This window comes from Carnobacterium divergens, assembly GCF_900258435.1.
GTDB classification, from domain to species: Bacteria; Bacillota; Bacilli; order Lactobacillales; family Carnobacteriaceae; genus Carnobacterium; species Carnobacterium divergens_A.
Genome location: NZ_LT992558.1, coordinates 252721 through 310391 on the forward strand (window position 1 = coordinate 252721; position 57671 = coordinate 310391).

The following is a 57671-nucleotide window of genomic DNA, read 5'->3' on the forward strand; positions in this document are numbered from 1 at the left end:
TTGACAACTTCTATATATTAGCACGTTTAGAAGTTTGTGTCAACAACTTTTTTAATTTTCTTTTTCGCTAAGTTGTTGTTACGTCCTAGCGACATGTATAAATATAACAGGTATATCAAGGTTCGTCAACACTTTTTGTTAAAAAAATAAAAGAATTTCAAAAACATGAACAATTTAATCTATTCTATTTATTAGGTTATGATTTAGCAAGTTAAAACGAACTAAAATCAAACATACTCACGATATAGTTCGTCTTACCTCTCAATTATTTTCTTTATTTATTTATGAATAAAAATTGATTTCTATTTTTAAATATACATTTTAGCTTAAATGATCTGTATCATCCCATTTTATCAAGGTTGTCGTTGTATTTTTAACTTCTAAAACAGAAATACTTGTATTACTCATTAGACCATTTGATCGGATATCTTTAATTTCTGCTCCTAAAAGACTTTGGATGATTGCTGTTAATGTTACTCCATGAGCAACAAATAATAAATTTTCATCTGAATGTTCTTTCAATGCAGTATGAATTACATTTAAGCTACGTTCAATTAAGGATGGATATGTTTCGCCACCAAAATTAGTTGGATTGTACTTTTCAGGTTGTTCTCTTAAATGATGGAACTCTTCTGGTTCAGTTTCTAAGGCATATGAAAAATGCTTGCCTTCCCATTCGCCAAAACCAAACTCTCTCAAGTCCTTTTCTTCTATTAAAGGGATACTTTCTTCTCTTTCAGCTAAAATTAATTTAGCTGTATCTTTTGCACGCTTTTGTGGGCTTACATAGATTTGTTTAAATTCTATATTTTTTAAGGCTTTCCCTGTTAAAGTCGCGTCTTTTAATGATTCTTCTAAAAGGGCTGAATCCCCGGTTCCTCCTTGGAAACGTCCGTCTAGATTCCATTCTGTTTTTCCATGTCTAACAAAATACAATTTTGTCATTTCATCACACTCCTATTTTCTACTCTTTAGTCTATCACAATTTTTCAGTATCTTGAAATGAACTATATATAGAAGGAAAAATAAAAAGAAGATAATTAACTTATCTTCTTTACTACTTTATTTCCAGTTTTCTTCAAGAAATGGACCTCGTCCTGAACCTTGTCGGTAACCGTTATAGTGAGAGGGATTTTTTTTGTAATAGTCTTGGTGGTAGTCTTCAGCTGGATAGAATGGTTTAGCAGGTTCTATCGTTGTTACTATTGGCGCTTTAAAACGGCCACTTTCAGCTAGTGCTTGTTTGGATGCTTCTGCAACCTTTCGTTGTTCTTCATTTAAATAAAATATGACAGGTCGATAGGATGAACCTCTATCTGCAAATTGACCGCTGGCATCTGTCGGATCGGTTTGTCTCCAATAAATTTCAACTAATTGCTGATAGCTAAAAATTGTCGGATCGAAGGTAATCTCAACAGCTTCTGTATGTCCTGTGGTTTCGCTACAAACTTCTCGATAAGTTGGTGCCGTCGTATGACCTCCTGTATAACCTGCCACTACAGAAACAATACCAGGCTCTGTATCAAAAGGTTTTATCATGCACCAAAAACAGCCTCCAGCAAATATTGCTTTTTCTAATTGTTTTTCACTCATCATACTACCCCTTTCTTCTATATAAATAACAATTTAAGTATAGCATCTTAAGAGTAAGTGACAATGAATTCGCCTTGATAAAAATAAGTGACCTAAAAAAAACTCCCTCTCCTTATTAAAAGGAAAGAGAGTCTTCGGTAATAATTATTTTGGTTTACGGATTTCTGTAACGCCACCCATATAAGGAACTAATACTTCTGGAATTTTGACTGATCCATCTGCTTGTTGGTAGTTTTCTAAAATTGCTGCAAATGTTCTTCCTACTGCTAAACCTGATCCGTTTAACGTATGAACATAGTCTGTTTTTCCTTCGTCATTGCGGTAACGAATCATCCCACGGCGCGCTTGGAAATCTTCACAGTTTGAACATGAGCTAATTTCACGGAAAGTTTCTTGTGCTGGGATCCAAACCTCTAAATCATACGTTTTAGCAGCTGAAAAACCCATGTCTCCTGTACATAAAGCCAATACTCGGTATGGCAAATTCAATTTTTGTAAAACTGTTTCGGCATCATGAGTCATTTTTTCTAATTCATCATATGACGTTTCAGGCTTACTGAATTTTACCATCTCTACTTTATTAAATTGATGTAAACGGATTAACCCACGAGTATCACGTCCTGCGCTACCTGCTTCTGAACGGAATGCAGGGCTTAGAGCTGTAAAATAAACAGGCAATTGTTCAGTTGGGATAAATTCATCACGGTAATAGTTAGTTAAGGTAATTTCTGCTGTTGAAATCATCGTTAAATCTTCGTTTTCAATCTGGAAAACATCTTCTTTGAACTTTGGAAATTGACCTGTTCCAAACATTGATCTACTATTAGCTAAATAAGGAGTTAACATCTCTTGGTAACCATGTTCCCCAGTGTGTAAATCTAGCATAAAATTATACAAGGCACGTTCCAGTCTTGCTCCTAGCCCTTTGTAATATACAAAGCGACTTCCTGATACTTTCGCTCCACGTTCAAAATCTAATATATCTAATTCTTCAGCAATATCCCAGTGGGCTTTTGGTTCAAAATCAAATGTAGCAGGTTCGCTCCAACGGCGTACTTCTACATTATCCTCTTCATCTTTACCGATTGGTACAGAATCATTAGGTAGATTCGGCAATCCTGCAGCAATTTCATTAATGCTTTCATCAATAGCTGTTAATTCTTCATCTAATCCTTTTATTTTATCGCCAACTTCACGCATTTCTGTAATTTTATCATCTGCATTTTCCTTGTTACGTTTTAACGTTGCAATCGCACCTGATACTTCATTACGGTATTTTTTTAAATTTTCAGTTTCGACAATTAATTCACGACGCTTATTGTCTAATAGGACAAAATTTTCTAATAATTCTTTTTTTACACCTCTAGTTGCTAATTTTGCTTCTACGGTTGTAAAGTCACTTCTTAAACGTTTAATATCTAACATGGTTCATCTTCCTTTCTGTTTTTAATAAAAATAAAAAGAGCCCTTCCATCCACATATACACTTATGGGACGAAATGGCTCGAAAATTCGCGGTACCACCCAAATTTAGACACACTACAACATGTATCTACACTCAATAACAGTTTGATAACGGACTGATTCCGAAACAATTTGGGCCAAATGGGTTCATTGTTTACTTCGCGTGAGGGATTCAAAAAAACAAACCATCAGTTTTCACCAACCACTGACTCTCTACTTGTATTTATTTGATTTACTATGTCACGCTACTGACGTTCGACTTTATTTACTTTCTGTGTTCTTATCATACCTAAGTAACGAGAAAAATGCAATCTAAAAATCTATTTTCAAAAATTTATCCTACCTAAACTTTTCCAATAAAAAAAAGCAACCTTTTTAACTGGTTGCTCCTTCTAATGATTAAAATAAATTAGTGAAAAAAGATTTAATTCCTCGGCCTGTTAAAACAAAGAAATTAGCTTTTTCAACTTCTGATGCTGTTACTACTTTTACTTCTTGTCCTGTCGCACCGTTGATATAGCCTAAAGTATCGTTAATTGGTGCTACTTGAGCTGTTCCAACTTCCATTCCTTTTTTAATAGGAGCTACTAATTCTTTATCGTCATTCAGTAAGCCTTCTTTTTCAGTGTAGGTCACTTTTAAATTCTTAACATCTGTATCTTTTTGAACGATCGCGTTTACGTTAGCATCCATTACTAATTTCACACTATCTTCTTTCCCTTTTGCTACGTTAATAGCTTTTAAAGCTTTATTTGTGTCACCTTTTTTGACTAATTCTTTCATTTCAAAATTATCAAAAGCGTAATCCATCATTTTAGCTGTTTCTTCAAAACGAGCACCTTTATTCGTTTGGCCATCGCCTGCATTCATTACAACAGTAATAACTCTCATGCCATTTTCTTCAGCAGTTCCAGTAAAACAGGCCCCTGCAAAATCAGTTGTTCCGGTTTTTAATCCATCGACGTTGTCACGTGCATAAATTAAGCCAGGTAACATCCAGTTCCAGTTTTCCATATGAATCTCATCCGACGTTCCTTTTCTGAAGTCTAAAGTTGGAATTTTCGCTGTTTCGATTATTTCTGGGAAATCGTTTAATAAATGTTGCGCAACAATTGCCATATCACGTGCTGTCATCATATTTTCATCTGTTTCGGCACTTCCTGGATAAATATTGCCGTTTAAGTCAGAGTTTGTTAACCCTGTCGCGTTTACTAAATGAATGTCTTCTGCTTTTGCTCCCCATGAAATAACTTTTTCACGCATCGCATCAACAAATTGTGGTTCACTTCCTGAAACAGCTTGTGCCAAACTGATGGCAGCTGCGTTAGCGGAGTAAATCGCCATTGCTTCATACAATTCTTTTACGGTATATTGCTCACCTAATCGTAATGGAACATTTGATAATTCAGAATTTTGACTTGTTTTGTAGCTGTACTCATCAATGGTGATTTTTTGATCCCATTTTAATTTTCCGTCTTTAATGGCTTCTAAAACTAAGTATTCTGTAATCATTTTAGTCATTGATGCAATGCCTAATTTTTCATCGCCATTTTTGTTCACTAATACTTTTCCTGTCTTCGCTTCAATTGCAAATGCAGCTGCCGCATTGATTTCTGGTGCTTCAGCAGCTGAAGCTGTTTGAGCGCCCATCATGAACGATGGAAAAATAGTTCCTATCATTAATGCTACAGCAAAAATTATGCCGTATTTATTTATTTTTTTCATGTAATAAATTCTCCTCAATATCGTTTTTATTGACTTCTCTATGTTAGCGAAATTATCGCTAAAAAACAAGTTTTTTTGTGAAATTAAACGGACTCTTTTTATCTTTTAAAACAAATTAAAAAGCTAAGATTAATCTTGCTATTCTTAGCTTTTTAAACTAAATTGATTCACGTGAAACATTATTTTGTTTCACTGTTTTGTACTTGTTTTAGTGGTAAGTGCAACACAAAACGGGTTAAGTCTTTATCTGATTTCGCATAAATGTACCCGCCATGTAGTGCGACGATACTTTGTGCAATCGCTAAGCCTAAGCCTGTTCCGCCTGTTTCTTGTGAACGTGATTCTTCTACGCGATAAAAACGATCAAATAATTGGTTTAATGAAGCTTCTGGAATTTCTGGCCCATCGTTGCTGACTGAAATAATGACTTCTTTCCCTACTTTTTGTGCTTCAATACTGATTTTTTTACCGCCAACGCCATATTTTAATGCATTGGAAATCAAATTGTTAAAAACACGTACAATTTTTTCGGTATCAGCTTCCATCATAATTTCAGAGTCTGGTTGAATCACTTCAATGACCATATTTTTTTTCTTAGCATCTAATTCAAAATCAGCTGCTAATTGCTCTAATAGTTTTACCATGTCAAACTGGGTAAGATTTAATGGTGTTGTATGTTGACGAACTTTTGTGTACTCAAATAGATCTTCAACTAAGATTTTCATTTGTTTGGCTTTAATGTATGCTGTATGTGTGTATTTTAGAAGTTCCTCTTGACTTTGATATTGTTTATCCTCGATTAATCCCAAATAACCAATAATAGAAGTTAAAGGCGTGCGGATATCATGAGAGACGTTCGTAATCAGCTCATCTTTCGATTGCTCAATCTTACGCTCTTCTTCCATTGCGCTCACGGTACTATCCACTAACACATGGATACTGTCGATAACTTTATTCATGTCGCCACTTAATTCAAAAGGAATGCGATGATCGTAATGACCTTCTGCAATGTAATGCAACTCGCTAATAACATGACGTAATTGCATTTGTTTGTAACGACGTTTTAAGCGCCAGAATAAAACAATCATTGCCACAATAACTAACAGAGTAACAAAAATCAATTTGTATGAGTGAACTTGGCGTTCTCCAATTGTAAATGAATTTTTAAAAATCCAAATATTATTGACTAGGTCTGGTGAGGTGTACACAAAGCGATCAAAAATGATTAAAACAGCTAAATAGAGTAAGTAAATCAAACCTACTGTAATAAATCCTTCAAATATCAATTCGCTTTTTTCTTTTCTAGTTAACTTCAACTTTTTGTTTCATCTCCTCAATCATAGAACTGGTTGCCAAGTACAAATTTTATCGATCTTCGATTTTATAACCTACGCCCCAAACAGTTTGTACGACTTTTTCGCCATCAGTTGCTTCTTCGATTTTGTCGCGCAAATGGCTCACATGAACCATGACTGTTTTAGCTGATACTAAGCTTTCTTGTTGCCAGACGCGTTCAAAAATTTCATCTGCACTAAAAACGCGATTTGGGTGGCTAGCTAGTAAGTGCAAGATTCCAAATTCTAAGGCAGTTAATTGGATTGATTTTCCATGAATCGTTGTGACTTCATGTGAATCTTTTTGAATAATTAGCGGACCGATTTCTAGAACATCTGGTTCGTCTTGTGTCACTTGATAATTGCTTCTTCTTAATAATGATTTGATACGTGCCATGACTTCCAAAGGGTTAAAAGGTTTGGCTACGTAATCGTCTGCTCCAGTAATCAATCCTTGGATTTTATCCATATCGGTTGTTTTCGCACTTAACATTAAAACAGGCATTTGCGAGTCTTTGCGTAATGCTTTAACTACTTCGATTCCATCCATTTTAGGCATCATCACATCTAACACCATTAAGTCGATATCTGGTGTGGTCATAATTTTTGTCATTGCTTCTTTGCCGTTATATGCTTTTTCAACTTCATAGCCTTCATTTTTTATATAGATACTTAATAATTCAACAATCTCTTTATCATCATCAACGACTAATATTTTCATAATAGTTCTCCTTGTATGGCGGTTTATTTTTAATTCTTTCTTCTATCATAACAGAAAGTACTAAAGTTTTTGTTAAATATCTACTGATTATTGGTTAAACTAACGAAACAAACCTTATTGAATAGAAACGACAACCCATTCATTTTTGATATCTTTGCTAAATATCCAAGTTTGAGAAATCATTCCTTTTTCATAGCGACGACCACTAATCAATTTGTCCGTAACCGCATCTACAGTGTAGTCAATCAAACTGGCTTCAATTTTAACTGAAAACTTCTGATCTTTTTCAATCATTTTAAAATGATGTATTTTTTTGACTCTTACATTTAATACATAGTTTCGAAGATCCTCTTTTCTCATTTCCACCAACATTCGTTGATGGTCAAGGTATAAATCTTGTGAATAGTAGCTCCTCGCTAACTCCAATTTATCTTTAGTCCACGCATTTTGAATCGAACAAAAAGCCTCTTCAATGCGCTTGCTGATTGCATGTTCGATCGTTCCATCATTATTTTTTTGATTAGATTTGAATAAATAGGAAATCCCATATCCTATTATTAAGAGTATGGCTGCGCCTGCAGACATTTCTCCATCTGAAGAATCGTCTGAATAATTAGTGTCATTTCCATTATAGCTGTTTCCCCCATCATAGTATGTAGCATCTCCTCCACCAGCTACAGCCGAAGCCACTATCGGCATATTGATGAGCAGACTTACACAGACAACTAAAAAGCTAAGTATTTTTTTCAAATTTGTTTCCCCCTCCTTATAAAACTTACATCCATTATAAAGTAACGGACGTTTTATTAAAAGCAAAAAAAATCTCTTTTAAATTCAAAGAGATTTTTTTGATTATTATTTATTGCACTGAATAGTTCGGTGCTTCTTTGGTAATTTGTACGTCATGTGGATGTGATTCACGTAAACCAGCACCACTCATACGAATAAATTGAGCTTCGTCTCTTAAATACTTAAGGTCAGCTGCACCTACATAGCCCATTCCAGCTTTTAATCCGCCCATCATTTGGAAAATAATGTCGCTTGCGCTTCCTTTATAGGCAACGCGACCTTCAATACCTTCTGGAACTAATTTGTTGGCTTCGTTTGTACCGCCTTGGAAATAACGATCGCTTGATCCTTTTTCCATCGCGCCTAAGCTGCCCATTCCACGGTATGTTTTAAAACGACGACCTTGGAATATTTCAAATTCACCTGGTGACTCGTCTGTTCCTGCTAGCATACTCCCTAACATAACAACGTGTCCGCCTGCTGCAAGAGCTTTAACGATATCTCCTGAATATTTGATTCCGCCATCTGCAATAATCGTACGGCCGTATTCACGAGCAACTTCTGCTGCATCATAAATAGCTGTTAATTGAGGTACACCAACACCTGCAACGACACGTGTCGTACAAATTGAACCAGGTCCAATCCCAACTTTTACTACATCAACACCAACGTCATATAAGGCACGAGTTGCTTCGCCTGTTGCAACATTTCCGGCAACTAATGTCGCTTCTGGGAACTGTTCACGAATTTCTTTAATCTTACGAATAACCCCTGCACTGTGTCCATGAGCAGTATCTATAATAATTGCGTCTGCACCGGCTTCTAATAACGCTTCTGCGCGTTCAAACGTATCACTTGTCACTCCAACAGCTGCAGCTGCTAACAAGCGTCCATGCTCGTCTTTAGCGGCATTAGGGAACTCGATTACTTTTTCAATATCTTTGATGGTAATCAACCCACTTAAGCGGCCTTTTTCATCAACGATTGGTAATTTTTCAATTTTATGTTGTTGTAAGATTTTTTCAGCATCTTTTAATGAAGTTCCAACTGGAGCGGTCACAAGCTTATCTTTCGTCATGACTTCTTCAATTTTAATGCTGTAATCTGTTACGAAGCGTAAATCACGGTTGGTTAAAATTCCTACTAGAATTCGATCTTGCATATTATTGACAATTGGTACACCACTAATGCGGTAACGTCCCATCAACTCTTCTGCATCAGATACTAAATGAACGGGTGTTAAGAAAAATGGATCAATAATAACGCCACTTTCTGAACGTTTTACTTTGCGAACTTCATCTGCTTGCTCTTGGATACTCATATTTTTATGAATAACTCCCAAACCACCTTGACGCGCCATGGCAATCGCCATTTTTGAATCTGTTACAGTATCCATACTTGCACTCATCAATGGAATATTCAGCTTCAAATTCTTCGCAAGTTGAACACTCATATCCACATCATTTGGTAACACATGGCTTTCTGCTGGAACTAATAGTACATCATCAAATGTATAGCCTTCTTTAGCAAATTTCGTTTCCCAGTTAGACATCTTAAACAACCACTCCTTCGATTTTTTTGATTCAATTTGAATTAGATTTTAATTACAAAAATAACAGAGAATCTGGCCTTCGTCAAGCCTTTATGGCTATGAATTCTCTTACAATTGAAAAAAATGTAAAATCACAGACTTTTATGAAAGAAAGATGAGAAAACACTCCGCTTTTTAGGTTTCTTTCTGTCTTATTTCTAACTGTTCCATGTTGTTTTTTTACTTAATAAATTCGTTGTGCCACGTTGCGAACAATTGGACCTGCAACAAAAACTTGCAAAATGAGCGCCACAACAAAATTACGCGCAATCGTAATAGCTAAAATCTGATACACCTCTGTGCCAGTAAAACCAAAATGCATAAACGTTGTTAGAGTCGTCATGCAAATACACATACCAAATACCATAAAAAATTGCATTGCAAAAATTTGCTTCATAATAGGTGCATCGGGTTTCACCATTTTACTTTGCATTGCTTTAGCAAATTTTCCAATTACGAAGAGATCTAATAAAAACCCAATGATAAAAATAGGGATAAATCCTTTTAAAATAGTTGTAACAGCCGTCCAGTTGAATCCTACTTGTAAAATGATGTTAAATGCACTCATTAAAAACACCATAACTCCACACATTAATCCTGTAAAAATAAGCTTTTCTCTTGTGTTCTGATACATCGTTCGTTAACCTCCAATTTTTTACTTGCCTATCTAGTGTATCAGTTTCAATTTTTCTTCATAAGTTAAGATTTCCTTAAGATTACTAGTAGTTAGCTCCAACAAAAAAACCGCTAAGTCCCGTGAGTACGAGATCTTAGCGGTTTTAAAAATAAGCTAGTGGTTAAAAGAACCCACCTTGGATATTCCATTTACGTTTAAAGTATAATTTTGCACCAAATGCTGCTGCTGCAACAATAAGATACCCAATTGGTGGCAGACTCATGTTAATTGACGCTGGTAAGAATGCCATTGAAGCTGTCATCAAGAACATCCACGCAAGCATGGCCACCCCAATAATTAAGATGTAACGGAAAAATCCGCCTTTTTTCTTCTCTTTCGCATAACGATTAGGTGCATTTTTAGAGATTAGTAAAATGACGATTCCCCCCGCAAGGAAGTTAATCAACAACGTAATAATGCCCATCTCTGCTCCTTGTTGTGCTTTTCCCCAAAGACTTGAAACTCCTGTAATTAAGGAAAGCAACGCAACCATCATTAACCCACCATCTAACGCAATCATCCAATCTTTTGATTGACCAACTGGTGCTGTGGCTTTTCTAGGTCCATCTAGTAAAGCTGACGTTTGTTCCGTCACCGTTCCATAAATTTGGCGTGCGGTTTGACCTGTTTTTTGACCTTCTACTAAATGTGGCAGCATTTCGCTGTAAATTTCTGTTTTACGTTCCTCAGACAAGTTCGCTGCGGTTAAGGCTTTGTCTAACCCCATCATGTATTGTTCATTACGCTTTGTTAATTTGGCTTGTAATGCTTCATTTTCTGCTTTTACGTTTACTAATTCTTCATGTTCCACTGTTTTGATAGCCCCTTTCAAGTCTTTCCTCACCTACTAGACGTTAAATAGAAACTCCATAATGTCTCCGTCTTGTACAATGTAGCCTTTTCCTTCTGAGCGTAAGCGTCCTGCTTCTTTGATTGCTTGCAGACTTTCGTATTTATCTAAATCTTCAAATGAATACGTTTCAGCACGGATAAAGCCTCGTTCAAAATCAGAATGGATAATTCCCGCTGTTTGCGGCGCTGTCATTCCTTGTTTAAAAGTCCAAGCACGAACTTCTTTTTCACCTGCTGTAAAGTAAGTTGCTAATCCTAATAAGTGGTAAGCGGTACGAATCAATTGGTCTAAACCAGATTCTGCAATACCCATTTCTTCTAAGAATTCTGCTTTTTCTTCGTCTTCTAACTCAGCGATTTCTTCTTCTGCTCTTGCACAAATCACAATAACATCTGAATTTTCACTTGCAGCAAATTCTTTTACTTGTTTAACGTATTCGTTATTTGATGGATCTGCAACGTCTTCTTCTCCAACGTTCGCTACGTATAAAACAGGTTTCGTTGTTAGTAAAAATAAGCTTTTTACTAGTGGCAATTCATCTTCTGAAAATTCAATGCTTCTTGCTGATTGGCCTGCTTCTAAAACAGGTTTGATTTTTTCTAGCACTGTTAATTCGGCAACAGCGTCCTTATCTTTTGTTCTTGCAACTTTTGCTACACGAGCAATTCGTTTTTCTACAGATTCTAAATCTGCTAAAACCAACTCTAAGTTAATCGTTTCAATATCTGCTAATGGATCTACTCGTCCATCTACGTGAGTGATATTTTCATCATCAAACGAGCGTACAACGTGACAAATCGCGTCTACTTGACGGATATGACTTAAGAATTTATTCCCTAATCCTTCACCTTTACTAGCGCCTTTTACGATTCCTGCGATATCAGTAAATTCAAAAGTCGTTGGAATCGTCTTTTTAGGGGTAATCAATTGTGTAATACGGTCTAGGCGTTTATCTGGTACTTCAACCATGCCCACATTAGGGTCAATTGTCGCGAAGGGATAGTTTGCCGCTTCTGCTCCTGCTTTTGTAATTGCGTTAAATAGTGTTGATTTTCCTACGTTTGGTAAGCCTACAATTCCTGCTGTTAATGCCATTTTTAGTCACACATTCCTTTTCTTTAGTTAATTGTTTCTGCTGAAACGAGTATTTTTTTCATTTTCTTTTCAAATTCTCTTCGTGGCATTAAAACCATATGTCCACATTTTTCACACTTAATCCGAATATCCATGCCCATTCGAATAATTTGCCAGCGATTGGTTCCACATGGATGTGGCTTCTTCATTTCGACAATATCGTTTAATTGATACATTTTCCCCCACCCACTCTATCTTAAAAATGATCTATTCGTCTTCAAATTGAATTTCTAAAATATCTAGAATTCTAGTTAAATCGTCAACAGAAAGGTATTCGATTTCGATTTTTCCTTTTTCGCCTTTTTCGCTGATTTGAACAGCTGTACCGAATTTATCCATCAAACGTTCTTCACTTTCTCGGATATAATAAGGTTTTTTTTCAGCTTTTGGCTTGTCTTGAGCTTTTTCTTTTGGTTGGTTCAATTGAATCACTAATTGCTCCAACTGGCGAACCGTTAAGTTATCTCGAACAACTCGATTGGCAATTTTGCTGATTTGTTTTTTATCTTTTAATCCTAGTAATGTTCTTGCTTGTCCCATTGAGATTTCTTCATTTTGAAGCATTTTTTTGACGCCATCAGGCAAACCTAGTAAACGTAAATAATTTGCAATGTAAGGGCGACTCTTGCCTAGACGTTTTGCCACTTCTTCTTGGGTTAATTTTAGCTTTTTCATCAGCATATCATAGGCTTCTGCTTCTTCAAGAGAGGTCAAGTCTTCTCTTTGTAAGTTTTCCAACACCGCTACTTCCATCATTCGCTCTTCATCAAAGACACGAATAATCGCTGGAATGGTTGCCTTTCCTGCTAATTTAGAGGCTCTAAAACGACGCTCACCGGCAATGATTTCATAGCCTTTGACTGTTGATTCTCTTAAAATAATCGGTTGAAATACTCCTGAAGAACGAATGGAATCGGCTAATTCATTCAATGCTTCTTCATCAAATATTTTTCTTGGTTGGTAAGGATTTGGTCTGATTTCTTCTAAGGAAATCTCTTTTACGACTTCACTGTTCACATCAATTTCTTCTAGCTCAGTGTAATCGCCAAAAAGCGCATCTATTCCGCGGCCTAAGCCTTTGCTATTTTTATTCGCCATTTGCTAACACTTCCTTTGCCAATTCTAGGTAAACCTCTGCTCCTCTTGAACGTGGATCGTAATCAATGATCGATAAGCCATGACTTGGTGCTTCTGATAAACGGATATTACGTGGCACAATTGTTTTATACACGCGCTCGCGGAAATATTTTTTCACTTCATCAACGACTTCATAGCCTAGATTTGTTCTAGCATCCAGCATCGTTAATAACACGCCTTCAATTTTCAAATCGGGATTGAAATGTTTTTGGACAAGTCGGACTGTGTTTAAAAGTTGGCTTAATCCTTCTAATGCGTAATATTCACATTGAACAGGGATCAGAATTGAATCGCTGGCTGTAAATGCATTAATGGTTAAATGACCAAGTGAAGGTGGGCAATCAATTAAAATATAATCGTATTGATCTTTAACCTTTTGAATCGCTTGCTTCAATCGTGATTCTCTTGCCATTTGAGTCGTTAGTTCAATTTCTGCTCCTGCTAATTGAATGGTTGCCGGCACGATCCATAGATTTTCTCTTGATGTCGGCATCACAACGTCTTCGATGGGCGTCTCGTTGACTAAGATGTCATAGATATCTTTTTCAACATCCGCTTTTCGGACTCCTAAGCCACTGGTAGCATTTCCTTGTGCATCTATATCAATCAATAAGATTTTTTTGCCGTTATAAGCTAAACATGCACCTAAATTTACAGTAGTCGTCGTTTTGCCAACGCCACCTTTTTGATTTGCAACTGATATAATTCGTGCCATTGTTGTTCCTCCGTTTTTAGGCTCTCGTTAAATAGGAGACCCGATTTTTGTCCATTAAAAATAGGAGAATAAAAGCAAAGATGCCTTTATTCTCCTGCGCATCTTTTCAAAATGAAATGGTTCATTTATCGCTCTTTATTTATCTTTCTTTTTTGGAATTTCAATTGTGATTCGATAGACATCTTCTAAATCTTCTTCTTCTGTCTTCATTTTAATTCCTGTGTCATTCACCATAGTGATTGATTTTTTAATTGTATTTAACGCAAGGCGAATGTCTTTTGAAATGCCTTTTTTACGTTTTTTTGGCTTCGCGGGTGTTTTTTCTTCTTTGTCAGCTTTTATACTTTTAACTAAGGCTTCCGTTTCTTTTACCGTTAATTTTTCTGAAATTATTGTAGCAACAACTTCTTTTTGCTCTTCTTCGTTTAAAGCAAGTAGGCTACGGCCATGTCGTTCTGAAATTTCTTTTGTTAAAAGTGCTTGTTGAACAGGTGTTGAGAGCTTTAACAAGCGTAGCTTATTAGCAACAAATGACTGACTTTTTCCAATACGTTGGGCTAAGGCTTCTTGGGTAATTTCATTTAATTCAATCAGACCTTGGTAGGCTTTTGCTTCTTCAATTGATGTCAACTCTTCACGTTGCAGATTTTCAATCAAAGCAACGGATGCTGTTTCTGGATCGGTCATTTCTTGGATAATCGCAGGAACTTCTTCCCACTCTAAAATTTGCATCGCTCTAAAACGTCGTTCCCCAGCAATAATCTCGTATTCTCCCGGTGCATACTCTCGTACAACGATGGGTTGAATTAAGCCATGAATATGAATCGTTCTGGACAATTCTTGCAGCTTTTCTTCATTAAAAATCTTTCTTGGTTGAAAACGATTTGGAACAATACGTGCAACGGGTAGTTTTTGAACAAGTTGTTGCTGCGCCTCTTCGCTTTCAATAGTTTCTAGGGCTACTTCCGGCACAACTTCATCACGTTTTTCAGTTTTCTTTTTTGCTTTTCCTGAACCAAATAAATCCGACAATGCCATTTTATTCTCTCCTTGTAGTTCCTTTGATACTATTGTAACAAAAAGTAGTTTAGTCTTGCAAAATTTTATGATGAAACCGATTCTCTTTTATTACGTTAAAGAGGTTTTCGGTTAGGTGTTCCTGGTTTTCTTGGATACGCCTTTGGTGTTTCTTTCTTTTTATCAATCAAAATAATGTGGCGTTCGCCAGCATCTCTTGGCAATTCACAAATAATATCTTCTCGAACTTTTCCGCCTAATAATGACAGTGCTCGTTCGCCTTCTTGCATTTCTGCGTGGCTGTTACTAGCTTTCAAAGCGATAAATAAACCGCCTTTTTTAACTAATGGCAAGCACAATTCAGACAAGACGCTCATCCTTGCAACGGCTCTAGCTGTTACAAAATCAAAGGATTCACGGAACTGTTTATTTTGACCAAAAGTTTCTGCTCGATCATGATAGAAATGCACATCTTCTAATTCTAATTCAGTTGCTAATGTATTTAAAAATTGAATACGTTTATTTAATGAATCAACAATTGTCACCGATAATTTTGGGAAGACAATTTTTAGGGGGATGCTTGGAAACCCAGCACCAGCACCTACATCACATAAGCTTTGGACCCCGTTATTAAAATCCACATACACGCCAGCTAGAATCGAATCATAGAAATGCTTTAAGTACACTTCTTCTTCTTCAGTAATCGCTGTTAAATTGATCTTCTCATTCCATTCTTGGAGAAGGACCAGATATTGTTTAAATTGGTTCATTTGTTTTTCAGTTAGTGGAATTCCCTTTTCTTGTAAGGCTTCCTTAAATTCTTCTGGATTCATGAATTCACGCTCCTTTTTGATAACGTGAAACACAACTTTGTTTCACAACTCTATCTGTTTAACTTTAATACAAATGCCCAAGAAGTGCAATGGTTATTTGCTGTTTTTTTTGATTTTTAATGTTTTGTTCGGTGGTATTTTTTTATTTATAAATGAAACGAGAATTCCAAGGCTTAAAACCTCAACTCTACTTTCTTAAAAAATCGTTAATCGGGCTTTTTTTGTATGATTTAAACTCAATTATAAAATTGTTACCGTTTTATTTACGAACTATATTGTAGATAAATTCATTTAATGTTAAAATTCTACATGTTGGACCATAATAATTAAGGGGTTGGATTTGGAAATGAAAAAAGCAAGTCTTCTTTTTAGTAAGGTTGTATTGTTAGGTTTAGTTGTAACAAGTTTGGGGAGTTTTTCAGCAATTGTTTCTGCTGATGAAACAGGAGGAACCGACACGGGCGCAGTAGCACAAGCCCCCACTGCCACTCTTCCAATTCAATTGTTAGGCATTAATGATTTTCACGGTGCATTAAGTACGACAGGAACCGCCTATATTAATGGAACACCATTTAGAAATGCAGGAAAAGCTGCTTTGCTTGCGACTTATTTAGACCAAGCAGAAGAGACCTTTAAAGAAACAAATGCAACAGGATCGACGATTCGAGTACAAGCCGGTGATATGGTTGGAGCTAGCCCGGCAAATTCAGGCTTATTACAAGATGAGCCTACCATCAAAGTCTTAAACCGCATGAATTTTCAAGTTGGAACATTAGGAAATCATGAATTTGATGAAGGTTTGGCTGAATACAATCGAATTTTAACTGGAACGGCTCCATTACCGGGTCAGTTCAATCAGATTACACAAAATTATCAACGTGAAGCTTCAAAAACAGATATTGTGATTGCAAATATGACGGATAAAGAAACTGGCGCCATTCCTTTTGATTGGAAACCTTATACAACGAAGCTAATTTCCCAAAATGGACAGTCCGTTGAAGTTGGCTTTATCGGAATCGTTACTACAGAAATCCCTAATTTAGTGTTGAAGAAGCACTATGAACAATATAATTTTTTAGATGAAGCTGAAACCGTTGCAAAATATTCAAAAGAGCTAAGAGATAAAGGTGTTAACGCAATTGTTGTGTTAGCTCATGTACCCGCAACGAGTACCGATGATGTGGCTGTTGGCGACGCTGCGACATTAATTAACAAGGTCAACGCCATTGATCCTGAAAATAGTGTAGATGCTCTTTTTGCAGGACACAATCACCAATTTACAAACGGATTGGCGAACAACACACGCATTGTCCAAAGTACCTCACAAGGAAAAGCCTTCATTAATATGACAGGCGAACTAGATCCTGTGACGAAAGATTTTGTTAAAACTCCTGACGCTGTTGTGACTCCTGTCTTGGCAAATGACGTAAACGGTACTCCGGTAGTTCCTGATTCTGCTGTCAGCCAAATTATTGAAGAAGCGGATAACTTGGTTACTCAAGTTACAAATGAAAAAGTTGGGACTGCGACTGAAGCTGGCACAATGTCTCGTGAAGTCAACGCTGCAAATGAATCGCCAGTAGGCAATTTGGTCACTGATGCGCAACGCATTGTGGCAAATTTAGATGGCAATCATGTTGATTTCGCCATGACAAATAACGGTGGAATTCGAGCAGATTTACTAGTCCAAGATGACAAAACCATTACTTGGGGCGCCGCACAAAATGTTCAACCCTTTGGCAATATTTTGCAAATCGTGGAAATGTCCGGTACTCAAATTGAAAATGTCTTAAATGAACAATACGATGAAGATGGAAAGTATTTCTTACAGTTATCAGGCTTACGTTATACCTATACGGAAACGGATGATCCTACTGTCCCTTACAAAGTGCATCAAATAGTTAAAGAAAATGGCGAACCTCTTGATCCTAATGGAACGTATCGTGTCGTAATTAACGATTTCTTATTTGGTGGCGGGGATGGCTTTAAAACTTTTACTGGCGCTAAATTAATCGGTGCAATTGATTCTGATACAGATACCTTTATTAACTATTTCAAAGCGCAAGAAGCTGCTGGAAAAACTATTTCAGCTGCCGTTGATGGACGTAAAACGTATCGTTCTCAAGCGGACATCGCTGCTGAAAATGAAAAAAATGCACTTGCAGCAATTCATGCAGCGACTGTTTTAACCGATATTAAAGAAAAAGATACGCAACATACAGGTAAAACTCTTCCAAATGCAACGATAAGCGTTCAAGTAAAAGAGGCGGTTCAAACACGTAGTTTAAATCCCGCAACAGCGATTGCCGATGCAAATGGTGATTTCACTGTTGATATCTCTTCGTTAGACGTGAAAAAAGATCAAGTTTTAGTAGTAACGGTAACCGATCAAAATGGATACAGCGTTCCCTTTGAAAAGACCGTTTTAGCAATGGATGTTGTGACACCAAAACCTGATGAAAATGGAGGCACGCCTCCCGTAACTCCAGAAAAACCTGGAAAGACAGATGAGGATAAACCTGTAACAACCGATAAGACTTCCTCTAAAAAAGATGAAAAGGACTTCCCTCAAACAGGAGAGAACGTCCAATTGATTGGCGCTATTGTTGGTGCTGGTTTGCTTGGCGGAGGAATTGTGTTGGTTTTAAGAAAGAAAAAAATCGTATAAAAAAGAGTCTCATGTTGCATTCAGTTTACTTGAATGCAACATGAGACTCTTTAAGCTTATAAATTATTAAAATACCTAACACAAACAATGATGTAAGTTGCTTGTGTTAGGTATTTTAATTGTTGTCATAATCAAAAATAAGCTGTTACCCTTAATAATTGACGAACCTCACACGGTTCTTTCATCTGTATAAAATTTAACATTCTTTTCCATAATAGTCAATAACTTGCTCATATATTTTAAATATTTTTTTCAATTCAAAATGCAATTCATAAGTAACTGCATTACGTTTACATCTATTACAGAAACTAGTCATTTCTTTCAATCTTTCAGTTCTCATAGAACCTTTAATTAAATGATGATGTAAATATAGTACAGAAATAATATCATGTATCTTAAAATTAGTTAAATATAAAGCTGCATCTTGTCTATTAACACCTGAAGAAATTGCATAATTCTTCAATGATAACTTAGGGTTTCTTTTTTTTGAAGAATTGTACGAATATACTTGCCCACCTTTCAACTCACTATGAAATTGATTTACTTCAACAATATTAAATAGTATTGGCCTACTATGGGCAGCTATATCTCTTATATTTTTAGCAAAATATAAAAATTCACTCGTATTTTTAAAAGATTTACTATTGTGTTTTTTCTCTTCTGTATAAAATTTCAAAAATTGCGCCAACTGCCCAAATGTCATAAGCTCAATTAAAACCCAAATACTTGGCGATGAACCTCTTTTTTGATATAAATCCTCATGATAATAACTTTTTGAATTACTATTATCCATTATTTTTTTATCAACAGCAATATAACGTTCTTCCAAATCTAGACATTCTTGTTTTTTTGCATCTTCAGTTTTAGATCCATCTTTCATAATTTTTTGTTTAATAAGGTTTTTTTGATATAAATCATAGTCTACTATGATACTGTATCCATCTTCATCCCCCTCTGTGATGGCATTTATAAGGTTACTTTTTATGGAGTGTTCAATATCTAAAGTTAGTTTCATAACTAAATAGCGGAAGTGCATATCTATTGTTGCTAAGTCACTTAAATGTCCAAAATCTAGATTAACATACTTTCCATTACTATCCTTTTCAAAATTTTTTCTAAATGATGTGATTTTGTAATAATAAGTATTTTTTGACAGAATACTTTGGGCTGATTTTTCATCAATATTTTTAAACTGGATACCCTTAAAATTTAAATATCTAATCTGTTCGTCTATTTTTAATTTACTTTTAGTTTTTACTTTATCTACAAGGAGTTTATCCTTACTTTTTATTTCGTCCTTATATCCTGAACTAATCTTTTCTACCATTTGGTATTTATAAGATTTTAATTGATTAATCTGACCGAAATCTAGTTTCATATTTATATTCTCCTAAATTATTTGTAACTACTATAATAACCCATTTTATTCTAAATGCCAATTCGATTTACTATTATTTTTATTAAAAACAAAAAATATACCGATGTAAATTCATCTAACTAAAGAATTTGCATCGGTATATTTTATACTTTAAACTTCTACTTTCGCAATCTTACCTTGCTCAATATAAACCATCAAAATCGAAATATCGGCTGGATTTACTCCGCTGATTCGACTTGCTTGGGCAATGGTTTCTGGTTGGATTTTGATTAGTTTTTGCTTGGCTTCTGTTGCTAAGCCGTTAATAGCTTCATAATCAATACGTTCTGGAATGCGTTTTGATTCCATTCGTTTCATTTTCGCCACTTTTTCAAAGGCTTTTTGAATGTAACCTTCGTATTTCACTTGAATTTCAACTTGCTCTGCAACGTCTTTTGCTACGGCGATTTCTGCTGGGGCAAATTGAACAACTTCTTGATAACTGATTTCTGGACGACGTAAGAAGTCTGCTGCCAAAATTCCGTCTTTTAATGGGGAAGAACCTTTTTCAACTAAAAATGCTTGAAGTTCAGCATGCGGTTTTAAACGAACCGAATTTAAACGTTTGATTTCAGCTTCAACAGCTGCTTTTTTAATCAAATAAGTTTGGTAACGTTCTTCGTCTGCTAAACCTAACTCGTGTCCGATTTCTGTTAAACGGAAATCCGCATTGTCGTGACGTAAAAGTAAGCGATATTCCGCGCGAGACGTTAATAAACGGTAAGGTTCATTGGTTCCTTTTGTTACCAGATCATCAATCATAACGCCAATATAACCGTCGCTACGCTTCATAATAAAGGGTTCTTTTCCTTGAATTTTCAAGGCTGCATTAATCCCAGCCATCAAACCTTGACCCGCTGCTTCTTCATAGCCTGAAGTTCCATTCATTTGACCTGCAGTAAAGAGATTCTCAACGGTTTTCGTTTCTAAAGAGGGGCGCAGTTGATGAGGAACGACCACATCATACTCAATCGCATAACCTGTTCGCATCATTTCTGCATTTTCTAATCCTTCGATTGAACGGATCATTTCTAATTGAACATCCTCTGGTAAAGAGGTAGATAAACCTTGAACATAGACTTCCTCTGTATTACGACCTTCTGGTTCTAAAAACAGTTGATGTCTTGGTTTGTCACTAAAACGGACGATTTTATCTTCAATGGATGGGCAATATCTTGCGCCTACTCCTTCTACAATTCCTGTAAACATTGGCGCACGGTGTAGATTCGCTTGAATGATTTCGTGAGTTTTTTCATTGCTATACGTTAACCAGCAAGACAATTGATCTTTTAAATAAAGACTGTCGGGTGTCTTATAGCTGAAATGATTTGGTTTTTCATCTCCCGGTTGTTCTTCCGTTACGCTGTAATCAATGGTTGAACCTTTTACGCGTGGCGGTGTTCCTGTTTTAAAACGGGCCAATTCAAAGCCATTTCTTAATAGGCTTTCAGATAACTTAATAGAAGGTTGTGAGTTGTTTGGACCAGAAGAATATTTTAACTCTCCAATAATAATTTGTCCTCTTGAAGAAGTTCCAGCAGTTAATACCACAGCTTTACTACGGTAAATAGCGCCTGTATTTGTAACGATTCCTTCACAAATTCCATTTTCAATAATTAGATCTTCGGCAATTCCTTGACGTAAAATCAAGTTGTCCGTCTTTTCAATTGTATATTTCATTTCATTGGCGTAAAGAAATTTATCGGCTTGTGCCCGCAAAGCTCTCACGGCAGGGCCTTTCCCTGTATTTAACATTCTCATTTGAATGTATGTTTTATCAATGTTGCGTCCCATTTCGCCACCTAAAGCATCGATTTCACGAACTACAACGCCTTTTGCTGGACCTCCAACGGATGGATTACATGGCATAAATGCCACCATATCTAAATTGATGGTTAAAAGTAGTGTGCTTGCACCCATTCGTGCGCTTGCTAGCGCCGCTTCTGATCCTGCATGTCCTGCTCCAACTACGATAACATCAAATGTACCTGCTTCATATCGTTCCATTTTCTCATTCCCTTCCTATTTACCTAAACAGAATTGACTAAAGAGCTGCGTTAATAATTCATCTTGAACGCTGTCTCCTGTAATTTCACCTAATAAATCCCAACAACGAGTCATATCAATTTGAACTAAATCTACTGGCATGCCAGATTCAATTCCGTTGATAACTTCGTCCAATGCTGCTTCTGCGTCATGAAGTAAAGCAATATGACGAACATTGGATACATACGTAGCATCTCGTTCCCCAGTTGCTCCTGCAAAGAACAATGCGGCAATTTTATTTTCTAAGCTTTCAATACCCGATTTGGTTAAAATAGATGTTTTAACAATACTTTCTGGATCCACCAATGATTCCAATTCAGCTAAATCCAATTGGTTTGGCAAATCCATTTTATTTAAAATGACGATGCGATGATTGTCATTTGTCGCTTCAATCAACAATCGATCTTCATTTGTTAAAGGTTCATTTTGATTAAAAACCAGTAAGACTAAGTCCGCTTCGCTTAAAGCTTGACGGCTACGCTCCACACCAATACGCTCCACAATGTCTTCTGTTTCACGAATTCCGGCAGTATCGACTAGTTTTAATGGCACGCCTCGAACATTCACATATTCTTCGATAATATCTCGCGTTGTCCCAGCAATTTCAGTCACAATTGCCTTGTCTTCTTGTAAAAGGAAATTCAACAAGCTTGATTTCCCAACATTTGGACGACCAATAATCGCCGTTGCTAATCCCTCTCGAAGGATTTTCCCTTCGCTTGCTGTTTGTAAAAGTTGATTGATGCTTGCCTTTACTTGATAGGCTTTTTCAACTAGAAGTTTTGAAGTCAGAGTCTCTACGTCATCATATTCAGGATAATCAATATTCACTTCTACTTGCGCTAATGTGTCTAAAATTTCTGAACGAAGGTTGCGAATTAATTGCGAAAGATTGCCGTCTAACTGTTGCAAAGCTAAATACATCGCTTTATCCGTTTTGGCACGTATCAAATCCATCACGGCCTCTGCCTGTGATAAATCGATTCGGCCATTTAGAAAAGCACGTTTCGTAAATTCGCCTGGTTCTGCCAAACGAGCGCCATTTTGCAAGACAAGTTGCAACACTTGATTGACTGACGTAATGCCTCCGTGACAATTAATCTCAACCACATCTTCTCTAGTAAAAGTTTTTGGCTCGCGCATAACGGAAACCATCACTTCATCAATGACACCATTATTTTTCGGATCAATGATATGTCCATAATGAATCGTATGACTCGGCACTTCCGCTAATTGTTTTTTCCCAGCTTGATAAACTTTATCTGCAACTGCTAATGCTTCGTCGCCTGATAGGCGAACAATTCCAATCGCACCTTCACCTGGTGGCGTTGAAACAGCTGCAATTGTATCAAATTCTAATGACAACAGACTCACTCCTTCTTATTTTTTTGCACCAAAAAAGTGCCCACTCCACCCCTTGGCTATAAATAGCTAGAAATGGATAAAGCACTTTGACTACTTTTATCGCTAATAAATATTTCAATAAATGATTAAATTGTAAGGTTAGAACATCTTTTTTTCAGATGTCAGTTGTTATGAATATAACGTTAAATCCATCGTTTGTCAATCCTAAAACCGCAATTTTTCAATCGCTTTTTTTGATTTTTCGTGGTCGAACCCAATGATTGACCCCTAATGCAATACCTGTGCCAATAAAAGTATCCAAAACACGTTCCATCGCATACCCAAAGGACTCATTTTCAGGAATCATAAAGATGATCGTTAAAAACGTGCCGCAAGCTCCTACTACACCTTCACGATGTCCAGTAGCTGAACAGCACGTAATCATCACCATCATCAAAAGTGGGATACAAACAAGCTGAACGATGACAACATTTCCAATCACTTCATATAATAAAATAACAATTACTGCAAAAATTGCTCCAAATGTATTTCCAACAATCCGGTGACGACCGAATTTTCGTGTATTTTCCATATCTTCTCTAAGTGCAAAAACAGCCGTTAACGTGGCAACTATTGGTGTTCCTCGATCAAAAATGGTGAAAATCAGCATACATAAAAAAACACTGATGCCTGTTTTAATTGTTCTCAAACCCATTTTAAACTTACTTAATTCAAACAGTTTCGTTCCCCATCCTTTATTAAAAACTTCACATACCTACTTGCTAAAATATACCCCTATTCATTTTCTTTGTCAAACCGCCTTTCAACAATAGAAAAAACTCACTTTCATTCTCTCTTTTGGTCGCCATGTGCTAAAATAGAAATGTAGAAATAACTAAACGAATAAAATTGAAACTATCTAAGAATGCGAGGATTAACTATGAATAAATTTTACGAAATTTATTTAGACTTGGAAAAAGCCATTCTAAATCAAACGTACCATGCAGGCACCCTGCTTCCAAGCGAAAATGATTTAGCAAAAGTCTATCATGTCTCACGAGAAACCATTCGAAAAGCCCTAGTACTACTGTTGGAAAATGGCTATATTCAAAAAAAACAAGGCAAAGGTTCCATTGTTTTAAACGTCAATCGTTTTGATTTTCCGGTTTCTGGTTTAACAAGCTTTAAAGAGCTCCATGATTCACAAAATTTGAAAAGTGAGACCATTGTGACTAAAAATTGTATCGAAAAAATCTCAAAAAAATTAGCGAACCACTTAAAAATTTCTCAAGATACCGAAATTATTTATGTCGAACGTCAACGTAAATTTAATCAAGAAGTGGTAATTTTAGACAAAGATTATTTGCTTACTTCAATTATCCCAGAACTGCCAACAGAGGCTGCTCAAAATTCGATTTACGATTATATTGAACATACCTTGGGATTAACAATCAGCTTTGCTCAAAAAGAAATCACCGTTGATCCGGCAACCAAAAAAGACCACGAATTAATGGACTTAAATGGAGATACTCATGTTGTCGTCGTTCGTAGCGATGTTTATTTAGAAGACACGACTCTCTTCCAGCATACAGAGTCTCGACATCGACTGGATCGTTTTCGTTTTGTTGAATTTGCGAGACGAAGAAGCCCAATGTAATTTCTTCTTATCAAACAAAAAAAGAGAAACTATTTCCCAGGAAATAGTTTCTCTTTTTTTATTTCTCTATATAAAACGCAATCGTTTCATAAGGTTCCAAATGAATCTTACTTGTTAACTTCCGTTTCTTCCCATTTCCAATCAAGTAACGACTCTCTTGATTGCTAAATTCCATTGGAATATCCACTGAAGTTGACTCGCCATAAAAATTATTTAATACAAGAACTTGTTCAGAATCCAATTCTCGGACGTAGCCATAAACACTTGGATGATCCATTAATAAGCTTCTATACGCTCCTTCTGAAATAACCTTCATCTCTTTGCGCAATTGAATCAAGCTTTGATAATAATTGAAAATTTGGCCCTCTTCGCGTTCTTTTTTCACATTAATCAGTGAATAATTATCTGCTACTTTTAACCAAGGTTTCCCCGTACTAAATCCTGCATTTTCTGTTTCATCCCATTGCATTGGCGTACGACTTGTATCTCTAGATTTCTCTTGGATAATGGCCATAATTTCAGCTTCAGATACGCCTTTTTTCTGTAATTCTGCATATGCATTATGGGTTTCAATATCAACATAGTCCTTAATATCTGCAAAATCGGGATTCAACATTCCGATTTCTTCCCCTTGGTAAATATAAGGAGTCCCGCGTAACAAATGAATGGTTTGAGCTAGCATTGTAGCTGTTTCAAAACGATAATGAACAGAATCACCAAAACGACTCAAGGCTCTTGGTTGATCGTGATTGTTCCAAAACAACGCATTCCAGCCATTTCCCTCTGACATTCCTTCTTGCCAATCATTCAAAATGGTTTTCAATTCCATAAAATCAAAAGGCATTAAGGACCACTTTTCACCATCTAAATAATCTACTTTTAAATGGTGAAAGCTAAAGGCCATCGACAATTCATTTCTATCTGGATTTGAGTACATCACACAATTGTCAATCGTTGTCGAAGACATTTCACCAACAGTTACGCTATCCTCTTCTTTACCAAAGCTGGCCTTATTTAGCTCCATTAAATACTCGTGAACAATTGGCTGATCTGTATACAGTGATTTGCCATTTCCTGTCAAATCATCAACTAGTTCTAACGGTTTGCCAATCACGTTCATTACGTCAAAACGGAAGCCTTTCACGCCTTTTTCAAGCCAAAAATTCACTACAGCAAACAGTTCTTCACGAACTGCCGGATTGTGCCAATTTAAATCAGCCTGTGTTCGATCGTATAAATTCAAGAAGTACTTTCCTGTCTCACCAAAAGGAGTCCAGCTCGGTCCGCCAAATTTTGACTCCCAATTTGTTGGCAAGCTTCCATCGGCTTTAGGTTCACGAATATAATAGTAATCCAGATACTTTTTATCTCCCGCTAACGCCTTCTGGAACCACTCGTGTTCAACCGAAGTATGATTTAAAACCATATCTAGCATAATTTCAATCCCTAATTTTTGCGTTTCTCTAACGAGTTCTTCAAAATCAGCCATTGTTCCAAATAAAGGATCAATCGCCAGATAGTTTGAAATATCATAGCCATTGTCATTTTGCGGTGAACAAAAGAATGGATTTAACCAGATCATATCCACTCCTAAATCAGATAAATAAGGAATTTTTTCAATCACTCCCCTTAGATCTCCGACGCCATCTCCATTTGAATCTTTAAACGATTTTGGATAAATTTGATAAATTACTTTTTCATGAAAATTACTCATACTAAACTCCATTTCTAAAACAGTTTATTTCTACGCTACAATTTTACCCGTTTCTTCATCGATTGGATCTAATTTATTGAAGACTCCATACTTACGAAAAGCAACGGTCAATCCAAATGGTACTACGATTGCAATCAACATACAAATGGCAAAAATTAGATAATACGGCGGTTGAATAGATAAGATACCCGGTAAACCACCAACACCGATTGACAACGCCGTTACATTAAACAATGTCGAAATCAATCCAGCTACACCTGAACCAATCATCGCTGCGATAAACGGATACACGTATTTTAAATTAATCCCAAAAATAGCGGGTTCTGTTACGCCTAGATAACATGAAATTGCTGCTGGAATCGAGATCTGTTCTTCTTCTTTATTGCCACGGTGTAAGAAAATAATTGCCAGTACAGCAGAACCTTGTGCAATATTTGAAAGTGCAATCATTGGCCAAAGGTTTGTTCCGCCAAAATCAGCTACCAACTGCAAATCAATCGCATTCGTCATATGATGTAAGCCTGTAATAACAAGTGGGGCATACAAGAAACCAAATAATGCACCGAACAACCAGTTAAAACTACTTGCTAAACCAGTGTTTACAATCATTGAAACAAAGCTACCAATTTTCCAACCGATTGGACCTAGTACAAGATGAGCCATTAGCACCGTTGGAACAAGTGAAAAGAATGGAACAAAAATCATCGAAACTGCTTGTGGAATAAATTTACGTAACCATATTTCAAGATACGCTAACATAAAACCAGCTAGCATTGCTGGAATAACTTGTGCTTGATAGCCAATCATATTCACTTGAGCAAAACCGAAGTCCCAGAATGGAATATCTTTAGCAGCCGTTTCTGCCACTGCATACGCATTTAATAGCTGTGGTGAGACCAATGTAATCCCTAATACAATCCCAAGAATTTGAGTGGTTCCCATCTTTTTAGCAATGCTCCATGTAATTCCTACTGGTAGGAAATGGAAAATCGCTTCGCCAATCAACCATAGAAAGCTATTCACACCATTCCAAAAGACCGAAGTTTCCACAATCGTTTTTCCATCCAAGAAACCCATCGGTACTTCACCAATCACATTACGAAATCCTAAAATCAAACCACCTACAATAATTGCTGGAATGATTGGTGAAAATATCTCAGCTAAAACAGCCATTGCTCGTTGAACGATGTTCATATTTTGTTTGGCAGCATTTTTAACTTGATCTTTTGAACCGCCTTCATTTCCGGATAATTTAACAAATTCATTATAAAACGTTGGAACATCATTCCCAATTATTACTTGGAATTGACCAGCTTGAGTAAAGGTTCCTTTAACGGTAGCGATTTTTTCAATTTTTTCTTTATCTGCAAGTGCGGGATCTACTAATACAAAACGCATTCTAGTTGCACAATGAGTGACTGCTGAAATATTCTCTTTTCCACCAATATCTTCTAACAACAACTGGGCATCTTTTTTGTAATCTGCCATCTTTTCTCCTCCTTAAAAATCTTTTCAACTTGTATATACAAGTTATTTTTATAGTTGAATTGTAACCCTTTTCTTTTTATTATGCAAGCGTTTTTCTTTCTTTTTTTAAAGACCTTTAAATTTTGCTAAATTTGACTACCTTCTGGATGCAGTTTTTTCTCGAAAGCGTTATAATGAAATTAACTATTACAAGGGACGGGGGATTCCATGCACGATTCGTTAATTACCAAAAAAGTAATTGCACATTCATTGAAAGAATTGATGGAAACCATACCTTTTCAAAAAATTTCAATTCGAGATATTATGACCCACTGTGACATCAGACGTCAAACTTTCTATTATCACTTTCAAGATAAGTATGAGTTACTTGCTTGGATCTACAATCAAGAAGCTAGTGAAAACATTGAAGATTATTTAGATTACGAGCATTGGACAAAGGTCATTACAAGACTTTTTGAATACTTAGCTGAAAATAAAACCTTCTATAACAATGCATTAGCCATTACTGAACAAAATTCTTTCGATCGGTATTTTTTTGACCATACACAAAACTTGCTCCTTAAAATTATTACGGATATGATGGCGCAGCAACAAATCGAACTACCTGAAGAGACGTTAACTTTTTTTAATGCGTTTTACAGTCACGCATTTGTAGGAACTGCTAAAGATTGGTTGATGCACGGCTGTCCTGTCCCTCCACGAGAACTTTCTGAAAATATCCAATTAATTGTAGAGGATTCTTTTTTATCCACTTTAAAACGATATGAAAAACAAAAAAATAACCATTAAGCATTAAAATTATGCTTAATGGTTATTTTTTTACCAGCCATACGCTTCAACAGGTTCTTTCAACCAGTCTAACCAACAGTCGTCTTCTACTTTCAAAAAGGTCAATGACAAACCTTTCATATCATAAGAAGTCATATAATTTCCAACTTTTTTGAAAACAACTTTGATTCCTTCTAATTCTAGTAGACGTCGAACATCGTTAGTAAAAATATACAACTCCATTAAAGGCGTTCCGCCTAATCCATTGACCATCAACGCAAATTGATCGCCTTTTGCTAATGGATAATGGTTTTTTAATTTATTTACCAGTTCAATTGCCAAACGTTCTGAAGAATGCAACTTTTCAATGCGATAGCCTGGCTCTCCATGAATTCCAACTCCAAAAGACAGTTCATCTTCTGCTAATTGAAATTGGGCTTGATGTTCTTTTGAAACTACTGCTGGCGACAAAGCTAAACCTAATGTATTGCTAGCTCGTACTACTTTTTCTCCTAATGTTTTTAAATCCTCTAACGACAAGCCACTTTCCGCTGCAGCTGCCAAAATTTTGTGTACAAATACTGTTCCAGCAACTCCACGCCGTCTTTTTTGAAAGCTATTTTCTTCTAATGAACAATCGTCGTTTACAATAACATACGCCACTTGATGGCCTTGGTCCATTGCTAAGAGACGTCCTGCTAGGAAGCTTTCAACATCTTTTTCAAAATTTTTAATAATCAGTAAAACGCCTGCTCCTTGGTCAGAAACAAGGATTCCCTGAAAAACTTCTTCTGGAGTTGGGGGAACAAAGATGGGGCCACATACCGCGGCTGCCAACATTCCTTTTCCAACAAATCCGGTATGAGCAGGTTCATGTCCACTTCCGCCGCCACTTACAACTGCAACGTTCCCTTTAGAACGCGTTTTACGATAAATCACTCCAGTTCCAGGCAGTCGATCTAGCTTTTCTTCATGAGCGTAAACGATCCCATTTAACATTTGAGTGACCATTTTTTCTGGTCGATTAACAATTTTTTTCATTTTAATCCTCTATTCTCGCTGTAACTTTTATTTTGAACGAGTAAACTATTCTAGACCATCTTATCACAAATCGTACTTTTTATAGAAGGCTTTTTCTGTATTTTTGTAGGATTAAAAAGTTCATTTTCTATTTACAAAAATAAATTTGTTGGCGGTTGCGTACTTGCAACTACCAGCAAATTTATTTTATTCTATTTCAAGTTGTTTTTAGTGATTTTTTTTGTAGTCGCTCCCAATTTTATCTGCTGCCATAATGGCTGATGCAACATCATTAACAGTGATTGGGAATGGCATAGAATGGATGGACTCTTCAGGAATACAAGCTTTTTCAGCAACTGAGATAGCTTCTTCCATTGTAATAGATTCAACTCCGATATCTGCTAAGCAGACAGGTAGGCCAATTGATAATGAGAAATCTAACACTTCATGTAGTTCTTCAATTGGTGCATTTTCTAATACTAATTGCGCAATTGCGCTAAAGGCCACTTTTTCACCATGGAAATAATGATGCGTTCCTTCTAAGGCAGTCAATCCGTCATGAATCGCATGAATCGCTGCTAAACCAGCACTTTCAAAGCCTAAGCCTGATAATAAAATGTTTGTTTCAACAATATTTTCTAAAGCAGGTGTTACAAGGTTATTGTCACAAGCAATTTTTGCATTGTAGCCATTTTCAAGTAGCATTTCATAACATAATTTTGCCATCATTAAAGCTGCATTTGTTCCTTTAGCTGGTGGGCATTCTCCTGTTCGTGCGCCACATGGCAAGCCTGCATTTACATTTGAGAAGGAGTTTGACGTTGCACGTGCTTCAAAATAAGTAGAAAGTGCGTCTCCCATTCCGGCTACTAAAAAGCGTGTTGGGGCATTGGCAATAATTTTCGTATCTACCATGACTACGCTTGGGCTTTGTTTGAAGTATGCGTAATCGTCGAATTCGCCTTCTGGAGTATACAATACTGCGGAATGACTCGTTGGTGCATCTGTTGCCGCAATTGTTGGAACAATAATCAACGCTTCACCTTCCGCAACACATTTTGCAGTGTCAATTGCTTTACCGCCACCTAAACCAATCACACAGTCACAGTTGTGTTCTTTAGCAAATTCTTGTAAGCGAGCTACTTCTTGTCTTGAACATTCGCCGTTAAAATGGCTTGGAATGATTTCAATGTTAAATTTTTCAGTTGTTTGGTCTAATTGTGCTTGTACACGGTTGATATCGTCTTGATGGGCAATTAATAGTGCTGATTTTCCGAAAGTAGAAACGAAATAGCCTAAATTAAGAATTTCGTCCTCTCCTTGTACATACTTTGTTGGTGAAATAAATGCTTTTCTCATTGTTCTTACCTCCATAGTTTTCATTTATTTAGAATGCGCCTCAATTGAGACGCAGTGTCTACAGTATTTATTTAATTTTCATCGGATCAATTTGTTCTTTAATCATCTCTAAGGATGCATCGGCTTGAATCAAGGCTGCCGCCGTATAGCTACTTTCTAGAAAAGCTGTATCAAATAGATGAACTTCTTTGTCTGTCATTTCCATTACCATTTCTAAATTCATTTTGGCACTACCTAAATCATAGAAAGCTAATAAAATTTCAGCTTCATTAGCGTCAAAAGCTGTTTGGATTTTTTCAAAGCTCGTTCCAACTTCATTCTCATCCGTTCCGCCAGCAGAGGTAATCGATACATCCTTTGCCACTTCTCGCATTAAGCGAACGACTCCTTCTGCAATTTGAGGAACATGTGAAACGACAACAACACCTAGTTTACTCATTGAAAAACACCTGCTTTCAACATTGCTTCAAATAAATATCCACTTGACATTGCTCCTGGATCAATATGCCCAATTGAGCGATCGCCAAGATATGATGCGCGACCTTTTGTAGCTTTAATTTCTTTTGTCCCTTCAACAGCATCTTGAATAACTTTAGAAGTTAGTTCGTTTTTTTGTACTGCTTCAACAACAGGTTGCCAAACGTCTACCATTGTTTTTTCGCCAACTTCAGCCTTGCCACGTTTTTGAATTCCAGCCAAACCAGCAGCCAAGAGCTCCCCTAAATCATCTGTTTCTCCAGCAGCTTTTGCCATACTGATGAACGCTGAACCATATAAGGGACCTGACGCGCCTCCCACTTTACTAACTAATGTCATACCCGTTAATTTGAAAATATCTACCAACGTTGTTGGATTTTTTTCAGCAATAACCTCTTTTACGGCCGTTGTACCACGAGCCATATTCATACCGTGGTCTCCGTCGCCAATTGGGGTGTCCAATTCACTTAAATACTCTTTGTTTTGATTAACCTCATCTGTAAATAAGTCTAACCAGGTTTTTACAGTTTCTACATTCATTTTTATTTCCTCCTACCAAGCAATTGTATTTGTTTTATAAATTAAATTTTCTAGCCATTTAGAATCTTCTAATTTTACTAATGTTAACGATAAACCAGCCATATCGATTGCAGTCATGAAATCGCCCACTTTTTTAAATTCAACCACTATTCCTTCTTCATCTAGTAATTGGCGAACATCATTTGTAAAAATATATTGTTCCATTAAAGGTGTGCTGCCTAAGCCGTTAACTAATAGTGCGAAATGATCGCCTTTTTTCCAATCGAAGGCTGCTTTTAACTTCATTACTAATTCTTTTGCTAACTCTTTTGAAGGAGCGATTTTTTCTCTGCGGTAACCAGGTTCACCGTGAATACCCACACCAAATTCAATTTCATCATCTGCTAAAACAAAGCCTGGCTTCCCTACCTCAGGAACAGTTGCACCTGTTAAGGCTACTCCAATGGTTTTGATTTGTGGAACCAATTTATCAGCCATTGCTTTAATTTCTGATAAACTTGCACCTTGATCAGCTGCAGCGCCTAAAATTTTATGAACTAAAACAGTCCCTGCAACTCCACGTTTTCCTGCCGTATAGGTACTATCTTCCACTGCAATGTCGTCATCTACAATAATAAAATCAACTTCAATATCTTCCATCTCAGCTAACTCTTTTGCCATATCGAAATTCATCACGTCACCAGAATAATTTTTAATGATTAAAAAGACGCCGGCTCCTTGATCAGCTGCTTTGATTCCTTCTAAAATTTGATCAGGAGTTGGTGATGTAAAAACTGCCCCACAAACTGCTGCTGATAACATTCCTTGACCGACAAAACCTGCATGTGCTGGTTCATGTCCGCTTCCGCCTCCACTAATTAACCCAACATGTCCCTTCGTTTGATTTTTCGCTACGATGATTCCGCTTTCATTGATACGTTCAACTAAATCTCCATGTGCATAAGTCAACCCGTCCAACATTTCGTCTACTACTGCTGTCGCGTCATTTATTATCTTTTTCATTATTTATCCGCACCCTTCGTTTGTTTTCTACATGCTTACTATATCGCGAAAACGTTTTCTTTTAAACGGACAAAATTTCTAATGTGTCCGTTTGTTCAGTTTATAACATTTTTAAACCTTCACAAAATAGACTTTTTTTAATGAATTATCTTTATTTGCTCATAGTTTATCTTGCTTATTTAAAAGGATTCGACTATGATAATTGAGAACGATTATCAATTACATTTAAAACGGAGTGACTTTATGGAACAAGATGAACCACATTCAATTAGTCAACTAATTCAAAGTAGAAGGACGATTCGAAAGATTTTACCCGATGCTATCCCTCTAGAGCTAATTTATACTATTTTAGAAATAGCTTCTTTTGCACCTTTCCATTCAAAAAAAGAACCTTGGGAAGTTTTACTTATTTCAACAGAATCAGAACGCCAACTATTTTCAACAGCAATCCTTGAAAGTTACACACGTTTAGGGGTGTGGGATTCTTACGATCAATCAGCCTTAGATAAAACAAAACGCAAAGTCTATGACTATTTTGCTGAAGTGCCCGTCAGCATCGTTGTTTCTGTTCCATTAGAAGCTGATCAAAAGACTTCATTGGAAGCCATTTCTGCTACCGCTGCATTTATTCAAAATATCCAACTTGTCGCTTGGGATAAATCAATCGGCGTAACTTGGCGAACCACACCTAATATTTTTGACTCAACATTCGCTGAAGCATTACGAATTGATTCCACCCGGAAAATTGTTGCAACTCTTCATTTAACTAAAATAAAACCAGCGTCAACAAAAATAAAAGCAAAACGTAGTCCTCTTAGCGAATGGGTGACTACTTTAGAAAGTGTGAGAAATAATGAAACATAAAAACTATCTTTTAATTCTAATTGCCTTGATTGTAGCAATTTTTCTTTCTATCATTTACTCTACGTCCATCGGTCAAGTTGACATTCCTTTCGACCAATCTTGGAACATCTTTCTCTCTAAAATCTCAAATGGTTCCGTTGGATCATTAGATCATTTGGACAATCAATCTTACATCACGATTATTTGGCAATTGCGATTGCCTCGAGCATTATTTGCTTTATTAGTTGGAATGGGCTTAGCCGTTAGCGGAACGATTATGCAGGCTATTGTTCAAAACCCATTAGCAGATCCTTATATTTTAGGGATTTCGTCTGGTGCTTCTTTAGGAGCAACGTTTGTGATTCTTTTAGGAGTCGGAAGTGGTGCCTTATTTGCACAGGTTGGTGTTGCTTTTGGCGCCTTTATTGGAGCAATTATTGCCTCTTTTGGTGTTTTATTATTAGCTAGTTTTGGCGGACGCATTACATCAATCAAATTGCTGTTGTCAGGCATGGTCATTAGTTCGTTATTAAGTGCTTTTTCCAGTTTAATCGTTTATTTTGCAAACAACGCTGAAGGCATTAAGACCATCACCTTTTGGTCAATGGGCAGTCTTGCTTCTGCTAGTTGGGATAAATTACCCATTCTTTCTGTACCAGTACTGTTAAGCTGTCTCTTCTTCCTCTTCCAACATCGAATTTTAAATACTATGTTGCTTGGAGACGAGGCTGCCATTACACTTGGAATCGAGCTTGGAAAATATCGAAAAATCTATCTAGCTTTAGCTTCTCTTCTAACAGGGACGGTTGTCGCCTATTCTGGAATGATTGGCTTTGTAGGGCTCATTATACCTCATTTAGCCAGAGGACTCTTTGGAGCAAATCATAAACGTCTTTTGCCGATGGTTTTACTGATTGGGTCATTATTTATGATTTGGGCCGATATTCTTGCTAGAATTCTAATTAAAAATGTGGAAATTCCAATTGGAATCATTACTTCAGTCATTGGCGCACCTCTTTTTATCTATATTATTATCAAAAAAAATTATCAATTTGGAGGTTAAATACGATGACACAATTAGTCGCTCAGAACATATCCGTTCGGATTGGTAAAAAAGACATCGTCAAAGACATTACTCTTCGAGTTGATCATCAACAATTTGTTGGCGTGATTGGAGCAAATGGGTGCGGAAAATCTACCTTACTAAAAAGTCTTTATAAGAGTATTAAACCCGAAAAAGGCCGTGTCTTTTTAGATGAATTAGATGTTTTAAAGGCGTCCAATAAGATCGTTGCAAAACATGTATCTGTCGTTAGCCAATTCAATGAAATGAGCTTTGATTTAAGTGTTGAACAGATTGTTCTTTTAGGCCGTACTCCGCATAAAAAGTTATTAGAGTCTGATACAGAAGCTGACTATCAGATAGTAGAACAGGCTTTAGCACAGACTAATCTGCTACAATACCGAAATCGTAGCTTTCTATCCTTATCTGGTGGGGAGAAACAACGCGTGATCTTAGCTAGAGCGATTGCTCAACAGCCTCATTTTATTATTCTTGATGAACCTACAAATCACTTAGATATCCGTTACCAACTGGAATTATTAAACAACGTAAAAAAAATGAAAATTGGCGTTCTTGCAGCGCTTCATGATTTGGAAATGGCAGCTTCTTACTGTGATTACCTCTACGCAATGAAAGATGGCGAAGTCATCGCTAAAGGAACTCCTGAAGAATTGCTGACTGGTGAGCTGATAGAAGAACTTTATCAAGTTCAGTGCCAAACATTTATCAATCCAATTACTAAAAAAATGGGTTTTTCCTATTTTAGTAACTAACTAGGAGGAATAAAAATGAAAAAAACAATATTAATCGGTTCAATAGTTACTTTAAGTCTACTTGTTGCTGCTTGTGGAACGAAAGAAAATCAAACTCAGGAAAATTCTTCCTCAAAAGAAAATTATCCTGTAACCATTAGTAATTACGCCAAAGCTGAAGGCTCAACAAAATGGAAAACAAAAGAAGAAACCTTCCAAGAAGCTCCTCGCAAGGTAATGGCAAATACAAAACCTGCTGCTGAACTTTTATTGCATTTAGGCTTAGAAGACAAGATTGTTGGAGTTGGAGCTGATTTTGGACAACCAGATAAAGCAGTCGAAAAAATCTATAAAAAATTGCCAATTTTATCAAAAGACTATGTAGGAAAAGAAGTGACTTTAGGAACAGATCCAGACTTTGTTTACGGGCGTGCCGGATTGTTTGATAATAATGAATGGGGCGTTGGGACAGTGGATTCCTTAAATGCTAGCGGCATTCGTACCTATCTTTTAGAATCTTCTGTAACAGGAGGGACGTTTAACTCTATCTACCAAGATATCGACAATTTAGGAAAAATTTTCAACGTGGAGGCAAAAGCAAAAGAATTTTCTGATGAAATAAAAGCCAAAGAATCGAAGCTCACAACTTCTTTACAAAAAATCGATAAAAGACAAACCTTTGCTTACATCCATACGATGGATCCTACTGAAATTTCAATTTATTCTGCTCATGATGAAAGTTTCTTTAATGATATCTTCAATCTAATTAAATTGGACAATGTCTACAAAGATGAAAAAGGAGACATCAGCATTGAAACGCTCCTTGAAACAGATCCAGATATCCTTATTTTTCCAATTTGGGAAGATGGCGCGGATGTTGCTAAAATCAAATCAGGGTTTTATGCAAATCCTAAACTAGCCAATATGAAAGCTATTAAAACCAAACAAGTTTATGGCGTTGATTATAATTACCTGTTTGGTTATGGGTATCAAAGTTTAGATGGTATTGAAAAATTAGCATCCGAAATTTATCCCTCTTTATTTAACTAAACAAAAAAAACCTCCGCAACCAAAATTTTCTTGGTTGTGGAGTTTTTTTGCTTAAAGTCGTTTTTTAGCAGGTTCAACAACTAAATATCGATGAGGCTCATTGCCCTCTGAATGTGTGCTCACTTGACCATCTTTACTTAAATAAAAATGAATTTGCTTGCGTTCAAAAGCTGGCATTGGTTCTAGAAAAACAGGTTGGTTGGTACGCAATACTTTTTCTGCCGTACGTTCTGCTAGCTGTTTTAGAATCATTTCACGACGTTCACGATAATCGCCAACGTTCACAATTGCCGTTAACTTACTCTTAGCATGTCGATGCACAAGAACTTGTGTCAACGCCTGTAACGCATTCAAAACTTTACCGTGTTTGCCAATTACTAAACCTGGCTTTTCAGTTTTTACATGGAAAATAATTTTATCTTCAACGAGTTCTTCTTCAATGGTTGCATCTGCACCAATTTGTACCAAAATATCAACTAGGTATTTTTTTGAGGTTTCGATTGCAACCGTGTCGTTTCGCTGTTCTAACTGAAGTTCTTTTGCTGGCATTTCTTCATTAACTACTAGATCTTCCAAAAGAGGTTCTTGCGTTTCTTGTTTTTTTGAGGCAATCGTTGATTTAATTTCTACGATTGCCTCTTTCTTTCCAAAACCAAAGAGTCCTTTTTTACCTTCTGAAATAATGGTGATGCGCGCATCACTTCGAGTAATTCCCAATTGATCTAATCCAATTGCAATTGCTTTTTCAACAGTTTCTCCACTTGCAGTGTATTGTTCCACCTGTCTTCCCCCCATTTCTTTTGTCGATTCCCTATTAAACAAACTAATTATTTTTTCTTATTTTTTTTCTTTTTCGGTTTTATTGCTTTTTCTAAGGCTTTTTGACGATCGCGTTCTGCTTGTACTTTTTCATCACGTTCTTTTTTAATTTTAAATGGATTATTCAATAGTAAGGTTTGACCTACTGAAAAAGCATTTCCGACTACCCAGTAAAGAGACAGTGCACTTGGTAATGTAACCCCCATAAATAAAATCAACGCTGGCATCGTGTACAACATGGCGCTTGTCATTGAGTTTGATTCGGCTTGACTCATGGTTGAAAGCTTTGTTGTAGCAAATGTTAACACCGCTGCTAAGACTGGCAAAATAAAATACGGGTCACGTTCCCCTAGGTTCATCCATAAGAAATGACCGGCTTTTAAAACCTCTGTACGACTGATAGCTTGATACAATGCCATTAAAACAGGCATTTGAACCAACATTGGCAAACAACCCATCGCTGGATTTACGCCTGCTTCAGAGTACAATTTTTGTGTTTCTTCTCTTAATTTATTTTGTGTTTCCGTGTCTTTTGATGCGTATTGTTTTTGCAACGCTTTTAATCGCGGTTGCATATCACTCATTTTACGTGTACTTTTCATTTGGTGGTGCATCAAGGGTAATAAAATAATTCGAATCAGAATGGTAAATGAAATAATTCCTAAACCATAGCTTCCAAAGAATAGATTTGATAATCCCGTAATTGCTCTTGAGAAATTCCAAACAATGTAATGGTCCCAAAATCCTGTACTACTTGCATCAATCGAACCTGTTTTCCCACACCCAGTTAAGACAGCCATTAACAGCACTGAACTAACCAATATAAGTAATCGCTTACGTTTACTCACATCAATTCCCTCACTTCTATAGTAGATAGTTATTTTTTAGTTTAACATTTTAGCTAGTTTTAGCACATGTGTTAAGCTCTTTTTGACTTCTTTTGTTGTCATTTTTGCAGCAGGAATCCGAGCAATTACAATAAAGTCTTTGTCTTGTTTTAAATTTGGCTTTAATTCTGTAATACTTTGTCTGATTTTACGCTTAACTGCATTTCTAGTCACTGCATTTCCAACTTTTTTTCCAACGGACAGCCCCACTCTAAAATGAGCTTGCTCTTTTTTTTCTAACACATAAATCACAAATTGGCGATTTGCTGTAGAAACTCCATTATGAAAAACTTTTTGGAAATCAGCTTCCTTTTTGACACGATAGGTCTTTCTCATAAAACAACCTCTCATCTCTTGCATTTTTCTGAAAAAAAAAGATTTTTAGGTCTTTTTTTTAGATTTTTTATAAAATTTACTAAAGAAAAAAGACCACTGAGACGTTCAGTGATCTATGCAGACAATACGTTTCTTCCTTTACGGCGTCTACTTTGTAATACTCTACGTCCGTTTTTTGTACTCATACGTTTACGGAAACCGTGTACTTTTTGACGTTTACGTTTTTTAGGTTGGTAAGTTCTTTTCATTCGTGATACACCTCCTGTAAAAACTATCTCTTAGTTGCTTCTAAATTTTATATCATCACAAGACAGTCTTGAATATTATAACGAAGATAAAATAGCCTTGTCAAGTACAACATGCCTATTTTTATTAACTCACTCAAATATAATAGCATAAATAGGCGTAATAAGAAACCTATTTTTAGAATATTTGTTGTAAAGTTGTGGATTTTTTTGTATCCCATTGTTTTAGAGGATTTTATTTTACTTAAAAAAAGGTCTTTTTCTTCTCTGAAATAAAATTTTAGTCTTCAAAAAAGAATCCACAATTCCGTTTTTTTATCCACAGCCTTGTAGAATAACTTTTTTTCGGTTTAAGTTAATAAAAAGATATATTTCAGTTATCCACAATTCAACAACATGTGTATAGCAATTTTCCTATTTCCTGTTAACTTTGTGGATAACCCGTGGAACAATTGATATCAATAGACTTAACCCTTTATGTTTATCCACAATTAAAAATAAACTTGGAATTAAAAAAAGTTATCCACTGTATTTTTTAAGCTTGTGGATAACTTTTAAACACCTCATGAATAAACTTTCAACAGATTCTAACTACTTGTGGAAAACTTTCCAATAAAATGCTAAAATAAAAAAGACACATTTATAAAGGAGGTTCATTTTTGTGGATGACTTACAGAACCTATGGAGCTACTTAAAGGAAAAGTTTAAAGAATCACTTTCCAAAGTCAGTTATGATACATGGATTGAAAGTGCACATCCAATTCGTATCACTGACCAAAATATTATTATTGAAGTTCCTTCATCCTTACACAAAGAATACTGGGAAAATAATTTAGCCACTCGAATCGTTGAAAATATTTATGAATATTCGAGCCGTGAAATTTCACCATTATTTATCATTAAGAATGAACAAGATCCAAATGAAACAACTGTGCTTAGAAAAAGTGACTCTTTTGCAAAAAATTCACCCGTGCGAAAAGATGCTCAATTAAATGATAAGTATACATTTGATACCTTCGTTATTGGAAAAGGCAATCAAATGGCCCACGCAGCTGCCCTCGTTGTCGCTGAAGAACCAGGTACTATTTATAATCCTTTATTTTTCTATGGTGGTGTCGGCTTAGGCAAAACCCATTTAATGCATGCGATTGGTCACCAAATGTTGTTAATCAATCCAGATGCAAAAGTAAAGTATGTCAGTAGCGAGACCTTTGCCAACGATTTTATCAATTCCATCCAAACTAAATCACAAGAGAAGTTCAGAAATGAATACCGCAGTGTTGATTTATTATTAGTGGATGATATCCAGTTTTTTGCAGATAAAGAAGGAACACAAGAAGAATTTTTCCATACGTTTAATGCGCTTTATGACGAACGTAAACAGATCGTTCTAACAAGTGATCGTTTGCCAAACGAAATTCCTAAATTACAAGAACGTCTTGTATCACGCTTTGCGTGGGGCTTGTCGGTTGACATTACGCCTCCTGATTTAGAAACACGAATTGCGATTTTACGCAAAAAAGCTAATGCAGAACGTTTAGAAATTCCAGGAGATACGTTAAGTTATATCGCTGGTCAAATCGATTCAAATATTCGCGAACTTGAAGGAGCTTTAGTCCGGGTTCAAGCCTATGCGGCAATTGAAAGTCGTGATATTTCAACTAGTTTAGCTGCCGATGCGTTAAAGAGCATCATTCCTTCAGGTAAACCTGCCACTTTATCGATTTTAGAAATTCAAAGCACCGTTTGCAAATACTATCAAATTGCCTTAAGCGATTTAAAAGGAAAGAAACGAGTTAAGTCAATCGTTGTTCCTAGACAAATTGCAATGTATCTTTCAAGAGAGCTCACTTCTAATTCACTTCCAAAAATTGGAGCCGAATTTGGTGGCAAGGATCACACAACGGTGATTCATGCTTATGAAAAAATCGAACATGCTTTAACGAAGGATGAAGAATTGCGTCGTGATATTGAGGAAATCAAAAATAAATTAAAATCCTAATTTTTATAAATGGTATAAACAATTCTGAAATAATTAATTTTTTTATAGTTGGTATATCATTTTCTAGGCGAATTCCACTTATTATGCAAAAAAGGATTTGTGGATAACTTCTAAAGTTGTCTCGACTTTTTCCACAACTTATACACATGTGGAAAACTTAGTGTCTCTAAGGCTCCTTATTCTTTTCCACAGTATTAACAGGCCCTACTACTATTACTATCTTATTTATTAAATAAATTAAACTAATTTTGGAGGTACAATTAAAATGAAATTTTCAATTAAACGAAGTGAATTTTTAAAAAGTTTAGCTGATGTACAAAGAGCTATTTCATCAAGAACAACCATTCCAATTTTGACTGGGATTAAAATTCAAGCTTCTGAAGAAGGCTTAACGTTAACCGGAAGTGATTCTGATATTTCCATTGAAGCCTTTATTCCTGTCGAAGATGAAAAAAATAATTTAACCATCGATCAAGCAGGTAGCATTGTCTTGCAAGCACGTTTCTTTAGTGAAATTGTAAAAAAACTTCCTGATGAAATGATGCAAATTGAAGTTCTTGACCATTTCCAAACGTTAATTACTTCTGCAAATGCTTCTTTTACAGTTAATGGATTAGATGCAAATAACTATCCACATTTGCCAGTCATCGATACGCAAGAAACCTTTTCGTTGCCAATTAATTTATTTAAACAAGTTATTGGACAAACGGTTATTGCTATTTCAACTCATGAAAGTCGCCCTATTTTAACGGGGGTTAATATGGTCATTGAAAATGGCAAATTGCTAGCAGTGGCTACCGACAGTCATCGTTTAAGTCAACGAATTATTCCACTTGAAGTAAGCTCAGCATTAGCAGATCAAAAATACAACATTATCATTCCAGGAAAAAGTTTGATTGAATTGTCAAGAACGTTAGATGAACGTCATGAAAACATTGAAATGATGATTACAGAAAATCAAGTTTTATTTAAAACTGAAAATATGTATTTCTATTCTCGCTTGTTAGAAGGGTATTACCCAGATACAGCTCGTTTGATTCCTGAATCTGCTGCAACAGAAATTGTTTTTAACGCAAGCTCATTATTAGGTTCCATTGAACGCGCGTCATTGCTATCTCACGAAGGAAAAAATAACGTTGTTAAAATTTCAATTTCACCTGAATTAGTTGAGATTTCTGGAAATTCGCCAGATGTTGGGAATGTAAAAGAAGAATTAGCTTATATTTCAGTTGAAGGTGAGTCGATTGATTTATCGTTCAATCCAGATTATATGAAAGATGCTTTAAGAACTTTTGGTCAAACGGATATCCGAATTAAATTTACATCACCTGTTCGTCCCTTTATTTTGGTTCCAAGTGAAGACAATCAGAACTTTATCCAATTGATTACTCCAGTTCGTACATTTTAAAAATAATTAAAAATCTTCATTTTCTGAATTTTTATTTGGAAAATGGGGATTTTTTACATATCATCAATTAAAATAGCCCTTATTTTTCGTTTTAAGCTTTTTTTGATGGTTTAAGGTCTTTTTGAGTTTTTCGAACAAAATGCGAATAACCTATGAAAATTCCCTAATTTATTTGTAAAGTCGTTAAAAAAAGAGTATAATGTTCTTATACAGATTAAAAAAATTGCGTGGATTGGCAGACCATCCACGCTTATTTTATTGAAAAGCAGGTGAATCAAGTGAAACAAGCCGTTTTAATTGATAGTGAATTCATTACACTGGGCAAACTTTTAAAGCATATCGATGTAATTAGCAGTGGTGGGATGGCAAAGTGGTATTTAGCTGAGCACACTGTTTTATTGGATAATGAAATTGAAAATCGTCGAGGAAAGAAAATTTATCCAGGATCAGTAGTTGAAATTCCAGAAGTCGGCAGCTTTTTTGTACAATCAGAAAAAGTGACGACCGAGGAAGAACTGTAATGCATTTAGAAGAAATTAAATTAGCTAATTATCGCAATTATGAAACAGCTGATGTGTCCTTTTCAGAAGGAATCAATGTTTTTCTTGGAGAAAATGCCCAAGGAAAAACGAATTTGATGGAGGCCATCTATGTTTTAGCAATGACAAGAAGTCATCGGACTTCAAATGATAAAGAGTTAATTCACTGGCAAGAAGACTTTGCTCGTTTAACAGGGCGTATTCAAAAGAAAAATACTTCTTTTCCGTTAGAAATTACGATTTCAAGCAAAGGAAAAAAAGCCAAATTTAACCACTTAGAGCAAAAAAAACTCAGTGATTATATTGGGAAGTTAAACGTTATTTTATTTGCTCCAGAGGATTTGTCGCTGGTAAAGGGATCGCCTTCTGTTCGTAGAAAATTTTTAGACATGGAAATGGGACAAATGAGCCCAATCTATTTACATCATTTGGTGAATTATCAGCATATCTTAAAGCAACGAAACAATTACCTAAAACAATTGATGCTAAAAAAAGCGAAGGATTTAACCTTTCTTGAAGTGCTAACCGAGCAACTGGCTACTCATGGTGCAGCTATTTTGCAAGAACGCTTTTTGTTTGTTCAAAAATTAGAAAGCTGGGCAAAACCAATCCATGCTGAAATATCCAGACAAAAAGAAGAATTACAAATTGAGTATCAATGTACTATCACGGCCACCGACAAGGCGGATAAAGATCAACTTTATTTGGATTTATTAGCGGCCTTTGAAAAAGTAAAAAAACGCGAATTAGATCAAGGCAGCACATTAGTTGGGCCTCACCGCGATGATTTGAAATTTATAGTCAATCAACAAAACGTGCAGACGTATGGTTCCCAAGGTCAGCAACGGACAACAGCCTTAAGCGTTAAGCTGGCAGAAATTGATTTGATGAAAGAAATGACAGATGAGTATCCCTTGCTTTTATTAGACGATGTATTGTCAGAATTAGATGACGAACGTCAAACGCACTTACTAAAAGCAATTGAAAATAAAGTTCAAACTTTTTTAACCACTACTAGTTTGGATGGAATCAAGAAAAATATGTTAGAAGCACCTCGTGTTTTTCACGTAACAGATGGTCATGTAGAAATGGAGAGTGAATAAACGTGTCTGAAGAAATTAAAGATATGAAGGCATTAGCACAAGAATATGATGCTAGCCAAATTCAAGTTTTAGAAGGTTTAGAAGCGGTTAGAAAACGTCCTGGGATGTATATTGGTTCAACTAGTGGACAAGGTCTGCACCATTTAGTTTGGGAAATCGTTGATAACTCAATTGATGAGGCATTAGCTGGTTTTGCAACTGAAATCAAAGTCATTATTGAAGAAGATGACAGTATCACCGTTATCGATGATGGACGCGGAATTCCAATCGGGATTCAAGCAAAAACAGGTCGTCCAGCCGTTGAAACAGTTTTTACAGTCTTACATGCAGGTGGTAAGTTTGGCGGAGGCGGATACAAGGTTTCTGGCGGACTTCACGGGGTAGGTTCTTCTGTTGTAAATGCGTTATCAAGTGTTCTTGACGTTAAAGTTTACAAAGATGGTCAAATCCATTACCAAGAATTCCATCAAGGAAAAGTGGTCGATGATTTAAAAGTAATCGGTGAAACAGAACGTCACGGAACAACTGTCCATTTTATTCCAGATCCAACAATTTTTACGGAAACAACAACTTTTGAATTTGAAAAATTATCTACTCGTGTTCGTGAATTGGCGTTCTTAAACAAAGGCTTGAGAATTTCTATCGAAGATAAACGTGCGGAACATGAAACTTTACGTGAATTCCATTATGGAGGTGGAATCAAGAGTTATGTTGAACACTTAAACCACAATAAAAATGTATTATTTGATGAACCTATTTACATTGAAGGCGAACAACAAGGAATTGTTGTGGAAGCTGCAATGCAATATACAGACGGCTACCATACAAGTTTATTGAGTTTTGCTAACAACATTCACACCTACGAAGGCGGTACACACGAGTCTGGATTTAAAACAGCTTTAACTCGTGTCATCAATGATTATGCACGTAAAAATAAATTGATGAAAGAAAACGAAGAAAACTTAACGGGTGAAGATGTTCGTGAAGGATTGACAGCTGTTGTCTCAATCAAACATCCAGATCCACAATTTGAAGGTCAAACGAAAACTAAGTTAGGAAATTCAGAAGCGCGTACTATTACGGATCGTCTATTTTCTGCTCATTTCGATAAGTTCTTGATGGAAAACCCACAAGTAGCTCGTCGCGTTGTTGAAAAAGGGATTTTAGCTTCAAAAGCTCGTTTAGCTGCTAAAAGAGCCCGTGAAGTAACCCGTAAAAAGAGTGGCTTAGAAATCAGTAATTTACCAGGTAAATTAGCCGATTGTTCAAGCAAAGATCCTAAAATCAGCGAAATTTTTATTGTCGAAGGAGATTCAGCCGGCGGTTCTGCTAAACAAGGTCGTTCACGCTTATTCCAAGCGATTTTACCGATTCGTGGGAAAATCTTAAACGTAGAAAAAGCTTCCCTAGACAAAATTTTAGCAAACGAAGAAATTCGTTCGTTATTTACGGCAATGGGGACAGGATTTGGTGGCGATTTTGATATTTCCAAAGCACGTTACCACAAGCTTGTCATCATGACCGATGCCGATGTCGATGGCGCGCATATCAGAACCTTGCTATTAACTTTGTTCTATCGCTATATGCGTCCAGTCGTTGAAGCAGGTTATGTTTACATTGCACAACCACCTTTGTATCAAGTTCGACAAGGGAAAAAAGTGGTCTATTTAGATTCTGACTTAGAGTTGGAAAATTACCTAAAAGAAATTCCAGCACAACCAAAACCTGTAATTCAACGTTATAAAGGTCTTGGAGAAATGGATGCGGAACAACTTTGGGAAACGACAATGGATCCAGAAAGCAGATCGATGCTACAAGTAACTGTCGATGATGCAATTGAAGCAGATGAAGTTTTTGAAATGTTAATGGGTGACCGTGTTGAACCAAGACGTAAATTTATTGAAGACAATGCAGTTTACGTTCAAAACCTAGATATCTAGGGATAGAAAAAGATATTGGCTGTTAGTTAGCAGCCAATTTTTCTCACAAGGAGGATTTTAACGAATGGCTGAGGAATTTAAAGAGAAGATTGCACAAAAAAATCTGACAGAAGAAATGCGTACCTCGTTTTTAGATTATGCAATGAGTGTAATCGTAGCGCGTGCGTTGCCAGATGTTAGAGATGGGATGAAACCCGTTCATCGTCGTATTTTATATGGGATGAACGAACTTGGAGTAACACCTGATAAGGCCTATAAAAAATCAGCTCGTATTGTCGGAGACGTTATGGGGAAATATCATCCACATGGCGATAGTGCGATTTATGAATCAATGGTACGGATGGCTCAACCCTTTAGTTATCGTAGTACCTTAGTTGACGGACACGGAAACTTTGGTTCTGTCGATGGTGATGGTGCCGCTGCGATGCGTTATACCGAAGCAAGAATGTCTAAAATTGCTGTTGAAATGTTACGTGATATCAATAAAAATACAGTTGATTATCAAGATAACTATGATGGCTCGGAACGTGAACCAGAAGTGCTACCAGCACGTTTTCCTAACCTTTTAGTCAATGGTGCAACAGGGATTGCGGTTGGGATGGCAACGAATATTCCGCCACATAATTTATCAGAAGTTATTTCTGCGTTGCATATTTTGATGAACGACCCAGATGCAACAACAGCCGATTTGATGGAAGTGTTACCTGGACCTGATTTCCCAACTGGTGGATTGGTCATGGGTAAATCTGGCATTAGACGCGCATATGAGACTGGTAGAGGCTCGATTATGATTCGTGCTAAGGTTGATGTCGAAATACGTAAAAATGGCAAGGAACGCATTATAGTGAACGAATTGCCTTATATGGTCAACAAAGCTAAATTAGTTGAGCGTATTGCGGAACTAGCTCGTGAAAAACGAATTGAAGGTATTACCGATTTAACTGATGAGTCCGATCGTGATGGTATGCGTGTGGTTATCGATGTTAGACGTGATGTGAGTGCAAGTGTTGTTTTGAATAATTTATACAAATTGACACCAATGCAAACTTCTTTTGGTTTTAATATGCTAGCGATTGTTAACGGTGTCCCAAAAGTATTGAGTTTAAAATCCATTTTAACCCACTACTTAGAGCATCAAGAAATCGTTATTCGTCGTCGTACTCAATTTGATAAACAAAAAGCTGAAGCAAGAGCTCATATTCTCGAAGGTTTACGAATTGCGTTAGACCACATCGATGAAATCATTAAAATTATTCGCGGTTCAAAAACGGGTGATGTGGCTAAAACAGAATTAATCGAGCGTTTCGGTTTATCTGATAAACAAGCACAAGCAATTTTAGATATGCGAATGGTTCGTTTAACTGGTTTGGAACGTGAAAAAATTGAAGCTGAATACAATGACTTAATTGAATTAATTACAGATTTGGCAGATATTTTAGGAAGCAGTCAACGAATTCATACGATTATTGAAACAGAACTACTAGAAATTCAAGAAAAATATGGCGATCCTCGTCGTACAGAATTGCTTGTAGGAGAAGTTCTTAGTCTAGAAGATGAAGACCTGATTGAAGAAGAAGATATCGTAATTACTTTGACTCATAATGGCTACATCAAACGTTTGCCAAACAATGAATTCAGAGCGCAACGTCGTGGTGGGCGTGGTGTTCAAGGAATGGGGATGCACGATGATGATTTCATCGAAAATCTTGTTTCTTGTTCAACACATGATACGTTATTATTCTTTACCAATAACGGAAAAGTATATCGTGCCAAAGGCTATGAAATTCCTGAATACGGCCGTACAGCTAAAGGAATTCCAGCAATCAACTTACTAGGAATTGATTCTGGCGAAAAAATCCAAGCGATTATCAACGTTAAAGGAAAATCAGAAGAGGACACCTATCTATTCTTTACAACTCTTAAAGGTGTTGTAAAACGTACATCAGTAAGTGCCTTTTCTAATATTCGTAGCAACGGACTAAAAGCGATTGTCTTACGCGAAGACGATGAATTGATGAATGTTTGTGTAACCAACGGCGAACAAAATGTGATTATCGGAACTCATTTAGGCTATGCGGTTAGTTTCGATGAAAACACAGTTCGTGATATGGGACGAAGCGCAAGCGGTGTTCGTGGAATTCGTTTACGTGAAGATGATTATGTTGTTGGAATGGACGTTTTAAAAGCTGACTCAGAAGTATTAGTAATTACTGAAAATGGTTACGGAAAACGTACTAAAGCTAGCGAATATCCAATTAAAGGTCGTGGCGGTAAAGGAATCAAGACAGCTAACATTACCGAGAAAAACGGTAAATTAGCAGGCTTGACAACTGTTAATGGAGACGAAGACATCATGTTGATAACAAACACAGGTGTCATTATCCGTTTCGAAGTAGACTCAGTGTCACAAACCGGTCGTGCAACATTAGGTGTTCGTTTGATTCGTGTTGGGGAAGACGCAATCGTGTCAACAATGGCTAAAGTGGAAGCAGAACCAATTGAAGAGGAAACTGCAACAGAAGAAAAACCTGTTCAAAATGATGAAGCTTAACCAAAGGATCTATAAATAAATGTTTTTTTAATCAGGCTAGTTGTTTTCTGTGTTTTGCAGGAGATAATTAGCCTGATTTTTATTAAGTTTTTATGAAATGAATAAAGAACAAAAAAAACCCCCAGAAGGAGGGCATTTACATCGTCCTCATTATTTTGAAATGAAACTATTTTTAATCATTTTGTAAATCATATGCCATCATTATGCCCTCATTGGAGGTTACAAATCCATTTTTTTTATAAAAATTTGATGCCTGTTCTCCTCCAGTAATCAAAAAAATTCTATTAATCTTCTCATCCTTCATTACGTTAGCAATAAAAATTAACAAATTTTTACCAATGCCCGCTCCTTGTAAAGCAGGAGTAACATTAAATTCATCAATACAAAATTGACTCCAATTGTTGTAGTAGTAATCAATTCTACCTAAACACATTGCAATAATTTCATTATTTTTCTCCACTACATAACCTCTAGAATTAAAGCCACTCATTGTAGCTTCAATTCTAAGAAGAGCATCTTTTTTCGTCCATGTATTATTCCAAGGCGCACCATTATACGCAGCCATTAAAATAGTTGCACATACAGAAAAATCTTCATTTTTTATCTTTCTAAAACTTATGGTCATAACTAGTTCTCCTTAATAGTTAATTTTTATAAATTATCATAACACATAAATTTACCGAATCCGTCACCTGATCTTCCTAATTTAAATAACTAATTTTAATTCTAGTTCCATCAATTAGTAATTTCTGAAGTATCGGCCTTTTTAGGCTAATCTAAAAAAGAGTAAAGAATAGAAAAAACAAAATTAAAAAACATGAGGTATCTAATTCAGCTTGATGGATAAAAAACATTGACACATATCCTTGGAAATGGTACACTTATTGGACGTGAGTAATCTATTTATAGAATGCTCTCCTTGCTCTTTTTACTAAAAAAAGAGCCAAAGTCCACAAGGAGGTGACAGTCAGATGAGTCAAACAGCAAAATACGAAATTATGTACATTATCCGTCCGAACATTGAAGAGGCAGCTAAAGCAGCTGTTGTTGAACGCTTCGATACTATCTTAAAAGATAATGGCGCTGAAGTGATCGAATCTAAAGACTGGGCGAAACGCCGTTTAGCTTACGAAATTAAAGATTTCCGCGAGGGAATTTATCATATCGTGAAGTTAACTGCAACTGATGCAGCGGCTATCAATGAATTTGATCGTCTAGCTAAGATTAGCGATGACATTATTCGTCATATGGTAATTAGAGAAGAAGTTTAAACTTAAAATTGTTTCACATGAAACATTTTAAGAAAGAAAGGAGCTTAAAAAGATGATTAATAGAGTTGTTTTAGTTGGAAGATTAACTAAAGATGCTGATTTGCGATATACTTCAAATGGCGCAGCGGTTGCTTCATTTACAGTTGCGGTGAATAGACAATTTACGAACCAAAGCGGTGAAAGAGAAGCTGATTTTATCAACTGTGTTGCTTGGAGAAAAACTGCTGAAACTCTAGCTAATTTTACCCGAAAAGGTTCTTTAGTTGGTGTGGAAGGCCGTATTCAAACGCGTTCTTATGATAATCAACAAGGGCAACGTGTATACGTTACTGAAGTTGTTGTTGATACGTTCTCATTATTAGAATCAAAATCTGTTAGTGAACAACGTCAAAGTCATGATGGAAATAGTAGCGCTCCTACAACCAATCAAAATACTAGTTATTCTGGTGGAAGTAGTAGCAACAACCAATACCAAAGTGGTGGTTATCAACAAAATTCAGCTAATAATAGCACGAATAATCAATCAACAGCTCCTAAACAACAATATCAAAATTTCGAGAGAAATGATGATCCATTTGCAACAAGTGGACAACAAATTGATATCTCAGATGATGATTTACCATTCTAATATAAAATTAGTTTGGAAAATGAAAAGGAGGATTTAAATAATGGCTCAACAACGCAGAGGCGGACGTAAGCGCCGTAAAGTTTGTTATTTTACAGCAAACCACATTGACCATATCGATTACAAAGATACTGAACTATTAAAACGTTTTATCTCTGAAAGAGGAAAAATTTTACCTCGTCGTGTTACTGGTACTTGTGCTAAACACCAACGTAAATTAACAATTGCTATCAAACGTTCTCGTATTATGGGATTATTACCATTCGTAACAGCTGAATAGTAGATAAATAAAAAAAGCCGTGATTTCGATCACGGCTTTTTTTTTATAAAATTATTATGTTTCACGTGAAACATAATAAGAGGCTAGCTAGAATAAATCCCTAGATTATGGTAAAATAAGAGAGTATCCCCTATTGAATACACTTGCTAAAAGAAGGAGTATGATATGGAAAAAAAGTTGCCTCATGAAAAACTCCCGAGTTTTTTTAAAGATGAAAAGCTGAGAATTGCAACATTTGTTCTAAGTGGATTATTGGTTTTAATTGTTATTTTAGCATTTTTTGCTAAGTTTTATATTGGTTTAGCATTATCTGTTTTATTTATTATTGTTCTTTTATTGCTTTATTATTCAATGAAAAAAATTACAGTAGAAACAAATAAATATATTGCTGATTTATCTTATCGAATAAAAAGAGGCGAACAAGAGGCTTTAATTAAAATGCCTATCGGTATTTTGCTGTATAATGAAAAGTATGAAGTTCAATGGACAAATCCTTATTTACAGCTTTATCTTGGAAAAAAAGAAGTATTAGGCAAGAAAATTGATGAGATTGATTTGGAATTGGCCAACGTTATTAAAAATAATAAAACAAAAGGTTTAAGCAATGTAAGATGGGGAGATAAAGAGTTTCAAATTATTGTTCAGGATGATATTAAAGTTATTTATTTAATGGATATTACGCAATATTATAAGATAAAAGAACAGTATGAAGAAGAACAATTGGTTATTGGAAATATCTTTATCGATAACTATGATGAAATTGTTCAATCAATGAATGATCGTAGTACTTCCAATTTAAATAACTTTGTAACAACACAATTATCTAATTGGGCAAAAGAGCATCATATTTATTTAAAACGAGTTTCTGAAGATCGATTTATTGTGTTGATGTATTTGAAGTCATTGCAAAAAATTGAAGAAGAAAAATTTAGTATCATCGATCGTGTTCGTGAACGTACATCTAAACAAAACTTCCCACTAACCCTAAGCATAGGTCTTGCATACGGAGATAAAGATTTAAGCAATTTAGCAAATCTAGCTCAAAGCAATTTAGATTTGGCATTAGGTCGTGGTGGAGATCAAGTAGTTGTAAAATCAAGTGAGGAAGATGCTCGCTTTTATGGTGGAAAAACGAATCCAATGGAAAAACGAACACGTGTTCGTTCTCGGATGATTAGTCAAGCATTACAAGAATTAATGAAACAGTCGGATCAAATTTTTGTAATGGGACATAAATATCCAGATATGGATGCAATCGGTTCTTGTTTAGGCATTCGCCGTATTGCAGAAATGAACCATAAAGAAGCATGGATTGTTGTAAACCCAGATGAATTTAGTAATGATATCTCAAGATTAATGGATGAGGTAAAAAAAGACGAAAATATTAGTAAATACATCATTACTCCAAAAGAAGCTGCTGAAAAAATGACAGCAACAAGTTTATTGGTGATGGTTGATATGCATCGTCCATCTATTTCAATTGCACCTGAATTGTTAACCCTAACGAACCAAATTGTTGTAATTGATCACCATCGTCGTGGCGAAGAATTCCCAGAAAATCCAGTATTGGTTTATATTGAACCATATGCATCGTCAGCTGCTGAATTGATTACTGAATTGTTTGAATATCAGTCAAACGAATCAGACCCAATCAATAAAATTGAAGCAACTGCTATGCTAGCAGGAATTATTGTAGACACGAGAAGTTTTTCTCTTCGAACAGGTTCAAGAACCTTTGACGCTGCGAGCTATTTACGTTCTTGTGGAGCAGATTCAGTTATGATTCAACGATTACTGAAAGAAAACGTAGATACCTATTTATTGAGAAGTCATTTGATTCAATCCATTGAATTTGTGAAATCCAATTTGGCCATTGCAACTGGTGAAGAGGATGAAACCTACGACACTGTAGTCGCTGCTCAAGCTGCAGATACCATGCTCTCCATGGCGGATGTAGATGCGTCCTTCGTGATTACGAAGCGAGCAGATGGACGAGTTGGAATCAGTGCGAGAAGTCTTGGGGAAATTAACGTTCAAATTATTATGGAAGCACTTGGTGGTGGTGGGCATCTATCAAATGCGGCTACACAGCTTAGTGACACTACAGTAGCTGAAGCAAAAGAACAATTAAAACAAGTTATTAATGAACAAAATAAGGAGGAATAATAAATGAAAGTCATTTTTTTAGAAGATGTTAAAGGTAAAGGTAAAAAAGGTGAAACGAAGAATGTAGCAGATGGTTATGCACAAAACTACCTAATCAAAAATGGATTAGCAAAAGAAGCCAATTCATCAACATTAAGTGAATTAGCAGGACAAAAGAAAGCCGAAGATAAGCACAATGCAGAAATTTTGGCTGAAGCGAACCAATTGAAAGCTGTATTAGAAGACGATAAACATGTAATTGAAATGAAAGCGAAAGCTGGAGAAGATAGTCGTTTATTTGGCTCAATTACCTCAAAACAAATTGCAGATGCAGTAAAAAAACAATATGATATTAAATTAGACAAACGTAAAATTGATTTAACAACTCCGATTCGCAATCTTGGAGTAACAAAACTAGATGTTAAAATTCATCCAGAAGTTGTGGCAACGTTGACAGTGAATGTTTCACAAGAAGCGTAGACGAATCATTTTAAAGGGCAAAGCAGTTTTACGAGACTGTTTTGCTCTTTTTCTATTCATTGTATTAAGTTGTTTTTTGCGGTAAAATGATGAGACTGAAACAAATTAAGAAGCCGCTCCAAGTAGAAGAAATTTACTTATGAAAGGAAGATAAAAATTGGTGAATGAAGCTTTTCAAGACCGATTGCCGCCACAAAGTATTGAGGCAGAGCAAGCCGTTTTAGGTGCTATTTTTCTTGACCCCGAAACAGTCGTAGGCGCATTGGAATTTTTAGAGGCACAAGATTTTTATCGTCGTGGCCATCAAATTATTTTTCAAACAATGTTAGAATTAAATGACCGCAATGAAGCTATTGACGTTGTGACGGTTATGAATAGTTTAGAATCAAAAAATCAATTAGAAGATGTTGGCGGAATGCCGTATTTGGCCGAACTTGCCATTGCAGTTCCAACTGCTGCGAATATGGAACACTATGCAAAAATTATTGAACAAAAATCAATTTTAAGAAAACTGATTCATACAGCAACAGATATTGTGACCCAAGGTTATGAAGAAGGAGAAGAGCTAGGAGCTATTTTAGATCAGGCTGAACGTAGTATTCTCGAAGTATCTGAAAGACGCAATAGCAACGGTTTTTTAGCGATTTCAGATGTATTAAACAGTTCGATTGCAGAAATTGATCGGTTGTATCAAAATGACGAAGAAATTACCGGTATCCCAACAGGCTATCAAGCATTGGATCAAATGACAGCAGGTTTACAATCAGAAGAGTTGATTATTTTAGCTGCACGTCCCGCGGTAGGGAAAACAGCCTTTGCGTTAAATATCGCACAAAACATTGGAACAAAGACAGATGAGACGGTTGCTATTTTTAGCTTAGAAATGGGGGCGGAATCTTTAGTCAATCGGATGCTATGCGCCGAGGGCAGTATTGATGCCAGTCATTTACGAACAGGGAATCTTTCAGAAGAGGAATGGCAAAGTCTAATTGTAGCGATGGGAAGCCTATCGAAGGCGAGTATTTATATTGATGATACACCGGGGATTCGAATTGCTGAAATTAGAGCGAAATGCCGGCGTTTAGCTCAAGAAAAAGGCGGACTTGGATTAATTTTAATCGATTATTTGCAATTGATTGAAGGTAGTGGGAAAGAAAGTCGCCAACAAGAGGTTTCTGAAATTTCCCGTCAATTAAAAAAATTAGCGAAAGAATTAAAAGTACCCGTTATTGCATTGTCGCAATTGTCTCGTGGCGTAGAGCAAAGACAAGACAAACGTCCCGTTTTAAGTGATATTCGTGAATCTGGATCTATCGAGCAAGATGCAGATATTGTTGCCTTTTTATACCGTGATGATTATTATGATCGTGAAGGTGGAGAAGATGACGACGACGGAGATCGCGATGCAGCTGGCGAAGATAATATTATTGAAGTCATTATTGAAAAAAACCGGAGTGGCGCTCGTGGTACGGTGAAACTATTGTTTGTTAAGGAATACAATAAGTTTTCATCCTTATCCTATATGCCAGAACCGCCTATGTAACATGAAGAGTGATCTTAACGGATCACTTTTTTGTTTTTTAAATTCGTTCGTATTTTTGCTGATATTTTAGTGAAAATTAATAAATTGTTCGTTTTTATGCCTTTTTATTTTATTATTTGAATCAAATATTCGTTTTTACCTTGAATCCTTTATGTAAAACTGATAGAATTAGATGTATTTGGTTTTTATAAATAAAATTAATGAGGTGTTCATATGTCTTCAGTAGTAGTTGTGGGAACACAATGGGGCGATGAAGGAAAAGGTAAGATTACAGATTTTTTAAGTGAAAATGCGGAAGTGATTGCACGTTACCAAGGTGGCGATAATGCAGGACACACAATCAAATTTGACGGTGTGACGTACAAATTACACTTAATTCCTTCAGGTATTTTCTATAAGGAGAAAATTAGCGTTATAGGAAATGGCGTTGTGGTAAACCCAAAATCACTTGTAACTGAATTGGCTTACCTAAAAGATAAAAATATTGATACGGATAATCTACGTATCTCAGATCGTGCACATGTTATTTTACCTTATCATATCCACTTGGATCAATTACAAGAAGATTCAAAAGGAGATCAAAAAATTGGAACAACCATTAAAGGGATTGGTCCAGCGTATATGGATAAAGCAGCACGTGTTGGGATTCGAGTTGCTGATTTATTAGACAAAGAAATTTTTGCTGAACGTCTACGTATTAACTTAGAAGAAAAAAATCGTCAATTCGTTAAAATGTTTGAGTCAACACCTATTGAATTTGATGATGTTTTTGAAGAGTATTATGAATATGGTCAACAAATTAAAAAATATGTCTGTGACACGTCAGTTATTTTAAATGACGCATTAGATGCTGGCAAACGGGTTCTTTTTGAAGGCGCACAAGGCGTAATGCTAGATATCGATCAAGGAACGTATCCATTTGTTACGTCTTCAAACCCTGTTGCCGGCGGTGTGACAATCGGGAGTGGCGTTGGTCCTTCTAAAATTGATAAAGTTGTAGGCGTATGTAAAGCTTATACAAGTCGCGTTGGTGACGGTCCTTTCCCAACTGAATTATTCGATGAAGTAGGTCAACAAATTCGTGAAGTAGGGAAAGAATACGGTACTACAACAGGACGCCCTCGTCGTGTGGGTTGGTTTGATACGGTTGTAATGCGTCACGCAAAACGTGTTTCTGGAATTACAAACTTATCACTGAATTCAATTGATGTTTTAAGTGGGTTAGAAACCGTTAAAATTTGTACTTCTTACGAACGTAACGGTGAAACGATTTTTCATTACCCAGCTAGCTTAAAAGAATTAGCTGAATGTACACCGATTTATGAAGAGCTACCAGGTTGGAGCGAAGATATTACAGGTTGTCGTACTCTTGAAGAATTACCGGCTAATGCACGTAACTATGTGCACCGTGTTTCTGAATTAGTAGGCGTACGTATTTCAACTTTCTCAGTAGGTCCAGATCGTAACCAAACGAATGTATTAGAAAGTGTTTGGGCACAAATTTAAGTCATTTAAACTTAAACCTAAAGGCTAGTGTTCCCAATATGGGGAAACTAGTCTTTTTTTGAATGGAGAGAGGTTGTTGTAGAAATAGGATTTAAAAGTTATACTTTAATTGTCCAGTCTGTCACCCAGTAAAGGAGTAGAATAATGAAACGAATTCAGATAATTTATGAGGTGCTAAAAAAACAAGGAATTAAGGGTTTAACCACAAAAGATGTAGCGAGTTTAACGTCATTTAGTCGTAATAACGTAAGTTCTGATTTGAATGAACTTGTGAGAATGGGAAAAGCGCGTAAAGAGATGGGAAAACCAGTATATTATTTTCCAAAGGAAGAAAAGAAAACGCTACCTAAAGAGGTAGGATTCGACTTATTTTTAATTGAAAATCCCTCATTGTCCAAAGCAATTGAGCAAGCTAAAGCGGCTGTTTTATATCCCCCCAATGGCATGAATACCTTACTATTAGGTGAAACTGGAACAGGGAAATCAATGTTTGCTGAAATGTTATTTTCATTTGGAAAAGAAATGAAGCGCTTTACTCAAAATGAGCAGTTAATTAGTTTTAATTGTGCTGACTATAGCCACAACCCTCAAATGCTTTTAGCGCAATTATTTGGCGTGAAAAAAAATGCCTTTACTGGAGCCAATGAAGATCGTAAAGGCTTGATTGAATTAGCAGACCAAGGTGTACTGTTCTTAGATGAAGTCCATCGATTACCACCAGAAGGTCAAGAAATGTTGTTTACTTTTATGGATAAAGGAACGTTTAGAAGACTAGGAGAAACAGAAAACGAACGCAGCTCACAGGTGATGATTGTAGCAGCGACAACTGAAAATCCAACAGCTACTTTATTAGAAACCTTCGTTAGAAGAATGCCCATGGTAATTAAATTGCCAAATCTTAAAAGTCGACAGTTAGAAGAACGATTTGCACTCATTAAGTATTTTATCAATCAAGAATCAGCTAAATTAAAAGAGCCAATTACCGTTTCCGTAAATTCATTAAGAGCTTTTTTAAGTTACGAGTGCAAACATAATATCGGAGAGTTAAAGTCAGATGTGCAATTGGCCTGTGCCAAAGCGTATGCAGAGTACTTATCCAACCACGCAAAAAAGATTCAAATCTCAGCATTGGATTTATCTGAAAAAGTAAACGCTGGATTATTGTTGGAAGTTCAACACCGTAAACTTTGGAATAAAATTAT

Annotated in this window: 53 protein-coding genes and 1 other annotated feature (1 of these 54 running past the window's edge); of the genes, 21 read left to right on the forward strand and 32 right to left on the reverse strand. The window is 36.1% G+C overall.

What is annotated here, in order from left to right:
• Window positions 1-321: 321 nt before the first annotated feature.
• The 16 genes from CDIMF43_RS01735 to rsmG all read right to left on the reverse strand — a co-directional run bounded on the left by CDIMF43_RS01735 (window position 322) and on the right by rsmG (window position 15581).
• Complete coding sequence (locus CDIMF43_RS01735) at window positions 322-945, reverse strand: histidine phosphatase family protein (RefSeq protein WP_074401240.1); 624 nt, start codon at window positions 943-945, stop codon at window positions 322-324.
• A 117-nt stretch (window positions 946-1062) separates the two neighbouring features.
• Entirely contained in the window at window positions 1063-1593 is a 531-nt protein-coding gene (gene msrA / locus CDIMF43_RS01740; RefSeq protein ID WP_074401241.1) for a peptide-methionine (S)-S-oxide reductase MsrA, read from the reverse strand.
• Between the two features lie 144 nt (window positions 1594-1737).
• A complete protein-coding gene (gene serS, locus CDIMF43_RS01745) occupies window positions 1738-3018 on the reverse strand; it encodes a serine--tRNA ligase (RefSeq protein WP_074401242.1) in 1281 nt (426 codons plus the stop codon).
• 61 nt (window positions 3019-3079) lie between these two features.
• Window positions 3080-3315: a binding site (T-box leader), on the reverse strand.
• 140 nt (window positions 3316-3455) lie between these two features.
• Window positions 3456-4781, reverse strand: a complete 1326-nt coding sequence (locus tag CDIMF43_RS01750; protein ID WP_109841034.1) for a serine hydrolase — start codon at window positions 4779-4781, stop codon at window positions 3456-3458.
• Window positions 4782-4960: 179 nt separating this feature from the next.
• Window positions 4961-6097, reverse strand: coding sequence for a sensor histidine kinase (locus CDIMF43_RS01755; RefSeq protein WP_109841035.1), 1137 nt, complete (start codon window positions 6095-6097; stop codon window positions 4961-4963).
• A 49-nt stretch (window positions 6098-6146) separates the two neighbouring features.
• Window positions 6147-6836 (reverse strand): response regulator transcription factor CroR, encoded by a 690-nt coding sequence (croR, locus tag CDIMF43_RS01760; RefSeq protein WP_034572819.1) that lies wholly within the window; start codon window positions 6834-6836, stop codon window positions 6147-6149.
• A gap of 114 nt (window positions 6837-6950) precedes the next feature.
• Window positions 6951-7586 carry a TIM44-like domain-containing protein gene (locus tag CDIMF43_RS01765; RefSeq protein ID WP_109841036.1) on the reverse strand — a complete coding sequence of 212 codons (636 nt, stop codon included), beginning with the start codon at window positions 7584-7586 and terminating at the stop codon, window positions 6951-6953.
• A 109-nt stretch (window positions 7587-7695) separates the two neighbouring features.
• A complete protein-coding gene (guaB, locus tag CDIMF43_RS01770) occupies window positions 7696-9177 on the reverse strand; it encodes an IMP dehydrogenase (protein WP_034572812.1) in 1482 nt (493 codons plus the stop codon).
• A gap of 223 nt (window positions 9178-9400) precedes the next feature.
• Entirely contained in the window at window positions 9401-9850 is a 450-nt protein-coding gene (locus CDIMF43_RS01775; RefSeq protein ID WP_109841037.1) for a DUF2798 domain-containing protein, read from the reverse strand.
• 163 nt (window positions 9851-10013) lie between these two features.
• The gene (locus tag CDIMF43_RS01780) at window positions 10014-10703 is read right to left on the reverse strand and encodes a DUF1129 domain-containing protein (protein ID WP_034573896.1); all 690 of its coding nucleotides are present in this window, start codon (window positions 10701-10703) and stop codon (window positions 10014-10016) included.
• A 36-nt stretch (window positions 10704-10739) separates the two neighbouring features.
• Window positions 10740-11840 carry a redox-regulated ATPase YchF gene (ychF, locus tag CDIMF43_RS01785; protein WP_074401247.1) on the reverse strand — a complete coding sequence of 367 codons (1101 nt, stop codon included), beginning with the start codon at window positions 11838-11840 and terminating at the stop codon, window positions 10740-10742.
• A gap of 23 nt (window positions 11841-11863) precedes the next feature.
• Complete coding sequence (locus tag CDIMF43_RS01790; RefSeq protein ID WP_034572803.1) at window positions 11864-12055, reverse strand: DUF951 domain-containing protein; 192 nt, start codon at window positions 12053-12055, stop codon at window positions 11864-11866.
• A 31-nt stretch (window positions 12056-12086) separates the two neighbouring features.
• A complete protein-coding gene (locus CDIMF43_RS01795; RefSeq protein WP_034572800.1) occupies window positions 12087-12977 on the reverse strand; it encodes a ParB/RepB/Spo0J family partition protein in 891 nt (296 codons plus the stop codon).
• A complete protein-coding gene (locus CDIMF43_RS01800) occupies window positions 12967-13731 on the reverse strand; it encodes a ParA family protein (RefSeq protein WP_034572797.1) in 765 nt (254 codons plus the stop codon). The genes CDIMF43_RS01795 and CDIMF43_RS01800 overlap by 11 nt, the downstream gene beginning before the upstream one ends.
• Window positions 13732-13866: 135 nt before the next feature.
• Window positions 13867-14769, reverse strand: a complete 903-nt coding sequence (gene noc, locus CDIMF43_RS01805; RefSeq protein WP_074401248.1) for a nucleoid occlusion protein — start codon at window positions 14767-14769, stop codon at window positions 13867-13869.
• 95 nt (window positions 14770-14864) lie between these two features.
• On the reverse strand, window positions 14865-15581 hold the full coding sequence (gene rsmG, locus CDIMF43_RS01810; RefSeq protein WP_034572789.1) for a 16S rRNA (guanine(527)-N(7))-methyltransferase RsmG: 717 nt from the start codon (window positions 15579-15581) through the stop codon (window positions 14865-14867).
• A 346-nt stretch (window positions 15582-15927) separates the two neighbouring features.
• Here rsmG and CDIMF43_RS01815 point away from each other — a divergent pair, with 346 nt between their 5' ends.
• Window positions 15928-18249 carry a 5'-nucleotidase C-terminal domain-containing protein gene (locus CDIMF43_RS01815; RefSeq protein ID WP_109841038.1) on the forward strand — a complete coding sequence of 774 codons (2322 nt, stop codon included), beginning with the start codon at window positions 15928-15930 and terminating at the stop codon, window positions 18247-18249.
• A gap of 196 nt (window positions 18250-18445) precedes the next feature.
• On the opposite strand, the gene CDIMF43_RS01820 is transcribed toward CDIMF43_RS01815, so the two are convergent.
• The 4 genes from CDIMF43_RS01820 to CDIMF43_RS01835 all read right to left on the reverse strand — a co-directional run bounded on the left by CDIMF43_RS01820 (window position 18446) and on the right by CDIMF43_RS01835 (window position 23771).
• Complete coding sequence (locus tag CDIMF43_RS01820) at window positions 18446-19627, reverse strand: Abi family protein (RefSeq protein WP_109841039.1); 1182 nt, start codon at window positions 19625-19627, stop codon at window positions 18446-18448.
• Between the two features lie 150 nt (window positions 19628-19777).
• On the reverse strand, window positions 19778-21673 hold the full coding sequence (mnmG, locus tag CDIMF43_RS01825; protein ID WP_109841040.1) for a tRNA uridine-5-carboxymethylaminomethyl(34) synthesis enzyme MnmG: 1896 nt from the start codon (window positions 21671-21673) through the stop codon (window positions 19778-19780).
• Between the two features lie 15 nt (window positions 21674-21688).
• Complete coding sequence (gene mnmE, locus CDIMF43_RS01830; protein WP_162532895.1) at window positions 21689-23077, reverse strand: tRNA uridine-5-carboxymethylaminomethyl(34) synthesis GTPase MnmE; 1389 nt, start codon at window positions 23075-23077, stop codon at window positions 21689-21691.
• Between the two features lie 220 nt (window positions 23078-23297).
• A complete protein-coding gene (locus CDIMF43_RS01835; protein ID WP_074401254.1) occupies window positions 23298-23771 on the reverse strand; it encodes an FUSC family protein in 474 nt (157 codons plus the stop codon).
• A gap of 225 nt (window positions 23772-23996) precedes the next feature.
• Between CDIMF43_RS01835 and treR the strand changes: the two genes are divergently transcribed.
• Complete coding sequence (gene treR, locus CDIMF43_RS01840) at window positions 23997-24713, forward strand: trehalose operon repressor (protein WP_109841042.1); 717 nt, start codon at window positions 23997-23999, stop codon at window positions 24711-24713.
• A 58-nt stretch (window positions 24714-24771) separates the two neighbouring features.
• Here treR and treC read toward each other — a convergent pair whose 3' ends face one another.
• Together treC and treP are read right to left on the reverse strand one after the other, a co-directional pair.
• Entirely contained in the window at window positions 24772-26427 is a 1656-nt protein-coding gene (gene treC / locus CDIMF43_RS01845) for an alpha,alpha-phosphotrehalase (protein WP_109841043.1), read from the reverse strand.
• A 30-nt stretch (window positions 26428-26457) separates the two neighbouring features.
• Entirely contained in the window at window positions 26458-27915 is a 1458-nt protein-coding gene (gene treP / locus CDIMF43_RS01850; RefSeq protein WP_074401257.1) for a PTS system trehalose-specific EIIBC component, read from the reverse strand.
• Window positions 27916-28122: 207 nt separating this feature from the next.
• Between treP and dhaS the strand changes: the two genes are divergently transcribed.
• Window positions 28123-28704, forward strand: a complete 582-nt coding sequence (dhaS, locus tag CDIMF43_RS01855) for a dihydroxyacetone kinase transcriptional activator DhaS (protein ID WP_074401258.1) — start codon at window positions 28123-28125, stop codon at window positions 28702-28704.
• A gap of 30 nt (window positions 28705-28734) precedes the next feature.
• Here the strand turns inward: dhaS and dhaQ are convergent, their stop codons facing one another.
• The 5 genes from dhaQ to dhaK all read right to left on the reverse strand — a co-directional run bounded on the left by dhaQ (window position 28735) and on the right by dhaK (window position 33081).
• On the reverse strand, window positions 28735-29724 hold the full coding sequence (dhaQ, locus tag CDIMF43_RS01860) for a DhaKLM operon coactivator DhaQ (protein WP_109841044.1): 990 nt from the start codon (window positions 29722-29724) through the stop codon (window positions 28735-28737).
• A gap of 207 nt (window positions 29725-29931) precedes the next feature.
• The gene (locus tag CDIMF43_RS01865; RefSeq protein ID WP_074401260.1) at window positions 29932-31062 is read right to left on the reverse strand and encodes a glycerol dehydrogenase; all 1131 of its coding nucleotides are present in this window, start codon (window positions 31060-31062) and stop codon (window positions 29932-29934) included.
• Between the two features lie 67 nt (window positions 31063-31129).
• A complete protein-coding gene (dhaM, locus tag CDIMF43_RS01870) occupies window positions 31130-31501 on the reverse strand; it encodes a dihydroxyacetone kinase phosphoryl donor subunit DhaM (protein WP_034572751.1) in 372 nt (123 codons plus the stop codon).
• Complete coding sequence (gene dhaL / locus CDIMF43_RS01875; RefSeq protein ID WP_034572746.1) at window positions 31498-32079, reverse strand: dihydroxyacetone kinase subunit DhaL; 582 nt, start codon at window positions 32077-32079, stop codon at window positions 31498-31500. The genes dhaM and dhaL overlap by 4 nt, the downstream gene beginning before the upstream one ends.
• A gap of 12 nt (window positions 32080-32091) precedes the next feature.
• Entirely contained in the window at window positions 32092-33081 is a 990-nt protein-coding gene (dhaK, locus tag CDIMF43_RS01880) for a dihydroxyacetone kinase subunit DhaK (RefSeq protein WP_109841045.1), read from the reverse strand.
• Window positions 33082-33324: 243 nt separating this feature from the next.
• On the opposite strand from dhaK, the gene CDIMF43_RS01885 reads away from it, so the two are divergent.
• The 4 genes from CDIMF43_RS01885 to CDIMF43_RS01900 are packed head-to-tail and all read left to right on the forward strand — an operon-like array spanning window position 33325 to window position 36789.
• Window positions 33325-33945, forward strand: a complete 621-nt coding sequence (locus tag CDIMF43_RS01885; RefSeq protein ID WP_074401261.1) for a nitroreductase family protein — start codon at window positions 33325-33327, stop codon at window positions 33943-33945.
• Window positions 33935-34987 carry a FecCD family ABC transporter permease gene (locus CDIMF43_RS01890; RefSeq protein WP_109841046.1) on the forward strand — a complete coding sequence of 351 codons (1053 nt, stop codon included), beginning with the start codon at window positions 33935-33937 and terminating at the stop codon, window positions 34985-34987. Before CDIMF43_RS01885 ends, CDIMF43_RS01890 begins: the two co-directional genes overlap by 11 nt.
• A 5-nt stretch (window positions 34988-34992) precedes the next feature.
• On the forward strand, window positions 34993-35760 hold the full coding sequence (locus CDIMF43_RS01895; protein WP_109841047.1) for an ABC transporter ATP-binding protein: 768 nt from the start codon (window positions 34993-34995) through the stop codon (window positions 35758-35760).
• 15 nt (window positions 35761-35775) lie between these two features.
• The gene (locus tag CDIMF43_RS01900) at window positions 35776-36789 is read left to right on the forward strand and encodes an ABC transporter substrate-binding protein (RefSeq protein ID WP_109841048.1); all 1014 of its coding nucleotides are present in this window, start codon (window positions 35776-35778) and stop codon (window positions 36787-36789) included.
• Window positions 36790-36840: 51 nt separating this feature from the next.
• On the opposite strand, the gene jag is transcribed toward CDIMF43_RS01900, so the two are convergent.
• From jag to rpmH, 4 genes are all read right to left on the reverse strand, one after another.
• Complete coding sequence (gene jag, locus CDIMF43_RS01905; RefSeq protein ID WP_109841049.1) at window positions 36841-37569, reverse strand: RNA-binding cell elongation regulator Jag/EloR; 729 nt, start codon at window positions 37567-37569, stop codon at window positions 36841-36843.
• 47 nt (window positions 37570-37616) lie between these two features.
• Entirely contained in the window at window positions 37617-38456 is an 840-nt protein-coding gene (gene yidC / locus CDIMF43_RS01910) for a membrane protein insertase YidC (RefSeq protein ID WP_074401266.1), read from the reverse strand.
• A gap of 36 nt (window positions 38457-38492) precedes the next feature.
• Window positions 38493-38831 carry a ribonuclease P protein component gene (rnpA, locus tag CDIMF43_RS01915; protein ID WP_074401267.1) on the reverse strand — a complete coding sequence of 113 codons (339 nt, stop codon included), beginning with the start codon at window positions 38829-38831 and terminating at the stop codon, window positions 38493-38495.
• A gap of 113 nt (window positions 38832-38944) precedes the next feature.
• The gene (gene rpmH, locus CDIMF43_RS01920) at window positions 38945-39079 is read right to left on the reverse strand and encodes a 50S ribosomal protein L34 (protein ID WP_034572715.1); all 135 of its coding nucleotides are present in this window, start codon (window positions 39077-39079) and stop codon (window positions 38945-38947) included.
• Between the two features lie 658 nt (window positions 39080-39737).
• Here rpmH and dnaA point away from each other — a divergent pair.
• The 6 genes from dnaA (at window position 39738) to gyrA (ending at window position 48619) form a co-directional block, all read left to right on the forward strand.
• Window positions 39738-41078 (forward strand): chromosomal replication initiator protein DnaA, encoded by a 1341-nt coding sequence (gene dnaA / locus CDIMF43_RS01925; protein ID WP_074401268.1) that lies wholly within the window; start codon window positions 39738-39740, stop codon window positions 41076-41078.
• Window positions 41079-41343: 265 nt separating this feature from the next.
• Window positions 41344-42486, forward strand: a complete 1143-nt coding sequence (gene dnaN, locus CDIMF43_RS01930) for a DNA polymerase III subunit beta (RefSeq protein ID WP_074401269.1) — start codon at window positions 41344-41346, stop codon at window positions 42484-42486.
• 278 nt (window positions 42487-42764) lie between these two features.
• A complete protein-coding gene (yaaA, locus tag CDIMF43_RS01935) occupies window positions 42765-43007 on the forward strand; it encodes a S4 domain-containing protein YaaA (RefSeq protein ID WP_074401312.1) in 243 nt (80 codons plus the stop codon).
• On the forward strand, window positions 43007-44128 hold the full coding sequence (recF, locus tag CDIMF43_RS01940) for a DNA replication/repair protein RecF (protein ID WP_034572707.1): 1122 nt from the start codon (window positions 43007-43009) through the stop codon (window positions 44126-44128). Before yaaA ends, recF begins: the two co-directional genes overlap by 1 nt.
• 23 nt (window positions 44129-44151) lie before the next feature.
• Window positions 44152-46068: a DNA topoisomerase (ATP-hydrolyzing) subunit B gene (gene gyrB / locus CDIMF43_RS01945; protein WP_109842314.1), complete on the forward strand. Its 1917-nt coding sequence runs from the start codon at window positions 44152-44154 to the stop codon at window positions 46066-46068.
• A gap of 64 nt (window positions 46069-46132) precedes the next feature.
• Window positions 46133-48619 (forward strand): DNA gyrase subunit A, encoded by a 2487-nt coding sequence (gene gyrA, locus CDIMF43_RS01950; protein ID WP_034572702.1) that lies wholly within the window; start codon window positions 46133-46135, stop codon window positions 48617-48619.
• Between the two features lie 172 nt (window positions 48620-48791).
• Here gyrA and CDIMF43_RS01955 read toward each other — a convergent pair whose 3' ends face one another.
• On the reverse strand, window positions 48792-49244 hold the full coding sequence (locus tag CDIMF43_RS01955) for a GNAT family N-acetyltransferase (protein WP_152878364.1): 453 nt from the start codon (window positions 49242-49244) through the stop codon (window positions 48792-48794).
• Window positions 49245-49590: 346 nt separating this feature from the next.
• On the opposite strand from CDIMF43_RS01955, the gene rpsF reads away from it, so the two are divergent.
• The 8 genes from rpsF to CDIMF43_RS01995 all read left to right on the forward strand — a co-directional run.
• On the forward strand, window positions 49591-49890 hold the full coding sequence (gene rpsF, locus CDIMF43_RS01960; RefSeq protein WP_034572696.1) for a 30S ribosomal protein S6: 300 nt from the start codon (window positions 49591-49593) through the stop codon (window positions 49888-49890).
• 52 nt (window positions 49891-49942) lie between these two features.
• On the forward strand, window positions 49943-50518 hold the full coding sequence (gene ssb / locus CDIMF43_RS01965; RefSeq protein ID WP_034572693.1) for a single-stranded DNA-binding protein: 576 nt from the start codon (window positions 49943-49945) through the stop codon (window positions 50516-50518).
• Window positions 50519-50558: 40 nt separating this feature from the next.
• Window positions 50559-50795 (forward strand): 30S ribosomal protein S18, encoded by a 237-nt coding sequence (rpsR, locus tag CDIMF43_RS01970; protein WP_034572690.1) that lies wholly within the window; start codon window positions 50559-50561, stop codon window positions 50793-50795.
• 165 nt (window positions 50796-50960) lie between these two features.
• Entirely contained in the window at window positions 50961-52961 is a 2001-nt protein-coding gene (locus CDIMF43_RS01975; RefSeq protein WP_109841050.1) for a DHH family phosphoesterase, read from the forward strand.
• 3 nt (window positions 52962-52964) lie between these two features.
• Window positions 52965-53420 carry a 50S ribosomal protein L9 gene (gene rplI / locus CDIMF43_RS01980; RefSeq protein ID WP_109841051.1) on the forward strand — a complete coding sequence of 152 codons (456 nt, stop codon included), beginning with the start codon at window positions 52965-52967 and terminating at the stop codon, window positions 53418-53420.
• A 160-nt stretch (window positions 53421-53580) separates the two neighbouring features.
• Window positions 53581-54963 (forward strand): replicative DNA helicase, encoded by a 1383-nt coding sequence (gene dnaB / locus CDIMF43_RS01985; protein WP_109842316.1) that lies wholly within the window; start codon window positions 53581-53583, stop codon window positions 54961-54963.
• A gap of 213 nt (window positions 54964-55176) precedes the next feature.
• Window positions 55177-56469, forward strand: a complete 1293-nt coding sequence (locus CDIMF43_RS01990) for an adenylosuccinate synthase (protein WP_034572681.1) — start codon at window positions 55177-55179, stop codon at window positions 56467-56469.
• Window positions 56470-56613: 144 nt separating this feature from the next.
• On the forward strand, window positions 56614-57671 hold the beginning of the coding sequence (locus tag CDIMF43_RS01995; protein ID WP_109841052.1) for a sigma 54-interacting transcriptional regulator. It continues 1606 nt past the right edge of the window; only the first 1058 of its 2664 coding nucleotides appear in the window; the start codon lies at window positions 56614-56616; the stop codon falls past the right edge of the window.

Bases quoted from the DNA above. Each gene is read 5' to 3' on its own strand.
- CDIMF43_RS01735 (WP_074401240.1), bottom strand. From the start codon at position 945: ATGACAAAATTGTATTTTGTTAGACATGGAAAAACAGAATGGAATCTA.
- msrA (WP_074401241.1), bottom strand. From the start codon at position 1,593: ATGAGTGAAAAACAATTAGAAAAAGCAATATTTGCTGGAGGCTGTTTT.
- serS (WP_074401242.1), bottom strand. From the start codon at position 3,018: ATGTTAGATATTAAACGTTTAAGAAGTGACTTTACAACCGTAGAAGCA.
- CDIMF43_RS01750 (WP_109841034.1), bottom strand. From the start codon at position 4,781: ATGAAAAAAATAAATAAATACGGCATAATTTTTGCTGTAGCATTAATG.
- croR (WP_034572819.1), bottom strand. From the start codon at position 6,836: ATGAAAATATTAGTCGTTGATGATGATAAAGAGATTGTTGAATTATTA.
- guaB (WP_034572812.1), bottom strand. From the start codon at position 9,177: ATGTCTAACTGGGAAACGAAATTTGCTAAAGAAGGCTATACATTTGAT.
- CDIMF43_RS01775 (WP_109841037.1), bottom strand. From the start codon at position 9,850: ATGTATCAGAACACAAGAGAAAAGCTTATTTTTACAGGATTAATGTGT.
- ychF (WP_074401247.1), bottom strand. From the start codon at position 11,840: ATGGCATTAACAGCAGGAATTGTAGGCTTACCAAACGTAGGAAAATCA.
- CDIMF43_RS01790 (WP_034572803.1), bottom strand. From the start codon at position 12,055: ATGTATCAATTAAACGATATTGTCGAAATGAAGAAGCCACATCCATGT.
- CDIMF43_RS01795 (WP_034572800.1), bottom strand. From the start codon at position 12,977: ATGGCGAATAAAAATAGCAAAGGCTTAGGCCGCGGAATAGATGCGCTT.
- CDIMF43_RS01800 (WP_034572797.1), bottom strand. From the start codon at position 13,731: ATGGCACGAATTATATCAGTTGCAAATCAAAAAGGTGGCGTTGGCAAA.
- noc (WP_074401248.1), bottom strand. From the start codon at position 14,769: ATGGCATTGTCGGATTTATTTGGTTCAGGAAAAGCAAAAAAGAAAACT.
- rsmG (WP_034572789.1), bottom strand. From the start codon at position 15,581: ATGAATCCAGAAGAATTTAAGGAAGCCTTACAAGAAAAGGGAATTCCA.
- CDIMF43_RS01815 (WP_109841038.1), top strand. From the start codon at position 15,928: ATGAAAAAAGCAAGTCTTCTTTTTAGTAAGGTTGTATTGTTAGGTTTA.
- CDIMF43_RS01820 (WP_109841039.1), bottom strand. From the start codon at position 19,627: ATGAAACTAGATTTCGGTCAGATTAATCAATTAAAATCTTATAAATAC.
- mnmG (WP_109841040.1), bottom strand. From the start codon at position 21,673: ATGGAACGATATGAAGCAGGTACATTTGATGTTATCGTAGTTGGAGCA.
- CDIMF43_RS01835 (WP_074401254.1), bottom strand. From the start codon at position 23,771: ATGGGTTTGAGAACAATTAAAACAGGCATCAGTGTTTTTTTATGTATG.
- treR (WP_109841042.1), top strand. From the start codon at position 23,997: ATGAATAAATTTTACGAAATTTATTTAGACTTGGAAAAAGCCATTCTA.
- treC (WP_109841043.1), bottom strand. From the start codon at position 26,427: ATGAGTAATTTTCATGAAAAAGTAATTTATCAAATTTATCCAAAATCG.
- treP (WP_074401257.1), bottom strand. From the start codon at position 27,915: ATGGCAGATTACAAAAAAGATGCCCAGTTGTTGTTAGAAGATATTGGT.
- dhaS (WP_074401258.1), top strand. From the start codon at position 28,123: ATGCACGATTCGTTAATTACCAAAAAAGTAATTGCACATTCATTGAAA.
- dhaQ (WP_109841044.1), bottom strand. From the start codon at position 29,724: ATGAAAAAAATTGTTAATCGACCAGAAAAAATGGTCACTCAAATGTTA.
- CDIMF43_RS01865 (WP_074401260.1), bottom strand. From the start codon at position 31,062: ATGAGAAAAGCATTTATTTCACCAACAAAGTATGTACAAGGAGAGGAC.
- dhaM (WP_034572751.1), bottom strand. From the start codon at position 31,501: ATGAGTAAACTAGGTGTTGTTGTCGTTTCACATGTTCCTCAAATTGCA.
- dhaL (WP_034572746.1), bottom strand. From the start codon at position 32,079: ATGAATGTAGAAACTGTAAAAACCTGGTTAGACTTATTTACAGATGAG.
- dhaK (WP_109841045.1), bottom strand. From the start codon at position 33,081: ATGAAAAAGATAATAAATGACGCGACAGCAGTAGTAGACGAAATGTTG.
- CDIMF43_RS01885 (WP_074401261.1), top strand. From the start codon at position 33,325: ATGGAACAAGATGAACCACATTCAATTAGTCAACTAATTCAAAGTAGA.
- CDIMF43_RS01890 (WP_109841046.1), top strand. From the start codon at position 33,935: ATGAAACATAAAAACTATCTTTTAATTCTAATTGCCTTGATTGTAGCA.
- CDIMF43_RS01895 (WP_109841047.1), top strand. From the start codon at position 34,993: ATGACACAATTAGTCGCTCAGAACATATCCGTTCGGATTGGTAAAAAA.
- CDIMF43_RS01900 (WP_109841048.1), top strand. From the start codon at position 35,776: ATGAAAAAAACAATATTAATCGGTTCAATAGTTACTTTAAGTCTACTT.
- rnpA (WP_074401267.1), bottom strand. From the start codon at position 38,831: ATGAGAAAGACCTATCGTGTCAAAAAGGAAGCTGATTTCCAAAAAGTT.
- rpmH (WP_034572715.1), bottom strand. From the start codon at position 39,079: ATGAAAAGAACTTACCAACCTAAAAAACGTAAACGTCAAAAAGTACAC.
- dnaN (WP_074401269.1), top strand. From the start codon at position 41,344: ATGAAATTTTCAATTAAACGAAGTGAATTTTTAAAAAGTTTAGCTGAT.
- recF (WP_034572707.1), top strand. From the start codon at position 43,007: ATGCATTTAGAAGAAATTAAATTAGCTAATTATCGCAATTATGAAACA.
- gyrB (WP_109842314.1), top strand. From the start codon at position 44,152: ATGAAGGCATTAGCACAAGAATATGATGCTAGCCAAATTCAAGTTTTA.
- gyrA (WP_034572702.1), top strand. From the start codon at position 46,133: ATGGCTGAGGAATTTAAAGAGAAGATTGCACAAAAAAATCTGACAGAA.
- CDIMF43_RS01955 (WP_152878364.1), bottom strand. From the start codon at position 49,244: ATGACCATAAGTTTTAGAAAGATAAAAAATGAAGATTTTTCTGTATGT.
- rpsF (WP_034572696.1), top strand. From the start codon at position 49,591: ATGAGTCAAACAGCAAAATACGAAATTATGTACATTATCCGTCCGAAC.
- ssb (WP_034572693.1), top strand. From the start codon at position 49,943: ATGATTAATAGAGTTGTTTTAGTTGGAAGATTAACTAAAGATGCTGAT.
- rpsR (WP_034572690.1), top strand. From the start codon at position 50,559: ATGGCTCAACAACGCAGAGGCGGACGTAAGCGCCGTAAAGTTTGTTAT.
- CDIMF43_RS01975 (WP_109841050.1), top strand. From the start codon at position 50,961: ATGGAAAAAAAGTTGCCTCATGAAAAACTCCCGAGTTTTTTTAAAGAT.
- rplI (WP_109841051.1), top strand. From the start codon at position 52,965: ATGAAAGTCATTTTTTTAGAAGATGTTAAAGGTAAAGGTAAAAAAGGT.
- CDIMF43_RS01990 (WP_034572681.1), top strand. From the start codon at position 55,177: ATGTCTTCAGTAGTAGTTGTGGGAACACAATGGGGCGATGAAGGAAAA.